This is a genomic window from Paenirhizobium naphthalenivorans (assembly GCF_007992095.1).
Classification (GTDB): Bacteria; Pseudomonadota; Alphaproteobacteria; order Rhizobiales; family Rhizobiaceae; genus Allorhizobium; species Allorhizobium naphthalenivorans.
On the sequence record NZ_BJZP01000031.1, the window covers coordinates 1 to 42,227 of the forward strand.

Annotated in this window: 52 protein-coding genes and 1 tRNA gene; 15 read left to right on the top strand and 38 right to left on the bottom strand. The window is 60.4% G+C overall.

Features of this window, described 5'->3' with window-relative positions:
• Window positions 1–42: 42 nt before the first annotated feature.
• The gene (locus RNA01_RS20370) at window positions 43–657 is read left to right on the top strand and encodes a hypothetical protein (protein ID WP_147181997.1); all 615 of its coding nucleotides are present in this window, start codon (window positions 43–45) and stop codon (window positions 655–657) included.
• Between the two features lie 69 nt (window positions 658–726).
• The gene (locus RNA01_RS20375) at window positions 727–999 is read left to right on the top strand and encodes a hypothetical protein (protein ID WP_147181998.1); all 273 of its coding nucleotides are present in this window, start codon (window positions 727–729) and stop codon (window positions 997–999) included.
• Window positions 1,000–1,010: 11 nt separating this feature from the next.
• On the opposite strand, the gene RNA01_RS20380 is transcribed toward RNA01_RS20375, so the two are convergent.
• The 3 genes from RNA01_RS20380 to wrbA form a co-directional block, all read right to left on the bottom strand.
• A tRNA-Leu gene (locus tag RNA01_RS20380) sits at window positions 1,011–1,096 on the bottom strand.
• Window positions 1,097–1,232: 136 nt separating this feature from the next.
• On the bottom strand, window positions 1,233–1,478 hold the full coding sequence (locus tag RNA01_RS20385) for a PilZ domain-containing protein (RefSeq protein WP_147181999.1): 246 nt from the start codon (window positions 1,476–1,478) through the stop codon (window positions 1,233–1,235).
• A 144-nt stretch (window positions 1,479–1,622) separates the two neighbouring features.
• Window positions 1,623–2,219: an NAD(P)H:quinone oxidoreductase type IV gene (gene wrbA, locus RNA01_RS20390; protein ID WP_147182000.1), complete on the bottom strand. Its 597-nt coding sequence runs from the start codon at window positions 2,217–2,219 to the stop codon at window positions 1,623–1,625.
• 232 nt (window positions 2,220–2,451) lie between these two features.
• Between wrbA and RNA01_RS20395 the strand changes: the two genes are divergently transcribed.
• The 5 genes from RNA01_RS20395 (at window position 2,452) to RNA01_RS20415 (ending at window position 10,400) form a co-directional block, all read left to right on the top strand.
• Entirely contained in the window at window positions 2,452–3,240 is a 789-nt protein-coding gene (locus RNA01_RS20395; RefSeq protein WP_147182001.1) for a competence/damage-inducible protein A, read from the top strand.
• A 111-nt stretch (window positions 3,241–3,351) separates the two neighbouring features.
• Complete coding sequence (locus RNA01_RS20400; RefSeq protein ID WP_147182002.1) at window positions 3,352–4,194, top strand: putative universal stress family protein; 843 nt, start codon at window positions 3,352–3,354, stop codon at window positions 4,192–4,194.
• A 216-nt stretch (window positions 4,195–4,410) separates the two neighbouring features.
• The gene (gene gpt / locus RNA01_RS20405; RefSeq protein ID WP_147182003.1) at window positions 4,411–4,908 is read left to right on the top strand and encodes a xanthine phosphoribosyltransferase; all 498 of its coding nucleotides are present in this window, start codon (window positions 4,411–4,413) and stop codon (window positions 4,906–4,908) included.
• 966 nt (window positions 4,909–5,874) lie between these two features.
• Window positions 5,875–9,663, top strand: coding sequence for a vitamin B12-dependent ribonucleotide reductase (locus tag RNA01_RS20410; protein ID WP_147182004.1), 3,789 nt, complete (start codon window positions 5,875–5,877; stop codon window positions 9,661–9,663).
• A gap of 257 nt (window positions 9,664–9,920) precedes the next feature.
• Window positions 9,921–10,400, top strand: coding sequence for a DUF4145 domain-containing protein (locus RNA01_RS20415; protein WP_210245791.1), 480 nt, complete (start codon window positions 9,921–9,923; stop codon window positions 10,398–10,400).
• A gap of 248 nt (window positions 10,401–10,648) precedes the next feature.
• Here the strand turns inward: RNA01_RS20415 and RNA01_RS20420 are convergent, their stop codons facing one another.
• Window positions 10,649–11,281 carry an outer membrane protein gene (locus tag RNA01_RS20420; protein ID WP_147182005.1) on the bottom strand — a complete coding sequence of 211 codons (633 nt, stop codon included), beginning with the start codon at window positions 11,279–11,281 and terminating at the stop codon, window positions 10,649–10,651.
• A gap of 337 nt (window positions 11,282–11,618) precedes the next feature.
• Here RNA01_RS20420 and RNA01_RS20425 point away from each other — a divergent pair, with 337 nt between their 5' ends.
• Both RNA01_RS20425 and RNA01_RS20430 read left to right on the top strand, forming a co-directional pair.
• Window positions 11,619–12,047, top strand: coding sequence for a GNAT family N-acetyltransferase (locus RNA01_RS20425; RefSeq protein ID WP_147182006.1), 429 nt, complete (start codon window positions 11,619–11,621; stop codon window positions 12,045–12,047).
• Between the two features lie 430 nt (window positions 12,048–12,477).
• Complete coding sequence (locus RNA01_RS20430) at window positions 12,478–12,786, top strand: DUF1883 domain-containing protein (RefSeq protein ID WP_147182007.1); 309 nt, start codon at window positions 12,478–12,480, stop codon at window positions 12,784–12,786.
• 7 nt (window positions 12,787–12,793) lie between these two features.
• On the opposite strand, the gene RNA01_RS20435 is transcribed toward RNA01_RS20430, so the two are convergent.
• The 4 genes from RNA01_RS20435 to RNA01_RS20450 form a co-directional block, all read right to left on the bottom strand.
• The gene (locus RNA01_RS20435; RefSeq protein ID WP_147182008.1) at window positions 12,794–14,104 is read right to left on the bottom strand and encodes a replication-associated recombination protein A; all 1,311 of its coding nucleotides are present in this window, start codon (window positions 14,102–14,104) and stop codon (window positions 12,794–12,796) included.
• Complete coding sequence (locus tag RNA01_RS20440) at window positions 14,101–15,507, bottom strand: DegQ family serine endoprotease (RefSeq protein ID WP_147182009.1); 1,407 nt, start codon at window positions 15,505–15,507, stop codon at window positions 14,101–14,103. Before RNA01_RS20440 ends, RNA01_RS20435 begins: the two co-directional genes overlap by 4 nt.
• Window positions 15,508–15,727: 220 nt before the next feature.
• Complete coding sequence (locus RNA01_RS20445) at window positions 15,728–16,618, bottom strand: hypothetical protein (RefSeq protein WP_235916814.1); 891 nt, start codon at window positions 16,616–16,618, stop codon at window positions 15,728–15,730.
• A 390-nt stretch (window positions 16,619–17,008) separates the two neighbouring features.
• Entirely contained in the window at window positions 17,009–17,254 is a 246-nt protein-coding gene (locus RNA01_RS20450; protein ID WP_210245792.1) for a glutathione binding-like protein, read from the bottom strand.
• Window positions 17,255–17,259: 5 nt separating this feature from the next.
• Between RNA01_RS20450 and RNA01_RS20455 the strand changes: the two genes are divergently transcribed.
• A complete protein-coding gene (locus tag RNA01_RS20455; protein WP_147182011.1) occupies window positions 17,260–17,769 on the top strand; it encodes a P-loop nucleotide/nucleoside kinase family protein in 510 nt (169 codons plus the stop codon).
• Window positions 17,770–17,950: 181 nt separating this feature from the next.
• On the opposite strand, the gene ilvD is transcribed toward RNA01_RS20455, so the two are convergent.
• Entirely contained in the window at window positions 17,951–19,786 is a 1,836-nt protein-coding gene (ilvD, locus tag RNA01_RS20460; RefSeq protein WP_147182012.1) for a dihydroxy-acid dehydratase, read from the bottom strand.
• Between the two features lie 321 nt (window positions 19,787–20,107).
• On the opposite strand from ilvD, the gene msrP reads away from it, so the two are divergent.
• Together msrP and msrQ are read left to right on the top strand one after the other, a co-directional pair.
• The gene (gene msrP, locus RNA01_RS20465) at window positions 20,108–21,055 is read left to right on the top strand and encodes a protein-methionine-sulfoxide reductase catalytic subunit MsrP (RefSeq protein WP_147182013.1); all 948 of its coding nucleotides are present in this window, start codon (window positions 20,108–20,110) and stop codon (window positions 21,053–21,055) included.
• A gap of 2 nt (window positions 21,056–21,057) precedes the next feature.
• Entirely contained in the window at window positions 21,058–21,711 is a 654-nt protein-coding gene (msrQ, locus tag RNA01_RS20470; RefSeq protein WP_147182014.1) for a protein-methionine-sulfoxide reductase heme-binding subunit MsrQ, read from the top strand.
• Here msrQ and lhpI read toward each other — a convergent pair.
• Window positions 21,708–23,447, bottom strand: a complete 1,740-nt coding sequence (gene lhpI / locus RNA01_RS20475; RefSeq protein ID WP_147182015.1) for a cis-3-hydroxy-L-proline dehydratase — start codon at window positions 23,445–23,447, stop codon at window positions 21,708–21,710. The two genes, msrQ and lhpI, sit on opposite strands and share 4 nt — an antisense overlap.
• A 218-nt stretch (window positions 23,448–23,665) precedes the next feature.
• Here lhpI and RNA01_RS20480 point away from each other — a divergent pair, with 218 nt between their 5' ends.
• From RNA01_RS20480 to RNA01_RS20490, 3 genes are all read left to right on the top strand, one after another.
• Window positions 23,666–24,103 (top strand): YciI family protein, encoded by a 438-nt coding sequence (locus RNA01_RS20480; protein ID WP_147182016.1) that lies wholly within the window; start codon window positions 23,666–23,668, stop codon window positions 24,101–24,103.
• A 26-nt stretch (window positions 24,104–24,129) separates the two neighbouring features.
• Window positions 24,130–24,552, top strand: a complete 423-nt coding sequence (locus tag RNA01_RS20485) for a VOC family protein (protein WP_147182017.1) — start codon at window positions 24,130–24,132, stop codon at window positions 24,550–24,552.
• 90 nt (window positions 24,553–24,642) lie between these two features.
• A complete protein-coding gene (locus RNA01_RS20490; RefSeq protein ID WP_147182018.1) occupies window positions 24,643–25,911 on the top strand; it encodes an RNA polymerase sigma factor in 1,269 nt (422 codons plus the stop codon).
• A 44-nt stretch (window positions 25,912–25,955) separates the two neighbouring features.
• On the opposite strand, the gene RNA01_RS20495 is transcribed toward RNA01_RS20490, so the two are convergent.
• The 28 genes from RNA01_RS20495 to rpsJ form a co-directional block, all read right to left on the bottom strand.
• Window positions 25,956–26,927 carry a hypothetical protein gene (locus RNA01_RS20495; RefSeq protein WP_210245793.1) on the bottom strand — a complete coding sequence of 324 codons (972 nt, stop codon included), beginning with the start codon at window positions 26,925–26,927 and terminating at the stop codon, window positions 25,956–25,958.
• A gap of 216 nt (window positions 26,928–27,143) precedes the next feature.
• Window positions 27,144–27,566, bottom strand: a complete 423-nt coding sequence (rplQ, locus tag RNA01_RS20500; RefSeq protein ID WP_147182020.1) for a 50S ribosomal protein L17 — start codon at window positions 27,564–27,566, stop codon at window positions 27,144–27,146.
• 120 nt (window positions 27,567–27,686) lie between these two features.
• Window positions 27,687–28,697, bottom strand: coding sequence for a DNA-directed RNA polymerase subunit alpha (locus tag RNA01_RS20505; protein WP_028735883.1), 1,011 nt, complete (start codon window positions 28,695–28,697; stop codon window positions 27,687–27,689).
• A 95-nt stretch (window positions 28,698–28,792) separates the two neighbouring features.
• Window positions 28,793–29,182 carry a 30S ribosomal protein S11 gene (gene rpsK / locus RNA01_RS20510; protein WP_115672077.1) on the bottom strand — a complete coding sequence of 130 codons (390 nt, stop codon included), beginning with the start codon at window positions 29,180–29,182 and terminating at the stop codon, window positions 28,793–28,795.
• Window positions 29,183–29,316: 134 nt separating this feature from the next.
• Window positions 29,317–29,685, bottom strand: coding sequence for a 30S ribosomal protein S13 (rpsM, locus tag RNA01_RS20515; protein ID WP_115672076.1), 369 nt, complete (start codon window positions 29,683–29,685; stop codon window positions 29,317–29,319).
• Window positions 29,686–29,913: 228 nt separating this feature from the next.
• Window positions 29,914–30,564, bottom strand: a complete 651-nt coding sequence (locus RNA01_RS20520) for an adenylate kinase (RefSeq protein ID WP_147182021.1) — start codon at window positions 30,562–30,564, stop codon at window positions 29,914–29,916.
• Window positions 30,561–31,901, bottom strand: a complete 1,341-nt coding sequence (gene secY, locus RNA01_RS20525; RefSeq protein ID WP_147182022.1) for a preprotein translocase subunit SecY — start codon at window positions 31,899–31,901, stop codon at window positions 30,561–30,563. Before secY ends, RNA01_RS20520 begins: the two co-directional genes overlap by 4 nt.
• 236 nt (window positions 31,902–32,137) lie before the next feature.
• Complete coding sequence (gene rplO, locus RNA01_RS20530; RefSeq protein ID WP_147182023.1) at window positions 32,138–32,617, bottom strand: 50S ribosomal protein L15; 480 nt, start codon at window positions 32,615–32,617, stop codon at window positions 32,138–32,140.
• A 16-nt stretch (window positions 32,618–32,633) separates the two neighbouring features.
• Window positions 32,634–32,843: a 50S ribosomal protein L30 gene (gene rpmD / locus RNA01_RS20535; RefSeq protein ID WP_147182024.1), complete on the bottom strand. Its 210-nt coding sequence runs from the start codon at window positions 32,841–32,843 to the stop codon at window positions 32,634–32,636.
• 14 nt (window positions 32,844–32,857) lie between these two features.
• Window positions 32,858–33,427: a 30S ribosomal protein S5 gene (rpsE, locus tag RNA01_RS20540; protein ID WP_147182025.1), complete on the bottom strand. Its 570-nt coding sequence runs from the start codon at window positions 33,425–33,427 to the stop codon at window positions 32,858–32,860.
• 141 nt (window positions 33,428–33,568) lie between these two features.
• The gene (gene rplR, locus RNA01_RS20545; RefSeq protein WP_147182026.1) at window positions 33,569–33,931 is read right to left on the bottom strand and encodes a 50S ribosomal protein L18; all 363 of its coding nucleotides are present in this window, start codon (window positions 33,929–33,931) and stop codon (window positions 33,569–33,571) included.
• A 12-nt stretch (window positions 33,932–33,943) separates the two neighbouring features.
• Complete coding sequence (gene rplF, locus RNA01_RS20550) at window positions 33,944–34,477, bottom strand: 50S ribosomal protein L6 (RefSeq protein ID WP_147182027.1); 534 nt, start codon at window positions 34,475–34,477, stop codon at window positions 33,944–33,946.
• A 42-nt stretch (window positions 34,478–34,519) separates the two neighbouring features.
• Window positions 34,520–34,918 carry a 30S ribosomal protein S8 gene (gene rpsH, locus RNA01_RS20555; RefSeq protein WP_147182028.1) on the bottom strand — a complete coding sequence of 133 codons (399 nt, stop codon included), beginning with the start codon at window positions 34,916–34,918 and terminating at the stop codon, window positions 34,520–34,522.
• Window positions 34,919–34,930: 12 nt separating this feature from the next.
• Window positions 34,931–35,236 carry a 30S ribosomal protein S14 gene (gene rpsN, locus RNA01_RS20560; protein WP_115672068.1) on the bottom strand — a complete coding sequence of 102 codons (306 nt, stop codon included), beginning with the start codon at window positions 35,234–35,236 and terminating at the stop codon, window positions 34,931–34,933.
• A 33-nt stretch (window positions 35,237–35,269) separates the two neighbouring features.
• The gene (rplE, locus tag RNA01_RS20565) at window positions 35,270–35,827 is read right to left on the bottom strand and encodes a 50S ribosomal protein L5 (protein ID WP_147182029.1); all 558 of its coding nucleotides are present in this window, start codon (window positions 35,825–35,827) and stop codon (window positions 35,270–35,272) included.
• Window positions 35,820–36,128, bottom strand: coding sequence for a 50S ribosomal protein L24 (gene rplX, locus RNA01_RS20570; protein WP_147182030.1), 309 nt, complete (start codon window positions 36,126–36,128; stop codon window positions 35,820–35,822). Before rplX ends, rplE begins: the two co-directional genes overlap by 8 nt.
• Before the next feature lie 12 nt (window positions 36,129–36,140).
• Complete coding sequence (gene rplN, locus RNA01_RS20575) at window positions 36,141–36,509, bottom strand: 50S ribosomal protein L14 (RefSeq protein WP_147182031.1); 369 nt, start codon at window positions 36,507–36,509, stop codon at window positions 36,141–36,143.
• 232 nt (window positions 36,510–36,741) lie between these two features.
• Window positions 36,742–36,978 carry a 30S ribosomal protein S17 gene (gene rpsQ, locus RNA01_RS20580; RefSeq protein ID WP_045017083.1) on the bottom strand — a complete coding sequence of 79 codons (237 nt, stop codon included), beginning with the start codon at window positions 36,976–36,978 and terminating at the stop codon, window positions 36,742–36,744.
• 14 nt (window positions 36,979–36,992) lie between these two features.
• Window positions 36,993–37,193 (bottom strand): 50S ribosomal protein L29, encoded by a 201-nt coding sequence (rpmC, locus tag RNA01_RS20585; protein ID WP_028735898.1) that lies wholly within the window; start codon window positions 37,191–37,193, stop codon window positions 36,993–36,995.
• An 11-nt stretch (window positions 37,194–37,204) separates the two neighbouring features.
• Window positions 37,205–37,618 carry a 50S ribosomal protein L16 gene (gene rplP / locus RNA01_RS20590; protein ID WP_147182032.1) on the bottom strand — a complete coding sequence of 138 codons (414 nt, stop codon included), beginning with the start codon at window positions 37,616–37,618 and terminating at the stop codon, window positions 37,205–37,207.
• A gap of 37 nt (window positions 37,619–37,655) precedes the next feature.
• On the bottom strand, window positions 37,656–38,378 hold the full coding sequence (gene rpsC / locus RNA01_RS20595) for a 30S ribosomal protein S3 (protein WP_147182033.1): 723 nt from the start codon (window positions 38,376–38,378) through the stop codon (window positions 37,656–37,658).
• The gene (gene rplV / locus RNA01_RS20600; RefSeq protein WP_147182034.1) at window positions 38,378–38,767 is read right to left on the bottom strand and encodes a 50S ribosomal protein L22; all 390 of its coding nucleotides are present in this window, start codon (window positions 38,765–38,767) and stop codon (window positions 38,378–38,380) included. The genes rpsC and rplV overlap by 1 nt, the downstream gene beginning before the upstream one ends.
• A gap of 2 nt (window positions 38,768–38,769) precedes the next feature.
• Window positions 38,770–39,048, bottom strand: coding sequence for a 30S ribosomal protein S19 (rpsS, locus tag RNA01_RS20605; protein WP_028735901.1), 279 nt, complete (start codon window positions 39,046–39,048; stop codon window positions 38,770–38,772).
• 16 nt (window positions 39,049–39,064) lie between these two features.
• Complete coding sequence (gene rplB, locus RNA01_RS20610; RefSeq protein WP_147182035.1) at window positions 39,065–39,901, bottom strand: 50S ribosomal protein L2; 837 nt, start codon at window positions 39,899–39,901, stop codon at window positions 39,065–39,067.
• A 17-nt stretch (window positions 39,902–39,918) separates the two neighbouring features.
• Complete coding sequence (locus RNA01_RS20615) at window positions 39,919–40,212, bottom strand: 50S ribosomal protein L23 (RefSeq protein WP_147182036.1); 294 nt, start codon at window positions 40,210–40,212, stop codon at window positions 39,919–39,921.
• Complete coding sequence (gene rplD, locus RNA01_RS20620; protein WP_147182037.1) at window positions 40,209–40,829, bottom strand: 50S ribosomal protein L4; 621 nt, start codon at window positions 40,827–40,829, stop codon at window positions 40,209–40,211. Before rplD ends, RNA01_RS20615 begins: the two co-directional genes overlap by 4 nt.
• Window positions 40,830–40,842: 13 nt before the next feature.
• The gene (gene rplC, locus RNA01_RS20625; RefSeq protein WP_147182038.1) at window positions 40,843–41,484 is read right to left on the bottom strand and encodes a 50S ribosomal protein L3; all 642 of its coding nucleotides are present in this window, start codon (window positions 41,482–41,484) and stop codon (window positions 40,843–40,845) included.
• 173 nt (window positions 41,485–41,657) lie between these two features.
• Window positions 41,658–41,966 (bottom strand): 30S ribosomal protein S10, encoded by a 309-nt coding sequence (rpsJ, locus tag RNA01_RS20630; RefSeq protein ID WP_006728688.1) that lies wholly within the window; start codon window positions 41,964–41,966, stop codon window positions 41,658–41,660.
• Window positions 41,967–42,227: the final 261 nt, after the last annotated feature.

Genomic DNA, 42,227 nt, shown 5'->3' on the forward strand with positions numbered 1-42,227 from the left:
GCTTTTTTCTCAGACTGCGCTGAGGCGAGACGAGGGAAGCAAATGCTGATCGGAAGGAGCACATGTACGAGAACCGGCAAGGCGGCCACTACACTGCTAGCGATCGCACTGACAGCGGCGGGAACGCTGTCGCCTGCCAGGGCCGGCCCGCTTGCCGATGCGGCGAAAGAAGCCGAGGACAAGGCTGCCGCCGGTGATGTGATCGGCGCCTTTGATCAAATCCGTGACGCCTTCGGCGTCTTTGCCATGTCCCTGCCCCTCACTGTGCGCAAGGCGGTGTTTGTCTCCGAAAAGCCAAAGGCCTATGGCGCCTATTCGCCGCGGCCGGGAGCGGTGTTCAAGCCTGGCGAACCGCTGATCACCTATGTCGAGCTGATCGGGCTAGCGTGGAAGCCGCTCGCAGACGGCTTGCAGCAAGCCAGCTTCAGCGTCGACTTCGAGATCTCCGAGGCCGGCGGCAAGGTGCTCGCCACCCAGAAGAGTTTTGGCGCCTTCACCTTCACCAGCCTGGTGCGCAACCAGGAGATTTTCACCCACCTGACGCTTGACCTTACCGGTGCGGAGCCGGGCGAATATCTGCTGAAATACACCATCAACGACAGTGTCAGCAAACGCTTCACCAGTTTCGAACAGCCCTTCACGATCGGCAAAAAATAGCGGATCACACAGCCGCTGGCACCGAATGCTCTCCCGCGCTATTGTCATCTTCAGTCGAAGGAGACAATCATGAGACCTCTCGCCGCCCTATCTTTTTGCCTGCCGCTTTGCCTGTTTCTGACCGGCTGCACCGCAGCGATGCACGACATCGAACCTGTCCCCGGCAGCATCACCTATGGCGCGGGCCCTACGACCCGGCTGACAAAATCGCCGGTCGGCAGCATCGTATTTCACCAGTTTCGCGACAAATTCGACCGCGAGTGGGAAGAACGCTATGTCGTCCAGCCCGGCGGCAGCCTTAAACTCGTTGACCGGAGGCGCTATCATATCCCGGACGATTGAGGGAAAAGCGTTGGTGCGGACGGCGGGGATCGAACCCGCAAGGCCTAAGGCCGAGAGATTTTAAGTCTCTTGCGTCTACCAGTTTCGCCACGTCCGCGCGGCATCCTGTTTCACCGACTTGGCGGCGAAGGTCAAGGGTGTCTTCGGACGGTGACGTCGTCCTTTTGCAATCCACATGACCACGCCCGATGCGGCGGGCGCAAGACGGATTGCAAACAGGTGAACTTGGACAATCACCCCTGGAAGGCGACACCCATTTCTGTGGCATTACGCCATTTGACGAGGCACGGTCGGGCGCTGCCATCCTCGAATTTCAACTGGAAAACATCCGGCACGCCGACCGTCGATTCGAGAATAATCTTGGCGCCGGACGGTGAGAGATTGCGGATCATGCAGTCGAAGGTGGAATGGCCACCCGGGAGAACAACGCGGGCGCCTTTCAAGGCGCGCAGTCTCGGATGGGCTCGTCTTTCATCCATGGCACTGGTCCCGTTCGAATCGCCCGAGATGATATCACAATGCCTTAATTCCCGCCTTGCCGCGATCACACCCGGCTCACAATAAAAGGGCGGAGGTAGAAACCTCCGCCCGGTGTTATTTTCCCGACCTGCGGGGCGGCTGCGTCAGGCGAGCTTGGCCGCGATCTTCGCTACATGTGCGCCCTGGAAGCGCGCTCCCTCCAGTTCGACCTCAGACGGCTGGCGCGAACCGTCACCGTCAGTAATGGTCGAGGCACCGTAGGGAGATCCGCCCTTGACCGCGTCGACGCCGGACTGCCCCTGGAAGGCGTATGGCAGACCGACAACGGCCATGCCATGATGCAAAAGAGTGGGGATAAAGCCGAGAATGGTCGACTCTTGGCCGCCGTGCTGAGTCGCGGTCGAGGTGAAGACCGAGCCGACCTTGCCGACCAGCTTGCCCTGTGCCCACAGGCCGCCGGTCTGGTCCCAGAAATTGCGCATCTGCGAGGCCATCGTGCCGAATCGGGTACCGGCGCCGACAATGATGGCATCATATTGGTCGAGTTCAGCCGGAGAGGCGATCTCGGCCTTCTGGTCCAGCTTGAAATGCGAGGCCTTGGCAACACCTTCCGGCACGAGTTCCGGCACGCGCTTGACCGTTACCTCTGCGCCGGCCGACTTTGCGCCCTCAGCGACGGCATAGGCCATGGTTTCGATATGACCATAAGAGGAATAATAGAGAACCAGTACCTTGGCCATGATGTATCTCCGTTTGGACTGAGCGGCCGCAACCGCGTTGGTGAATTCAATAGCTGATATGTAGCGTAGTGTCGTCGAGCGACCAGCCTCTATGCGGACGACGGACTGTTCACTTTCCGGCCATGAGACTGGAGGGTTATCGACTTGACTGTGAGCGCTCCGGCCAGCCCGACGGCTCTTGCCAAGCGCGTGAGAGCCGGTAGAACTATTGCAAGAAATGATCGGGAAACCCATGACTGACGCGACCATCAAGACCGCCGCCATGCTCGCCATCGGCGACGAGCTTTTGTCCGGCCGGACCAAGGACAAGAATATCGGCCATCTCGCAGAGGTGCTGACGATGGCGGGCATCGACCTGAAACAGGTCCGCATCGTCGGCGACGAGGAGGAAGCGATCGTCGAAGCGCTCGATGCGTTGAGAGAGCGTTATGATTATGTCTTCACCTCCGGCGGCATCGGTCCGACCCATGACGACATCACCGCCGATGCCGTGTCGAAGGCCTTTGGAGTGCCCTGCCTTCACGATCCGGACGCCATGGGTCTGCTCAGCGAGATGTATCAACGCCGTGACATGGAGTTCACCGACGCGCGCCAGCGCATGGCACGTATGCCGCAAGGCAGCCGCCACATCGCCAATCCGGTATCGACCGCGCCCGGCTTTGTCATCGGCAATGTCTATGTCATGGCCGGAGTGCCGCAAGTGTTCCAGGCCATGCTCGACACAGTGGTCGCCACGCTGCCGGCCGGCACCCGAATCCTGTCACGCTCGCTCCCCTGCCCGTTTGGCGAGGGCGACATCGGCACCCTGCTCGGCGCCGTGCAGAAGGCCCATCCAGAGACCTCAATCGGCTCCTACCCGCATTTCGACGGAAAGCGCTTTTCCACCGAGCTTGTGGTCCGGGGGCGAGACGCCCGCGCCTTGGATGCCGCAGCGCACGACGTCGCGGCGATGATTGAAGCGCTCACCATGGAACGCGAGGGCGCCAAGTCAAAGGATCTTGGCACCGGCGAACTCGCCTGAGCCCCTTGCCCAAGACGCGGCGGCTATTGACCGAAGTCAAGGAAGACCCCAAGGATTGTCGCCATTAATCGATCATGCGGAAGTTCACGTTGCCGCGCTAGGGAGACTGCTATGTCCTACAAAACCATACTTGCCGTTCTCGATACCCCGAAGAACGCGCAGCAAATCACTGATTTTTCAATTTCGCTCGCAGAGCAATTCCAGTCGCATGTGATCGGCCTGCATGCCGAGGCGCTTGCCACCGTGCCGCTGGTGGCACCGATGGAAATCCCCGATCCGTCGACGGTCCAGGCGCTGCAGGACATGGCCCATGATGAGACGCTCGATGTGGAGAAGATCTTCCGCGAGCGTGCCGAGCGCAATGGCACCTCCTTTGAATGGCGCAGCTTCGTCTCATCAGCCGGATATAGTGCCGCCTCCCTGATCGACAGCGCCCGCAATTGCGACCTGGTGGTCGCCGCTCAGGGCGAAAACTCGATTTTGTCCGAGAGCCGGGCAGATCTCGAGAATTTCCTGTTCGAGAGCGGCCGTCCGGTCCTGCTCGTCCCGTATATCCTCCAGGCGCCCAAGCCGATCAAGCGCGTGCTGATCGCTTGGAACGGTTCACGTGAGGCCGCGCGCGCCACATTCGACGCCCTGCCCTTCCTGAAGGCGGCTGAATCGGTCGAGGTCTTCTCCGTCGACCCGCCGGAAACCCGTACCCAGTCCTCCAGCATGGCCGGCGCCGAGATTGCCGCGACACTTGCCCGCCATGGCGTCAACATTACCGTCGTTCGCCAGGAAGCCGACCAGCTTCCGGCCTCGGCGGCGATCGAAAACCGCCTGTCCGACAGCTCGATCGACCTTCTTGTCATGGGCGCCTACAGCCACAAGCGCTGGTGGGAAGTCCTGTTCGGCGGCGTGACCCGTACGGTGCTCGAATCGATGACGGCGCTGACTCTGCTTTCGCGCTGACGAAAGGACACGGGCTCTTGCCTTGTCCCCGCAATTCCCGCTAATAGCTGCCCGCAAGGATCAAGGCCCTTGCGGGCAGCATTCGCGTGGTATTGTCCGCGCGATCCGCGTTTCAGGCACCCACCGAACGCTGCTGTTTCACCCGCAACCGGTCGGTCGTGAAACCGCCGGGTCAAGCCGGCACGCAAAAACAAGCCTCTGCGGAGCCCGAGATCGATGTCCCTGCCCGATAAAGCCTTCCCCGTTTCCTGGGATCAATTCCACCGCGACGCCCGGGCGCTGGCCTGGCGGCTCGCCGGGTTCAAACAGGATTTCCGCGCCATTGTCTGCATCACCCGCGGCGGTCTCGTGCCGGCGGCGATCATCTCGCGTGAGTTGAACATCCGCCTGATCGAGACGGTCTGCATCGCCTCCTATCATGACTATTCCAGCCAGGGCGAAATGAACCTGTTGAAGGGCATTTCCGCCGAGCTGATGACCAATGGCGGCGAAGGCGTACTGGTCGTCGACGACCTCACCGATACCGGCAAGACCGCGACCGAGGTCCGCTCCATGATGCCGAAGGCCCATTTCGCCTGCGTCTATGCCAAGCCGAAGGGCGTGCCGACGATCGACACCTTCGTCACCGAGGTCAGCCAGGATACCTGGATCTATTTCCCTTGGGACATGGGCTTCACCTATCAGGAGCCGATCGCCAAGGTGCAGAAGGACTAAAATCCCCCAGGCCCCTAACCGGGAAAACTCCTGATCGACGCGATCGCGGGGCGGTATCGATCCCGACGCGCCTGAAGCTTGTCGCACAGCCGACCTTCCTGGCAGCCTATGTGTGGCGGTCTGGATGATGCCCCATACGGAATTCCGGCTGACATGAAAAGCCCCGCACGACATCGGTCGGCGAGGCTTTTTTTCGCGCTCTGACGCTGCTTGAGAGGCAATGGCCTTCAATGCAGCACCCGACAACACTGCAACAAGCATCGGTGACCGAGAGCTCAACCAGGGCGAGAACGGACCGATCTCGCCTGCGCAGAATCCACCGTCGAAGTCAAGCGACCGATCTCACGTTTACCATGGCAGCGGTTCTTCGGTGGATAACCGATTCGCACGCCAGGGAGCTCTGTAACGACGCCTCAGATCGCTATATTGCGGGCCTGCAGGCCCATTACGTGACGGAAGGCAGGCATGCCAGGCTGGGCAAGCCAGCCACCCCATTTCTCAAGCATTCGGCGCAAGGCCCTGTAATTCCTAGGCTCCCGGCCTTTCCCCGTTTTCCACAACAACACACCACAAGATATGGTATTAATAAATTCGACATAAACCACCTCTTGACGAAAACAGGCCTTTCAAAGTTAATGCTTCCTTATGTTGCAGCGGCGGCTGAACCGGGCATGACGAGACGGTTCATTTCAGAAATGCGCGAAGTGAAGTGTACGGGATCGGGCTTGAATGAGCCTGCGTCCCGAGGGTCGACTTATGCGAATTGCTGCGCTGAAACAGCATGCGGGGACTGGCGGTAATTACCTGTTGATACTATATTTAGTGTTTGCTGCCAAACTAGCTACAATATAGAGAGCAATCATCTCCGGATGAATCACTCGACGGACAAATGAACAACTGGCTGCGCGGGGCGGCCGGGCACTATTTTCTGCGCCACGGACGGCGCGCGAGACACGAGGGACGACGATGCGCATTGAAAGACGTTTCACCAAACCGGGCCAGTCGCCCTATGCCGAGATCGAGTTCCGCCAGGCGGTCAGCGAGATCAAGAATCCCGACGGCTCGATCGTCTTTCGCCTTGCCGACATCGACGTGCCGGCGCAGTTCTCCCAGGTCGCGACCGATGTTCTGGCGCAGAAGTATTTCCGCAAGGCCGGCGTGCCGAAAATGCTGAAGAAGGTCGAGGAGAACGATGTCCCCTCCTTCCTGTGGCGCTCGGTAGCCGATGAAAAGGCGCTGGCCGCACTTCCAGAAAACGAGCGCTACGGCTCGGAAATCGACGCCCGTCAGGTGTTCGACCGTCTTGCCGGCACCTGGGCCTACTGGGGCTGGAAAGGCAAGTATTTCACCTCGGAAGAAGATGCGCTCGCCTTCCGCGACGAGCTTGCCTACATGCTGGCCACCCAGCGCGTCGCCCCGAACTCGCCGCAGTGGTTCAACACCGGCCTGCACTGGGCCTACGGCATCGACGGCCCCGGCCAGGGCCATTTCTATGTCGATCCCTTCACCGGTAAGCTGGTGAAGTCCAAATCTTCCTATGAGCATCCGCAGCCACACGCCTGCTTCATCCAGTCGGTCGAAGACGATCTCGTCAACGAGGGCGGCATCATGGATCTGTGGGTGCGTGAAGCGCGTCTGTTCAAATACGGCTCCGGCACCGGCTCCAACTTCTCACACCTGCGCGGCGAAGGCGAACGGCTTTCGGGCGGCGGCCGCTCGTCGGGCCTGATGAGCTTCCTCAAGATCGGCGACCGTGCCGCCGGTGCGATCAAGTCGGGCGGCACGACCCGCCGCGCCGCCAAGATGGTCGTGGTCGACATCGACCATCCGGACATCGAGGCCTATATCGATTGGAAGGTCAAGGAAGAGCAGAAGGTGGCGGCCCTCGTCACCGGCTCCAAGATCGTCGCCAAGCACCTGAAGGCGATCATGAAGGCCTGCGTCAACTGCTCGGCCGACAATGATGATTGCTTCGACCCGAACAAGAACCCGGCGCTGAAGCGCGAAATTCGCGCCGCCAAGAAGGACCAGGTTCCGGAAAACTACGTCAAGCGCGTGATCCAGTTTGCCCAGCAGGGCTACAAGGACATGGAGTTCAAGACCTACGACACCGACTGGGATTCGGAAGCCTACCTCACCGTCTCGGGCCAGAACTCGAACAACTCCGTCTCGCTCAAGGACGACTTCCTGCGCTCGGTCGAAAACGACGGTGACTGGAACCTGACCGCCCGCAAGGACGGCAAGGTGATGAAGACGCTGAAAGCCCGCGACCTGTGGGAGAAGATCTCCTACGCCGCCTGGGCGTCGGCCGATCCGGGCTTGCACTTCAACACGACGATGAACGACTGGCACACCTGCCCGGCCGCCGGTCCGATCCGCGCGTCCAACCCGTGCTCGGAATACATGTTCCTCGACGACACGGCCTGCAACCTTGCCTCGCTGAACCTCTTGCAGTTCAAGGATGCCGCCACCAAGAAGATCAACATTGCCGACTACGAGCATGCCGTTCGCCTGTGGACCGTCGTGCTCGAAATCTCGGTGATGATGGCGCAGTTCCCGTCTCGCCAGATCGCCGAACTGTCCTACGAATACCGCACCCTCGGACTCGGCTACGCCAATATCGGCGGCCTGCTGATGTCCTCGGGCATTCCCTATGATTCGGCCGAAGGCCGGGCCATCTGCGGAGCGCTGACCGCCATCATGACCGGCGTCTCCTATGCGACGTCCGCCGAGATCGCCTCAGAACTCGGCCCCTTCCCCGGCTTTGCGCCGAACCGCGACAACATGCTGCGCGTCATCCGCAACCATCGCCGTGCCGCGCACGGTCAGTCCGAGGGCTACGAAGGTCTGTCCGTCAATCCGGTTCCGCTCGTCCATTCAGAATGCACCGACCCGGCGCTGGTTGCCCATGCCACGGCCGCCTGGGACAAGGCGCTGGAACTTGGTGAAAAGCACGGCTACCGCAATGCTCAGGTCTCGGTCATCGCCCCGACCGGTACGATCGGTCTGGTCATGGACTGCGACACCACCGGCATCGAGCCCGACTTCGCGCTGGTCAAGTTCAAGAAGCTCGCCGGCGGCGGCTACTTCAAGATCATCAACGGCGCCGTTCCGGAAGCGCTGCGCACGCTTGGCTACACGGAGGGCCAGATCGCCGAAATCGAGGCCTATGCCGTCGGTCACGGCAACCTCAACCAGGCACCCGGCATCAATCCCGGCTCGCTGAAGGCCAAGGGCTTTCACGACAGCACGATCGAGACGATCAATGGTGCGCTGAAATCGGCCTTCGACATCAAGTTCGTGTTCAACCGCTGGACCATCGGCGACGAGCAGATGGCGGCGTTGACGATCCCGGAAGAGAAACTGTCCGATCCGGCCTTCGACCTGCTGCAGCATCTCGGCTTCTCCAAGAAGGAGATCGAAGCGGCCAACGTCCATATCTGCGGTGCCATGACGCTCGAAGGTGCTCCCTTCCTCAAGGATGAGCATCTGCCGGTCTTCGATTGCGCCAATCCGTGCGGCAAGGTCGGCAAGCGCTACCTGTCAGTCGAAAGCCATATCCGCATGATGGCAGCCGCCCAGCCGTTCATCTCGGGCGCCATCTCCAAGACGATCAACATGGCAAACGATGCCACCGTCGAGGATTGCGGCGCGGCCTACATGCTGTCATGGAAACTGGCGCTCAAGGCCAACGCGCTCTATCGCGACGGCTCGAAACTGTCCCAGCCGCTCAACGCTTCGCTGATCGAGGACGAGGACGACGAGGATGCACTCGAGGACCTGATCCAGCAGCCCGCCGCCGCCCAGGCGGTCACCGTCACCGAGAAGATCGTCGAGCGCGTTGTCGAACGGCTCGTACGTGAGCGGGAAAAGCTGCCGAACCGCCGTCAGGGCTATACCCAGAAGGCCACTGTCGGCGGCCACAAGGTCTATCTGCGCACCGGCGAATTCGGCGACGGCCGCATCGGCGAGATCTTCATCGACATGCATAAGGAAGGCGCCGCCTTCCGCGCGATGATGAACAATTTCGCCATCGCCATCTCGCTGGGTCTCCAGTACGGCGTGCCGCTCGAGGAATATGTCGAGGCCTTCACCTTCACCAAGTTCGAGCCGGCCGGCATGGTCCAGGGCAATGACGCGATCAAGAACGCCACGTCGATCCTCGATTACGTGTTCCGCGAACTGGCCGTCTCCTATCTTGGCCGTCACGATCTTGCCCATGTCGACACGTCGGACTTCTCCAACACGGCGCTCGGCAAGGGAATCAAGGAAGGCAAGACCAACCTGATCTCGACCGGCTGGACGCGCGGCTACAAGCCGACGCTGGTCAACAACGGCAATATCGACCGCCCGCTCGCCGAACCGAAGGGGGCCGCGACCGCCGCCCCGGCCAAAGCCTCGGCGGGTGCCAGCGTCACCGCCTTCGCCGGCTCGGCCGCCCGCAAGCTGGAGGTGACGACCGCCATCTCGACTTCGGAAGTCGTCTCCTTCAAGCGCGACTACGAGGAGCGCGCCGTGGAGGAAATCGCCGAAGCCGGCACCCAGGAGGCAACCGCCCTCTTCTCCGACAAGGCCGCCGCCGACGCCGCGGCCGCCAAGGCGGAAGCCAAGAAGAAGGAAGCCGAACGCCGCATGCGCTCGATCGCCCAAGGCTACACCGGCAATATGTGCTCCGAGTGCCAGAACTTCACCATGGTGCGCAACGGGACCTGCGAGAAGTGCGACACGTGCGGCGCGACGAGCGGGTGCTCTTGAGCATTACAGGGATAGGTGGAGATTTCGATTTTCACTCGCCTGATCTAAGATAAGATAGCCCCGCGGTGATTGAGTTTGCCGCGGGGTTTTGTATCTTGGGGGTCAAAATGAAATGCCCACACTGTGGAGTAAGCTTTCACGATAACTGGGCGTCTGGATGGATCGATAGATTCCACCAAGCTACTACGTGGAAGTACCACACAGCAGACTGTCCTGCTTGTAAGGCCCTCACAATCGTAATAGAGGGTCCTACGGGCATGACGCGCATGGTGGAACCCACGACAACCTCCCGTGGACCAATATCCGTCCATGTACCTGCATTTATTTCGCAGGATTATAATGAAGCATGCGAAGTGCTGCCCATTAGTCCCAAAGCCTCAGCGGCGTTATCGAGGCGTTGCCTGCAGAACATTTTGAATAGTCTTGGCTACATAGCGAAAGACCTCGCAAAGCAGATTGATGCTCTTTTGAATGAAACTGACCCCAGGAAAGCACTACCGCTGGGGCTTCATCAAACTGTTGATGCCGTCCGAAATTTCGGCAACTTTTCCGCACATCCGATCGATGAAAAGACGACGCTCCAGATCATAGACGTCGATCCTGAGGAAGCGGAGTGGTGTCTCGAAATTCTGGAGGAAATGTTCGAGCACTTTTATGAGCGTCCTGCTGTGGCAGCCGCCAAGAAGGCCGCACTGGACGCAAAACTGGCTGCGGCGGGAAAACCACCGTCAAAATAGCTCTCATTTCCATTCAGGCTGCTCCGCTCGACGCCCCACCTCTCCCCTTGTGGGAGAGGTTACAAAATCGCGATCTTAGCGTCAGCTAAGTCGCAAATTTTGTTGGTGAGAGGGTCGGTCAATTGGCAGCAACGCCCGCCGCATGCGAGGCCCTGCCCTGCCCCACATCTCCTAACGCCCCATCCCCGCAAAACGCAAAAAAGGCGCCGGTCACCCGACGCCTTTACCCATCCAAGCCTCTCAATAGACTAGAATTTGTAGTTCACGCCACCCTTGATCACGTGATCGCTGACGTCGGTCTGCGAGGTCGACACGCCGTCGAAGCTGCGCACGTCGTTGGTGTGGACATAATTGTATTCGACCTTGGCGGAGAGGTTGGCGTTAAGGTTCTGCTCAACGCCGAGGCCCAGCAGATAGCCCGGCTTCCAGCCGTCGGGGCCATCGACATTCTTGCCGTCGCGCAGGCTGGTCATGGCCATGCCGGCCGTGCCGTAAAGCAGGGTATCCCCGAGCGCCATACCGGCCTTGGCCTTCAGCGCCAGACGATGGCGTTCGCTCAGATCGCCGCCGGGCACGCCGACCTTGGTGTCGCCGAGATGCGAATACTCGAGCTCACCGCCGACAATGGCGCCGCCCATTTCGGTGTTGTAACCGCCCTGGATACCGCCCATGAACTCCTTATCGCCGTCGAAGGGATTGCCGCTGTCAGACGACACCCCGGCGTGGATACCGGCATAGGCGCCGGTGAAGCCGGACGGTGTCGCGGCCGGGGCCTCATAGGACGGGGCAGGTTCGGAATAGGCGAGATCGGCAGCGAGCGCAGGGGTGGTTGCAAATGCTGCCATCAGCACCAGTGCGAATGAATTCACGGTCTTGGTCATGGTTTACTCCATACAAAGCCCGCATCCAGCAGGAGACGGGCGAACTCGAATTTGACGCGGCCTGCCGAGGCGCGGGTGCTCTCGCCGGACCATTGCCCCCCGACGATTCCGCTCCCACGGCAGATTCCATCTAATTCTCACAAATCGGCAAACACTTCCTTAACCCGGATGGTGACTTCCGGTCTTTCATCGGGACGATTCGTCGCATAGGCCAGTCGAATCGTATTCGACATTGCCCAATACTCGCAAATCCATGACTGGACAGTCGCCCGTCGACCGGCCATCAAGGCGCACCATATCGGCGTGTAGCGATTCGCCGTAAGCAGAGGATTTTGCCATGCCAAGCCCCATCATCGAGGCGGTGCCGGGCCACCCGGCGGATGAGGACCGCGATGCCATCTACATGGCGCTTCGGGCCTATAACACCGCGCAGACAGGCAAAAGCGACCGGCCGGATTTCGCCGTGCTGGTACGTAATCCAGAGACCCGCGCGGTCGAGGGCGGTCTTTACGGCGAGGAGAGTTTCGGCTGGGCCTTCATCCGCTATCTCGTCGTGCCCGAGGCCTATCGCGGTCAGGGGATCGGCAGCCGGCTGATGGCCGAGGCGGAAAAAATCGCCCGCGATCGCGGCCATATCGGCATCTGGCTCGACACTTACGAGTTCCAGGCCCGGCCATTCTACGAAAAGCTCGGGTACAAGGTGTTCGGCGAACTCGAGGGTGGTGACGGCGCCCACGGCCAGTTCTTCCTGAAGAAGCGCTTCTGAGGCCGGTCAGGTCCATGGCGCTGACGCCCCGGCCCAAGTACGGCAGGACATCGGATCGCCGGCGCGGCGATATGCTTGACCGAGGGGCACCCCTCGGCGCCCGGGCAAAAAGAGACCCCGGTGGAGGTGGCCGGGGTCAGGTGGAGTAGAAGAGAATAGCGTCTGCGTCTTGATCTTGTCATCAGCCACTCAGCTCACCGTCTCGAGTGAGATCCCCGTATTCACCATCATCGAATCGATCAAGGGCAGAAAAGTGCCGGTCCTTATCGGATTGCTCCGTATTGATCGTCGACAGTGAAACGCCGACACCGCAGGTTTGTTCCAAAGACAATCGCACCTCCTGGCCCTGCCCTGATCTGCGGAGAACATTTCCTTAACCGCGGCGTCCTAGACTGTCGGCCACACTCTCACCGGACAGACGAGCAGCAGAATGGCCAAGCCGACCTTCCGCTTCACCCATTACGACCTTAAGGAACAGCGCGTTGGCGCGATCATCGAGGTAACGCTTTCGGCGGTCAACAATGTGCGACTGATGACGCCAGGCAATTTTCAGCGCTTCAAGGAAGCTCTCGATTTCAAATACGTCGGCGGCGTCGCCAAGAAGTCGCCGATCAGACTGGCCATTCCCGAAAGCGGCCATTGGCACCTGATCGTCGATATGGAAGGTCATCACGGGCTCGCCGATTCCTCGGTCAAGATGACGGCCGCACCTGCAGCCAAGGCACAGAAGGCCTCCTAACCGGCTTTCAACCGCCCCGCTCGCGCCGGAGCTTCGCCCACCAGTCGAGCCGCTTGCGAATGTCCCGCTCGAACCCGCGTTCCGGCGGATCGTAAAAGGTCTTGCGCCCCATCTTCTCTGGAAAATAATCCTGGCCGGAAAAGGCATCCGGCTCGTCATGGTCGTAGCGATAGCCCTCGTTGTAGCCTTCCGCCTTCATCAGCTTGGTCGGGGCATTGAGGATATGCTTCGGCGGTAACAGCGAACCGTTCTCCTTCGCAGCGCGCATCGCCGACTTGTAGGCCATGTAGACGCCGTTCGACTTCGGTGCGGTCGCCAGATAGACACAGGCCTGAGCGAGCGCCAATTCCCCCTCTGGTGAGCCCAGATAGTCGTAGGCGTCCTTGGCGGCATTGCAGATGACCAGCGCCTGCGGATCGGCAAGGCCGATGTCCTCGACCGCCATGCGCACCAGCCGGCGGCCCAGATAAAGCGGATCCTCGCCGGCATCGAACATGCGGCACAGATAGTAAAGGGCCGCATCGGGGTCGGAGCCGCGCACCGACTTGTGCAACGCCGAGATCAGATTGTAGTGGCCGTCCTGCCCCTTGTCGTAGACCGGCGCGCGCCGCTGTACGATCCGCGTGAGGCCCTCTGTATCGAACACCTCGTCCTTGCGGGCGGCGCGCCAGACTTCTTCGGCGAGCGTCAAGGAGGCCCGTCCATCGCCGTCGGCCATGCGGATCAGGCTGGCGCGAGCGTTCTCGTCGAGCGGCAAAGGTTTGCCCTCGGTCTCTTCGGCGCGCGCAAGCAGCGTCTCTATGCTCGCCTCGTCATGAGATTTGAAGGTGAGCACCCGAGCGCGCGACAACAGAGCGGCGTTGAGCTCGAAGGAGGGATTTTCCGTCGTCGCGCCGACGAGGATCACAGTGCCGTCTTCCATGACCGGCAAAAAACTGTCCTGCTGGGCGCGGTTGAAGCGATGGATCTCGTCGACGAACAGAAGGGTCTGCCGGCCCTCCATGCGACGCATGCGGGCCGCCTCGAACACCTTCTTCAGGTCGGCGACGCCGGAGAAAATCGCCGAGATCTGCTCGAAGGCGAGCCCAGCCTCGCCGGAAAGAAGGCGCGCGACAGTCGTCTTTCCGGTGCCGGGCGGGCCCCAGAAGATCATTGAGCCGAGCGAACCGGAAGCGATCATGCGGGCCAGCACGCCGTCCTCACCGGTCAGATGCTCCTGACCGGTCACCTCGCCGAGCGTTTTCGGGCGCAGACGGTCGGCCAGCGGCCGGCGGGCGTCGACCTCCTTGGGGACATGCGGCGCGAAGAGATCACTCATCGGAAAATCTGCCGGATGCGCTGGCCGTCGCGTTCGACCTCGACGCGCCAGAAGCCCGGATCGTCGGCGGCCACCTTCGCCAGGACGGCAGTCGAGGAGATCTCGACGCCGTTGACCGAGACGATGATGTCGTGCGGCGCAAAACCAAGACGGGCAGCCGGAGAACCTTGGGCGATCTCGGTGATCGCCACGCCGGTGGCCTCGGACGGCATGCGCAGTTCATAGGCGAGCTTGGGCGAGAGATTGGCGACCTTGGCGCCGGCAAAGGGGCTGGAGCCCTCGATCAGACGTTCATCGCGCGGTGTGGTTTCCGGCGCAGCAGCCAGCGTCATGGAGATCTCAGACTCGCGACCGTTGTCGCGGACGGAGAGCTTCACCGCCTTGCCAAGGCCAGCCGTGGTCAGACGGTAGCCGAGCGCGTCGGGATGTTCGACCGGAATGCCGTCGATCGCCACAATGACCTGTCCGGCTTTCAGCCCGGCCTTGGCCGCCGGTCCACCCTCGGCAACGCGGACGACGAGTGCGCCGCGCACCTTGTCGAGACCGAGCGCCTCGGCAACGTCCGAAGTGACTGGCTCGAAGGTCGCGCCGACATAGGGCCTCTCGAAACTGGCATCGCCTCGCTCGGCAGCGGCCAGGAAGACCTTGACGAGATTGGCGGGGATGGCAAAGCCGATGCCGTTCGAACCACCACCCTTGGAGAAGATCGCGGTATTGATGCCGATCAGCTCGCCCTTCATGTTCATCAGCGCACCGCCGGAATTGCCCGGATTGATCGATGCGTCGGTCTGGATGAAGAAGCCGAAATCACCGTCGGTCACCTGATTGCGCGCGAGTCCCGAAACGATACCGCTGGTGACCGTCTGGCCGACGCCGAAGGGATTGCCGATGGCCAGCACGAGGTCACCGACATCGACCTGGTCGCTGTCGGCGATCACCAGCGCCGGAAGCGCCTCCTTGGCATCGATCTTGAGCACGGCCAGATCAAGCCGCTCGTCCTTCAGCACAACCTTGACAGGGAATTCGCGCCCGTCGGACAACGCTACCTTGATGTCGTCGGCGCCGTCGATGACATGGTTGTTAGTGACCACCATGCCGTTGGCGCCGACGATCACGCCTGATCCGAGCGAGGTCTGCTTCTCCGTCCGGTTCGGCATGCGCTGGCCGAAGAACTGCTCGAAGAAGGGGTCGCCGGCAAAGGGCGAGACGCGCCGCTGCACCATCCGCTCGGCGTAAACGTTGACCACCGCACCATGGGTCTGCTTGACCAGCGGCGCAAAGGACATCTGCATGTCGGTCCGCGACTGCGGCACGGGGCTGGCATCCTCCGCGCTGGATATGCCCGGCGCCAGAAGCGCAAGCGACACGATCGAAGCGGCAGCCAAGCGAACGAAGCCCTGCATGTTATACTCCCGTTGATTTTCTCAAGGTGAAATTTAGTGCGGATAGCGTCCGAAAGAAACGACAAACGTCGGTTTGGGGGTGGCACCGCAATTTAGCTGTGAATCGAACAATTCCAAGGCGATAACCGTTACAACTTGGTAATGTGGAAAAGAAGCCGGGCGATCGCCTCTTGGGCCGACAAGTCGGCCCGCACACCGGGAGCGGGCGCTTTGCGGTCCATCAGTCGGCCGGTCTCGATTGAGAGCCATTCACTTTGTAGATGAACAGCTTTGTTTTGCGGCTATCGTCAAGTTCCCAGACCTCGTCAGCTGTGACACCTGGAACCGCAAAACTGTTGGAAACAAACAGGCCGCCTGGCTTCATTTCCCGTCGGGCTTTTTCATAAAGCTCAGGCATTGGTTCGGGCGAGAGAAAAGCATAGACGACGTCCTGATGCGATATGTCGGCAGACCAGATATCTTGGCGCAGGATCGTGCCGCGACGTTTGATCCGCGACAAAAGCACCGAAACCAACCATGCCATCGGCGCCGTTTCGACGCCAAGCGCGACCCGGCCGTCTCCATCGAGCGCCCTGACCACGCCGCCAAGCCCGGAGCCGAGATCGATGAAACGCGTGGCGCCTCGCTCCCGCATCAAGGTCAGCAAGGCCTTGGCCGTCGTCCTGTTGGTCAGATAGAGCGGAACGCGCTCGCCCGCCGTATTGGAGAAAAAAAGATAAGCGACAACAAAAGCCACGCCGAAGGGCCAGGCGGGGAGACTGCCGGCGGCCAGCGCCAGATAGACCGCCACAGGAAACAGCAGCCCGATCCATGCCCACCAGACAGGAAGACCAAGGGCTCGCGTCAGCGCGGCGGCCACCAAGCCCTGCACCGCCAGCGCCCCCCAGAAAAATGTGCGCGCATCGATCATGCCGGCAAGCACCGTTTTCAACGCGATCACCACCAAGGCCGCAATCATCTGGATGATCACCGCCCCGATGATCGGGTATCTGCGGATTGCGTTCATCTGCCGGTCCGGTTCCATGGCCTTGCCGGCCGCCTCTGCTTCCAATGCGCCGACAGTGGCAGCGGCCGCCGTGATTCTCAAGAAGACCGGAACCCGAACGCGCATTGGGCGGGCTTTAGTCACCAGGTATTGGCGCGCTGGACCATTTGTGGGCACGCACAGCCGAACAAGCCGTGATCTATGTCCGCCGCGGCCTGAACGACACCGATGTAACGTCTAATTGCGGCTCGTCCTCTTTGCCACGGTGACGCGCCAGGCCTGCTGCGGTGACGCACCTCGGAGCGCTCATGCTGAACGACTGGAGCAAATGGATGGAAGCGTATCGGGGAGTTGATCGGTGGTGAGGAGGCCTATGCGTTTGGCGATTGGGTGCTTTCGGCCCGAAAGGTCACAGAACGTAGTGCAAAAGTCTCTCGCAAAATTCCGAGATTTGCGAGAGACATATGTCACGGAAACTGTACTGAAAGATCAATGCGACCGGTTGCGTTTCAATTTTCAGGAATCTCGCGACAGGGAGCCACTCAAGTCACGGCCGGTATTTCGGCCTCTCTCGCGCGCGGCAACCATGGAGGCCCGCGCCTCGACCCGTTTGATATAGGCCACGGTGTTGGGCCAGCGACCGAGATCGATGGCGAACCCCGGCATCCAGCCAAGCACGGTAAATAGGTAGGCGTCCGCCAGCGTAAAGGTTCGGGAATCCTCCGGTAGGGTTCCGCTGGATAAGAATATATGGAAGGTCACTATTAATGCTCATTATTTTTGGCGGCTTGCCAGGCACTGGTAAAACGACGATTGCTCGTGCCTTGGCGAAGGAATTAGGGGCGGTCCATGTTCGCGTTGATACAGTTGAGCAAAATATACGAGCTTCTGCTATGTTAGAATTTGAGGTCGGCCCTGCGGGATATATGGTCGCCTATGGGATCGCGGAAGACAATCTGACGCTTGGAAACACAGTCATTGCCGATTCTGTCAATTGTTTAAAAGTGACGAGAGATGCTTGGCTATCGGTTGCAGCGCGCTCGGCAGTGCCATCAGTTGAAATAGAGGTTACCTGTTCCGACCGAAATGAACATCGCCGACGGGTGGAAACGCGGGTGACCGATGTTCAGGGGTTGAAAAAGCCAAATTGGGAAGAAGTTACCTTCCGACAATACGACGATTGGGGACAAAGCCCCCTCGTTATCGACACTGCGACGCAGGACGTGGGCCAATCAGTCGCCAAATTGGTGTCAAAGCTTGCGTTTAGTAGAAGTTAGCCGCCGCGGGACTTTTGACACGGTCTGCGGGGCTTCTGCGGCTCCCTCACTGACCGTTTCTGACCCGCAGCGGAAGCCAGTCCTCCATCGACAAGTCCCCCTCCCCGGAAACAACAAGCCGCCGGTTTTCACCGACGGCTCTCATTCATTCCACACAGCCTTGTCTACGCTACGTCCCGCCTTACTCCGGCAGGATCCGCACTGCGCCACGGTCGGCACTGCTGGCGAAAGCGGCGTAGGCCTTCAGTGCTGTGGTGACATTGCGCTTGCGGGGATGTGTAGGCTTCCAGCCGGCGGCGTCCTGTTCGGTGCGGCGGGTGGCGAGCACCTCGTCCGACACGCGCAGCGAGATGGTGCGATTGGGAATGTCGATGTCGATCATGTCGCCTTCGCGCACCAGTCCGATCGTGCCGCCATTTGCCGCTTCGGGTGAGGCATGGCCAATGGAGAGGCCCGAGGTGCCGCCGGAGAAGCGGCCGTCGGTGATCAGCGCACATGCCTTTCCGAGGCCCTTCGACTTCAGATAGCTGGTCGGATAGAGCATTTCCTGCATGCCCGGACCACCCTTGGGACCTTCATAGCGGATGACGACGACGTCGCCAGCGACGACTTCGTTGGACAGGATCGCCTTAACCGCAGCATCCTGGCTCTCATAGACCTTGGCCGGGCCGGAGAATTTCAGGATCGATTCATCGACACCGGCCGTCTTCACGATGCAGCCATCGAGCGCCAGATTGCCCTTCAACACAGCCAGACCACCGTCCTTGGAGAAAGGATGCTGAGCGTCGCGGATGACGCCCTTTTCGCGGTCGGTGTCGAGCTCTTCCCAACGGGAGGATTGCGAAAAGGCCGTCTGGGTCGGCACGCCGCCCGGGGCCGCGCTGAAGAGTTCATGCGCCTTCGGATTGTCGGTGACGGCGATATCCCACTGTTCGATCGCCTGGCCAAGCGTCGGGGCATGAACGGTCGGCAGGTCGGTGTTGAGCAGGCCGGCGCGGCTGAGTTCGCCAAGGATCGCCATGATGCCGCCGGCGCGATGGACGTCTTCCATGTGGACGTCCTGCTTGGCGGGGGCGACCTTGGACAGGCACGGCACCTTGCGCGACAGCTTGTCGATGTCGTCCATGGTGAAGTCGACCTCGGCTTCATGGGCGGCAGCGAGAATGTGCAGCACGGTATTGGTCGAGCCCCCCATGGCGATGTCGAGCGCCATGGCGTTCTCGAATGCGCCCTTCGAGGCGATGACGCGCGGCAGGGCCGTCGCATCGTCCTGCTCGTAATAGCGCTTGGCCAGCGAGACAATGCTGCGGCCAGCTTCGAGGAAGAGTTCCTTGCGGTCGGAATGGGTAGCAAGCGTCGAACCGTTGCCGGGCAGCGACAGACCGAGCGCCTCGGTCAGGCAGTTCATCGAATTGGCGGTGAACATGCCCGAACACGAGCCACAGGTCGGACAGGCCGAACGCTCGATGGTGGCGACGTCCGCGTCGGAGACCTTATCGTCGGCGGCAGCGACCATGGCGTCGACCAGGTCGAGCGCGACCTTCTTGCCGTGCATGGTGACCTTGCCGGCTTCCATCGGGCCACCGGAAACGAAGATTGTCGGGATGTTGAGGCGAAGTGACGCCATCAGCATGCCGGGGGTGATCTTGTCGCAGTTGGAGATACAGACCATGGCGTCGGCGCAGTGCGCGTTGACCATATATTCGACCGAGTCGGCGATCAACTCGCGCGACGGCAGCGAATAGAGCATGCCATCATGACCCATGGCAATGCCATCATCGACGGCAATGGTGTTGAACTCCTTGGCGACGCCGCCGGCTGCCTCGATCTCGCGGGCGACCAGCTGGCCGAGGTCCTTCAGGTGGACGTGACCCGGCACGAACTGGGTGAACGAGTTGACCACGGCGATGATCGGCTTGCCGAAATCGCCATCCTTCATGCCAGTGGCGCGCCAGAGGCCGCGCGCGCCCGCCATGTTGCGGCCGTGGGTGGTGGTTCTTGAGCGGTAGACTGGCATGGGTGTTACCTCGGATCTTGTCTTGGTTCTTGCCGGGCGCCGCAACGAAAAGCGAGAAAATCGCACGTGAAGCGCCCGGATTTTGACCTTGTGGTAGGGCAAATGGCCCGAACTGTCACTATCAGCATAGCTCAAAACGGTACGCTTGGCAGCCCGGAGCTTAAACAGCATAGTTAGGGAAACGGGCTGACGCCTCCGGCAACCGACGCACCGCGTCGTCACGAAAATGTGGTCGAAAGTTTCTTTTCGCGGCGATGAAACTCTGCTCTGGTTTGCTACGTAGGTGTAGTGAGACCGAACCAACCGTGAAAGAGCAGAGCCATGTCCAGCTATCGCCCGCCGAAGATCACGTCCAGCGAGATCACGCCGCAATCGCTCTACCTCACCCGTCGCTCACTGCTGGGCGCGGCAGCCGGTGGACTGGCACTCGCGGCAGCGCCGAAGACCTTTGCTGCGGCGCTAAACGCCAAGCCGAGCGGCTATGTCCTCACGGAAAAGCAAACGTCCAAACAAGACGTCACCAGCTACAATAATTTCTACGAATTCGGCACCGGCAAGGGAGATCCGATCAACAATTCCGGCGCCTTCAAGGCGCAGCCATGGACGGTGGAGATCGGCGGACTGGTGGGCAAGCCGCAGACGATCGACATCGAAACGATCTTCAAGGATTTCCCGATGGAGGAGCGCGTCTACCGGATGCGCTGCGTCGAGGCCTGGTCGATGGTCATTCCCTGGGTCGGCTTTCCGCTGTCAGCCCTTCTCGACAGGGTCGAGCCTCTGGGCTCGGCAAAATACGTTGCCTTCGAGACCGTCGTGCGGCCCGAGGAAATGCCCGGCCAGCGCGGCCTGTTCCAGCCGATGAACTGGCCCTATGTCGAGGGGCTCAGGCTCGATGAGGCGCGTCACCCGCTGACCATTCTGGCGACCGGCCTCTATGGCGAGACGTTGCCCAACCAGAATGGCGCACCGCTGAGGCTGGTCGTGCCGTGGAAATACGGCTTCAAGGGCATCAAGTCGATCGTCAAGATCACACTGACTGAAAAGGAGCCGCCAGCCAGCTGGAACGTCATGCAATCGAATGAGTATGGCTTCTATGCCAACGTCAACCCGGCGGTCGACCACCCGCGCTGGAGCCAGGCGACGGAACGGCAGATCGGCGAGGCAAGCGGTCTGTTCGGTGGAGCGCGCATGAATACGCTGCCGTTCAACGGCTATGCCGAGGAGGTCGCAGGCCTCTATTCCGGCATGGACCTGACGAAGTTCTACTGATTATGGCCATCCCCACCCTGCCCGCCCGCTACAAGCCGGCGTTGATTTGGGCGCTCTATGCCATCGGCCTGATGCCGGGGCTCTATGCCTTCTATCTCGGCATCTTCGGCGGCCTCGGTGCCGATCCGGTGCGGACCTTCGAGCACCTGCTTGGCCTCTGGGCGCTGCGTTTCCTGTGTCTCGGACTTGCCGTCACGCCGGCCCGTGACTTATTAGGCATTAACCTAATTAGCTACAGGCGCATGCTCGGACTTCTCGCCTTCTACTATGTGCTTGCCCATTTCGCCGTCTATCTCACGCTCGACCGTGGCATGATCCTGTCGTCCATCCTTGGGGACATTCTCAAGCGACCCTATATCATGCTGGGCATGGCGGGACTGGTCATGCTGATCCCGCTGGCAGCCACCTCGAACCGCTGGTCGATCCGGCAGCTCGGGCCGCGCTGGAACAAGTTGCATAAGCTAGTCTATGCGATCGCCGCCGCAGCCGTGCTGCACTATGCGTTGTCGCTCAAAGCGGTCACCGCCGAACCGGCTTTCTATATCGCCGTGGTCACACTGCTGCTCGGCTATCGCCTCGTGCGGTCGAGACTGATGGCGAGGAAGCGCAGGCGGCGCAATGGAACGGCGGGCACCACAACGCGGAGCCGCGCCTAGGCCAACCACGCCGGCGGAGCGGACGGCGCTCGGCCGGTCACAGCAGCCTCGGCGCAATCGGAAAGGCTACCGAAGCGAACTGCCTTGCCGCTCAATCCGGGGCCATAATGGGCGTATTTACCGGAATTTGTCAGGATGGTGCGGGCCGCCGGCGGCACGATCGGCGTCATCACCGTGCACCAGCAGGCGTCGCGGACGAAAGTGACGCCAAAGGCCTCCAGCGTCGCGGCTATACCGGCCGCGATGATGCGGCTGTGGGTCGCGCGGCCTATAGTGATCGTCACCGCCACGGCCGGATCCTTGATGCGACCGGCCCAGTGTTTGGCCAAGGCCTTGCATTCATCAAAGGAGAAATGCGGATTGCCAAGCGCGACAAGTTCGATTCTGTCGCCGGTCGTCGGGTTGAAGTGGTGCCAATCCTCGACCAGATCACAGCGCGTCACCGTCACAGCGTCGAGCTCCGTCCCGCCGGTCGCAGCGGCAAAGGTCGGAGCTTCGGGCGTCACACCAACGATGTGGAACATCGGCGCGGCCGATGTCGTGGCGAAGCCGGCGCCGAAGGCCTTGAGGTCATCCAGGTTCGGTCGGGTACCCTCGAGACCGGTGACGACCGGGATCACGGCTGGCGCCAGCGCACCAATCCGATAGCCGAGCAGTGGCCAGAAGCTCTCGTCACACCCCTCAGGCTTCTTGACCTCGACGGCGATCCTCGCCTTACGGTTCTCGGTGAGATGACAACCGGCCTGCGGTGCGCGGCCTGTCAGCGCGATGCAGATGTCGAGGAAATCCGGATATTTCATCGTGCGGGCGCCGAGCACGCTATTGGCATAGACGACGGCGTTCGATTCGGCCCAGGCGATGTTTTCGCCTTCGTCCGGGGCACCATCGAGCTGGTAGGGCGCGCAGGTGAAGGTCGGTCGGGCGCCCATGCGAACATAGGCATCGGCCAGCGCGCTGGCCGCCATCGAGAGCACCGGGTCGGTGCCCTGCTCGCGCCAGCGGGCCTGGTCGGCGGAAATGGCGTTGAGCGAGGTCGGCAAGACGACCCTGCCGCCCCAGTCCGCCAGTTTTTCGGCGAAGTCGAGGCTCGCCGGGCCGGTATAGATGCAGCCGTCGACATGGACCTGGGCGACGTCGATCAAGCTCTTGGCGCCGAGCAGTTCGGCCATGCGCACGACGATCCGCATGGCGGTGCGCGTCGCCTGCGGCACGGCGTCCGACAGAAGGTGCCGGTCCTTGTCACTCAAGACGAGTTTCGGCAGGGCGGCGGGCATTGCCGCGTTGTCCGGCCGGTGATCGGCGCCCGGCATGGACACAGAACCGGCCCCAATGCGAAGGACGTCCAGCCCTTCGAGGCGGGCGAAGGCTTCCGGCGCGATCACGGCGATCGGCAGCGAGCGGCCGTACATTTCCTCGGCCACCATGACGCCGAGCGTCAGGATCTCCTCGGCCTGGGAAAAGACCATGCCGGCCGGGGCCTTGCCGTTGAGGATGAGCTGCATCAGCACCGCGCTGCCGGTGCAGGAACCACGGCCGCCGGGGATCGCCAGGATCGTGCCTTCCAGACAGCGGCCATGCAGCGGATGCGCCTGGTCGATCACCAGGCCGGTTTCCGGGCCGACCCCGCCCCAGAAGCTGAGCGCCGTGTCGGAAAAGAGCAGCGGCCCTTCGACCGCGCCGTCGATCAGCAGGCGTGCGGGCGCGGCAAACGGCGCTTCCCCGGATTCGAGTGACATGCGCTTCCCTTCCCTGATGACCGACGTCATCGACTAGCACGCAGGAGGGGCAAATCAAGCGCCAAGCCTTGCGCCCAAGAAAGCCATGGGGTGTCATGGCGGCCGGCCGCGCTATGTGAAGAAAAAAGTTCGGCGCGATGTCGAATCCGTCCGCAGCCGTTCGTCATGACATTACGCACCCCTTGGGAGCGCTGTTTCACAAATGAGGAGAATGAGAAATGCGTGTAATGGTGATGGTGAAGGCCACGGAAGACAGCGAAGAAGGCATCATGCCCTCGACCGACCTGTTCGAGGCGATGGGCAAGTTCAACGAGGAACTGGCCAATGCCGGGATCATGCTGTCGGGCGACGGTTTGAAGCCGTCGAAGCTCGGCAAGCGGGTTGCGTTCGATGGCGCCAGCCGCCGGGTGATCGACGGTCCTTTCGCCGAGACGCGGGAACTGGTCGCCGGCTACTGGATCTGGGAGGTCAAGGACATGGCCGAGGCGGTCGAATGGGTCAAGCGCTGCCCTAATCCGATGCCCGGGCCGAGCGAGATCGAGATCCGACCGTTCTACGAGATGGCGGATTTCGCCGAGATCGCCTCGCCCGAGGGACAGGCGAGCCATGACCGCGCCGGCGAAAAGGTGGCCGCGCGCGACGGCAAGGCCGGTTGAGCCCGGATCGGCAGAAGGGAACCGCCATGACAAGGATGATCTTCGTCAACCTGCCGGTGCGCGACCTCGCCGCGTCGCAGGCCTTCTATGAAGGCCTCGGCGGCACGCTCAACCCGATGTTCTCGGACGCAGAGGCCAAGTGCCTGCTGTTCTCCGAGGCGATCGGCGTGATGCTGCTGACGCATGAGCGCTACGGGCAGTTCACCAGCCGGCCGATCGGCGATGCCAAGGCCCAGAGCCAGGCGCTGCTGGCGCTCAGCGTCGAGACGCGCGACGGCGTCGATGCGGTCCTCGGCGCGGCCGTGGCCGCCGGCGGCAGAGCCGACCCCAACCCCATCCAAGACCTCGGCTTCATGTATAGCCGCTCAGTTGAGGACCCCGACGGCAATGTTTGGGAGATCCTGTGGATGGACCCGGCGGCGGCGACAGGTGGGCCGCCGGACGCCTAAACGGAGCTATGCGGCAGGCAGGATTGCGGCTCTGGTCACGGTCAACACCGGCCGTTGACTGAACCCGCTGAGCCCGCATACTGCCGCCGCATGGAGACATCCGAAGCGCACAGGACGGCGGAGACCGTCTTTCGCATGGAACGGGCCCGGCTGATCGCCGGGCTCGCCCGGATCGTGCGCGATGTCGGCCGGGCCGAGGAACTGGCGCAGGATGCGCTGGTCGCGGCGCTCGACCGTTGGCCGACGAGCGGTATCCCAGACAATCCGGCTGGATGGCTGATGGCCACGGCCAAGCGACGTGCCATCGACACCATCCGTCGCGCGCGCATGATGGAGCGTAAGCATGCCGAGATCGGCCGGGATCTGGAACTCGAACAGGACAGCACGATCGACGCGATCGAGGCGACCATGGACGATGACATCGGCGACGAACGCCTCGGCCTGATCTTCACTGCCTGCCACCCGCTGCTTTCGATGGATGCGCGCGTGGCGCTGACGCTGCGCCTCATCGGCGGGCTAACAACGGACGAGATCGCCCGGGCCTTCCTGTCGAGCGAGACGACGATCGCCCAGCGGATCGTGCGCGCGAAGAAGAGCCTCGCCAACGCCGGCATCGCCTACGAGGTGCCGCGCGGTGCCGACCGCGACGCGCGTCTCGCCTCGGTGCTGGAAGTCGTCTACCTGATCTTCAACGAGGGCTATGCGGCGAGCGCCGGCGAAGACGCGATCCGCCCGCAACTCTGCGCCGAGGCCATGCGGCTTGGCCGCATTCTCGCCGATCTCGCTCCCGACGAACCGGAAGTGCACGGACTGCTGGCGCTCATGGAAATCCAGTCGTCGCGGCTTATCGCCCGCAACGGGCCGGACGGCGTGCCGCTGACGCTCGAGACGCAAAACCGGGCGCGCTGGGACCAGTTGCTCATTCACCGGGGGTTCGCGGCGCTGGAGCGCGTCCGTGCGCTCGGCGAAGAAGACGGCCCTTACGCCCTGCAGGCGGCGCTGGCGGCCTGCCACGCCCGCGCCCGACGCTTCGAGGACACGGACTGGCGGATGATCGCCGGGCTCTACGACCGGCTGCTCACCGTCCTGCCCTCCCCCGTGGTGGCACTCAACCGGGCCGTCGCCCATGCGATGGCATTTGGGCCGGAAACGGGGCTGGCGCAGCTGGATATGCTGGAGGACGAGCCGGCACTCAAGGGCTACGCGCCGATGGCCGCCGCGCGGGGCGATTTCCTGCTGCGGGCCGGACGGCTGTCGGAGGCGCGGGTCGCGTTCGAGCGGGCGGCGGAACTCAGTGGCAATGCCGGAGAACGGGCGTTTCTGCTCGACCGGGCTCAGGCTTGCGCAACAATGGGGTGAAGGTCTGGAAGGTGGACGACAAGCCTGACCAGAAGCCTGCCGCCTCATTCTCCAATAGTTACATAGTAAGAAGGCATGCCATAAGACGCAAATAGCTGCACTCTAACGGCAGCCATGGTCTTTCCTTGCCAACGCATCTCACCAACTTCGATTTCGTGGAGGCTTTCCGTCGCTAACCGTTTCCGCCGCCACAAACACCCTACGTTTGCGAAGTGACCCGTTGCAGGATTGCCCGGAGGGAAGTCGGTGCGCACAAAATCAACCACGGTCGGATTGAAGGTGTCAAACCCAAAGTAATGCGTTCCATAGACCACCGCGATCTTGGCAATCATCTGACAGAATCGTACCAAGTCGATTGACTGTGATGAGAATCCTTCAAGATCGTATTGTCTCAGATATTTTGGCTCCGCATTAACATTGAAAACTTGGAAGTTGAACAAGTCGTCAGAGTGCGGTGAGCGGCGACTATATGACGATGCGGGGTAAAGATTCGGCATTACCAGGATTGTCGGATAGTGCCTAAGCGGAATGAACTCCCGACGGGAAATCTCTCTCCCGATATCGAGCGGGAAATTTGTCCTCTCCAATATCCCACCCTTTCCCTTCAGAACAAGCGCTCTTCGGACGGGGCCGAACATCGACGCTGCGATAGATGACTCAAAATCGGAGGTCGTTCTTTGACAATCAAAACAAGAGGAGGCAGCCAGCTCCAGACCGGCACCTAGAAACTCCGGGATGACGTGCTCACTCGTCAGGTTGAGTCGCCGTCCGCAAGCATCCTGCTGGCGTCGACAATAGACACAGCGTCCTAAAGCTGGAAGAACTTCCCTTCTCTTGATTGCAGGAAGAACGTGAGTGTGCCTACCTTCGAACTCCCCTTCTTGAAAAATCCGGAAAGCCTGAGGTCTCTTGGGTGCGTAATCGAGCTTCCCGATGGGCGGCAAATTGCTCAGATCCCGCCACGCAAATTTGACGTATCGAGTTGGCTCTCGGTCGGTCGGTGGATCACCAAGCATCATTTCTATCGTACTCGCGCGTACCTCGAGGTGGCCATGATGCCGTCGAAAAAGGGACGCCAGTCCCAACCCGCCGTTTATATTACAAAAAGACTGCTTCGATACCCCCCGAGGATAGTAGCGCGACTTACGACACGCAACTCCCCAACTTCGCACAAAAAAGCCGAGTGATCGCTCACCCGGCTTTTCAATGGCATTTCCCTCGCGGGAAGAACCTTACGCTGCTTCAGCTTCGGCTTCGGCGGCAACGCGGGCCTTGTCGGCTGCGCCCTTGGCATCGACGTCGCGCTCGACGAACTCGATGACAGCCATGGCGGCATTATCGCCCTGGCGGAAGCCAGCCTTCATGATGCGCAGGTAGCCACCGTTGCGGGTGGCGTAACGCGAAGCGATGGCGTCGAACAGCTTCTTTACGGCGTCGACGTCACGGATCTGCGAGATGGCCTGACGACGAGCGTGCAGGTCACCGCGCTTGCCGAGGGTGACCAGCTTTTCGACGATCGGGCGAATTTCCTTCGCCTTCGGCAGGGTGGTGACGATCTGCTCATGGGTGATGAGCGAAGCAGCCATGTTGGCGAACATCGCCTTACGATGGCTGGCGGTACGGTTCAGCTTGCGACCGGCTTTCTGGTGGCGCATTGCTATTCTCCTTCTACGCAGGCTCCCGCTCTATGCGGCGGCCCTGCCGTTTCCTGACACATACAGGCATCCGCCTGCAGTTTGACTGGAAAGGCAGAGGTGAACCTGCCTTTTTGTTTCTTAGTATTGGTCTTCGTAGCGCTTGGCGAGATCTTCGATGTTCTCGGGCGGCCATGCCGGCACTTCCATGCCGAGGTGCAGGCCCATGGAAGCGAGAACTTCCTTGATTTCGTTCAGCGACTTGCGGCCAAAGTTCGGAGTGCGGAGCATTTCTGCTTCGGTCTTCTGAATGAGGTCGCCGATGTAGACGATGTTGTCGTTCTTCAGGCAGTTGGCCGAACGGACCGAAAGCTCGAGCTCGTCGACCTTCTTGAGGAGGGCCGGGTTAAACGCGAGTTCGGTGACGGCTTCCTCTTCGACTTCCTTCTGCGGCTCGTCGAAGTTGACGAACACACCGAGCTGGTCCTGAAGAATGCGAGCGGCGAAAGCGACTGCATCTTCACCGGTGATCGAACCGTCGGTCTCAATGGTCATGGTCAGCTTATCGTAGTCGAGAACCTGTCCTTCGCGGGTGTTTTCCACCTTGTAGGACACCTTCTTGACCGGCGAGTAGAGGCTGTCGACCGGGATAAGGCCAATCGGAGCATCTTCCGCGCGGTTACGATCGGCCGGAACATAGCCCTTGCCGTTGGCGACGGTGAATTCCATGCGGATTTCAGCGCCCTCGTCGAGGGTGCAGATCACATGGTTCGGGTTGAGGATTTCGATATCGCCAACCGTCTGAATGTCACCGGCGGTCACAACGCCCGGCCCCTGTTTGCGCACGACCATGCGCTTGGGATCATCGCCGTCCATCTTGATGGCGATTTCCTTAATGTTGAGCACGATGTCGGTCACGTCTTCCCGGACGCCCGGGATCGACGAGAACTCATGCAGAACGCCATCGATCTGGACGGCGGTGACGGCACCACCACGCAGCGACGACAAGAGCACGCGACGCAACGCGTTGCCGAGCGTCAGGCCGAAACCGCGTTCCAGCGGCTCGGCGACGAGGGTCGCCTTGGTGCGGCCGGACGAGGTGAACTCGACCTTGTTCGGCTTGATCAGTTCCTGCCAGTTTTTCTGAATCATTATTATACCTTCCGTTCGTCGCCACCATCCAATCGTGGCTACCGAGCTAACACCGAGAGGAGCGCCTCGGCGCTCATCAGTGGGATGAAAGATGATCAGACGCGACGCTTCTTGCGCGGGCGGCAACCATTGTGCGGGATCGGGGTCACATCGCGGATCGAGGTGATCATGAAGCCTGCGGCCTGCAGAGCGCGCAAAGCGGATTCACGACCGGAACCCGGGCCGCAAACTTCCACTTCGAGCGACTTCATGCCGTGTTCCTGCGCCTTCTTGGCAGCATCTTCGGCAGCAATCTGGGCAGCAAACGGGGTCGACTTGCGCGAGCCCTTGAACCCCTTGGCACCAGCAGACGACCAGGCGATAGCATTGCCCTGCGCGTCGGTAATGGTGATCATGGTGTTGTTGAACGTCGAGTTGACGTGGGCAACGCCCGACGAGATATTTTTGCGTTCGCGACGGCGTACGCGGGTGGCTTCCTTGGCCATAACTTCCCTTTCATTGATCTAAACACCGCCGTAATTCCAGCGGCTACACCGGAAAGGGCCACAAGCAGCCCCTTACCAAACTCAAAGAAGGCCGGCACTGACGCGCCAGCCTTCCATCCGGAGCAAACCGGAAATTACTTCTTCTTACCAGCAATCGCCTTTGCCGGACCCTTGCGAGTACGAGCATTGGTGTGGGTGCGCTGACCACGAACCGGCAGACCACGACGGTGGCGCAGACCACGGTAGCAGCCAAGGTCCATCAGACGCTTGATGTTCATCGCGGTGTCGCGACGAAGATCGCCCTCGACCTGGTAATCACGGTCGATAGTTTCGCGGATTGCCAAAACTTCGGCATCCGTGAGCTGATGAACGCGACGCTCAGCCGGAATACCGACCTTCTCGACGATTTCAGCAGCGAATTTCGGACCAATCCCGTGAATGTAGGTCAGCGCAATAACAACGCGCTTTGCCGTCGGGATGTTGACGCCAGCGATACGTGCCACGCCTATTCTCCTTGCGTTCCAGTTGCCATCCGGCAAGTGGTGTCTCGTTACACGGCCATTGACGGCCGCAATTACAAATCAGGTTCTCAACAGATCAAAACGATCGAACCCGGTCCTCCCGAAGGAAGAACGCGCCGATCGCATAATTGTCGCGAGTTGGCGCGCTATTTAGCGGAATCAATTGCCGAAAGCAACCGGTTCCGCGAAGATTCTTGAAACCCGCCAAACTCAAAGCTTGGCGAGAATAGCCTCGATGTCAGCCGTGACGGCATCGATATCCGCCATGCCGTCGACCGACTTCAGCAAGCCCTTGGCATAATAGTAACCAATCAACGGTGACGTCTTCTTGTAATAGTCTTGAAGACGAGTGGTCATCGTCTCGGCATTGTCATCCGGACGCCGCTTGAACTCCGTCGAGCCGCACTTGTCACAGACGCCGTCAACCTTCGGCTTCTGCAGCCGGTCGTGATAGCCGGTGCCGCACTTGGCACAGGTATAGCGACCGGAGACGCGATCGACGAGAACCGAATCATTGACCTGCAGTTCGATAACCACATCCAGATGCAGGCCCTTGGAAGCCAGCATAGCCTCGACCGAATCAGCCTGCACCAAGGTGCGCGGATAACCATCGAGAATGAAACCCTTGGCGCAATCCGGCGCGTCGATGCGTTCGGAAACGATCGCGTTGACGATGTCATCGGAAACCAGGTTCCCGGCATCCATCACCGCTTTGGCCCGTTTGCCAACTTCGGTTCCGGCACTCACCGCCGCGCGAAGCATATCTCCGGTCGACAGTTGCGGAATACCATACTTCTCAACGATACGCTGGGCTTGGGTACCCTTCCCCGCACCCGGCGGCCCCAGTAGAATAAATCTCATCGTCCCCTCTTTCCTCCACGCAACTTCGACTTCTTGATCAGGCCCTCGTATTGCTGGGCAATCAGGTGACCCTGAATCTGTGCTACAGTATCAAGGGTGACGCTGACAACAATCAAAAGCGAAGTACCACCAAGGGCTAATGGCACGCCGGTGTTGGCGACCAGGATCTCGGGGAGGATGCAGACGAAAACGAGATAGAGCGCGCCGACCAAGGTAATACGCGTCAGAACGTAGTCGATGTATTCCGCAGTGCGGTCGCCAGGGCGAATACCCGGGATGAAGCCACCGTGTTTCTTCAGATTGTCGGCGGTGTCCTTCGGATTGAAGACGATGGCCGTGTAGAAGAAGGCAAAGAAAGCGATGAGCGCGGCGTAGAGCGCCATGTAGAGCGGCCGGCCGTGGCCGAGCGACGACACGATCATGGTCGCCCATGCTGGCAAGGTCGACGTACCGGCAAAGCCCGCGGCGGTCGCCGGCAGCAGCAGCAACGACGATGCGAAAATCGCCGGAATGACGCCGGAGGTGTTGAGCTTCAGCGGCAGGTGCGAGGTGTCGCCCTGGAACATGCGATTGCCGACCTGGCGCTTCGGATACTGGATCAGCAAGCGGCGCTGCGCACGCTCGACGAAGACGATCAGCGCGATAACGCCGATCGCCATGACGATGACGGACAGAATCAGCACTGTGGACAGCGCGCCTGTACGGCCAAGTTCGAGCGTCCCGGCGACGGCCGTGGGCAGGCCAGCGGCGATGCCGGCGAAGATGATCAGTGAAATGCCGTTGCCAATGCCGCGCGAAGTGATCTGCTCACCGAGCCACATCAGGAACATCGTACCGCCAAGCAGCGTCACAACGGTGGAAATGCGGAAGAACCAGCCCGGATCGGCAACCAAGCCCTGACCGCTCTCAAGACCGACGGCAATGCCATAGGCCTGAAGGGTACCAAGCAGCACCGTGCCGTAGCGGGTGTACTGGTTGATGATCTTGCGGCCCTGCTCGCCTTCCTTCTTCAACTGCTCGAGCGCCGGAATGACCGAGGTCATCAGCTGCACGATAATCGAAGCGGAAATATACGGCATGATGCCTAGTGCAAAGATCGCCATGCGGGCGACGGCGCCGCCGGAAAACATGTTGAAAAGCCCCAGAATACCGCCCGACTGCCCCTGGAAGGCAGCGGCGTAGGCCTCTGGGTTGAGGCCGGGCAGCGGAATGTGAGTGCCCAAGCGATAGACAAGCAAGGCGGCCAGCGTGAACCACAGACGCTTCTTGAGATCCTCCGCCTTGGCGAAGGTCGAGAAGTTGAGGTTCGAGGCCAATTGTTCCGCTGCAGAAGCCATGAAATTCTCCGCAAAACCAAATCCGGAGGCGTAGATACGCCGGAGCCGGTGGCTATCGTCCAATGTTTTTAAGAAAACCGGGCGTTCGCGAGATTGCGCTGCAATCGCATGCCTCACCCTTGTTTTCCAGAATATCCCGGAAGACGAAACGACGTCACTCCGTCCTGGGATCGTGAGGCTCACATATGGGAGCAAAATCGCCCGGTGTGAAGCACCCCGGGCGATCTATTCAAGACTTATTCAGCCGCTTCGGCGGCTTCAACGAGCAGCTTGATCGAACTGCCGGCCTTTTCGAGCTTCTCGACGGCGGCCTTCGACGCGCCAGCAACCTCGAGGGTTACCTTGGCGGTCAGTTCGCCATCGGCGAGAACGCGTACGCCATCCTTGGCGCGACGAATGACGCCAGCGGCCTTCAGGGCAGCTGCATCAATCGTTGCCTTCGGGTCGAGCTTCTTGGCATCGATCGCGGTCTGGATACGGCCGAGCGAAACGGTGACGTATTCCGATGCGAAGATGTTGTTGAAGCCGCGCTTCGGCAGACGACGATAGATCGGCATCTGCCCACCCTCGAAGCCGTTGATCGCGACGCCCGAGCGAGCCTTCTGACCCTTGACGCCACGGCCGCCGGTCTTGCCCTTGCCAGAACCAATACCGCGACCAACGCGCATACGGTCCTTGGAGGCGCCTTCGTTGTCCTTGATTTCATTCAGTTTCATGATGATTTCCTCCGTCTCACTTCTCGTCGACGACGCGAACGAGATGCTGGACAGCACGGATCATGCCACGAACCGAAGGCGTATCCTCCAGGGTGCGGACCCGGTGCATCTTGTTGAGGCCCAGACCGACGAGCGTTGCGCGCTGCACGGCCGGACGGCGAATGGGGCTACCGATCTGTTCGATCGTAACCGTCTTTGCTTCAGTCTTCTGCGTAGCCTTAGCCATGGATCAGACTCCTCTTATTCTTCAGAAGCATTGCCGGAAGCGGCACGGCGCGACTGAAGCGTAGCATACTTGATGCCGCGCTGAGCTGCGATGTCCTTCGGATGCACCTGATGCTTCAGGGCGTCGAACGTGGCGCGAACCATATTGTACGGGTTCGAGGAGCCGGTCGACTTGGCAACAACGTCATGCATGCCCAGCGTTTCGAAGACAGCGCGCATCGGGCCGCCTGCGATGATACCGGTACCGGCCTTGGCCGAGCGCAGCAAAACCTTGCCGGCGCCGTGGCGGCCATGCACATCATGATGCAGCGTGCGGCCGTCACGCAGCGGTACGAAAATCAGTTCGCGCTTGGCAGCTTCAGTTGCCTTGCGGATAGCTTCCGGCACTTCACGTGCCTTGCCGTGACCAAAGCCGACGCGGCCCTTCTGGTCGCCGACGACGACGAGGGCTGCGAAGCCGAAACGACGGCCGCCCTTAACAACTTTGGCGACGCGGTTGATCGCGACCAACTTGTCGACGAATTCGCTGTCACGCTCATCACGGTTCTGACGGTCGTCCCGCGAACCACGCTTTTCTTGTGCCATTGTCCTTTTCCTTTTTCTTTTCCGGGTGCAATCGGCAGATTACTTCTAATTCCGCCCTGCCCTATCGGACATGGGCGCGAATCCGGGAGTGTCCGGCAATAAGCCGGAAATCCGCCCGAGCGCAAGCCCGGGCGGAAATTCTTAGAACTCGAGACCACCTTCGCGGGCAGCTTCCGCCAGGGCCTTGATGCGGCCATGGAAAATAAAAGCGCCACGGTCGAAGACAACTTCCTTGACGCCCGCCTTGACGGCACGCTCGGCGACCAGCTTGCCAACGGCTGCGGCTGCAGCTGTGTCGGCTCCGGTCTTCAGGCCCGAGCGCAGATCCGTGTCGAGGGTCGATGCTGCGGCCAGCGTGCGGCCTGCGACATCGTCGATGATCTGAGCGTAGATGTTCTTCGACGAGCGATGTACCGACAGACGCGGACGGCCATTTGCCACCGCCTTGATCTGACGTCGCACGCGATTGGCACGACGTACAAGTGCTTCTTTCCTGCTTGCCATTTCGCGCGTTCCTTACTTCTTCTTGCCTTCTTTGCGGACAATCCGCTCTTCGGCATACTTGACACCCTTGCCCTTATAGGGCTCAGGACCGCGATATTCGCGGATCTCAGCAGCGACCTGACCGACCTGCTGCTTGTTGATGCCGGAGACGATGATTTCCGTCGGCTTCGGAACAGCGATCGTGATACCGGCCGGCGTTTCATAGACCACGTCGTGGCTGAAGCCGAGTGCCAGCTGCAGGTTCTTGCCCTGCAGCGAGGCGCGATAACCGACGCCATTGATTTCAAGCTTGCGCTCGAAGCCGTCCTTGACGCCCTTGAAGATGTTCTCGACCATCGTGCGGGACATGCCCCACTTCGAACGAGCATCCTTGGTGGCGCTGCGCGGCTGAACGACAACGGCGTTGTCTTCCAGTGCCACGGAAATTTCGTCATTCGCGACGAAGAAGAGTTCACCCTTCGGGCCCTTTGCAGTCACCTTCTGGCCATCAACAGTGGCCGTGATCCCTGCAGGAACCGGAACGGGCTTTTTACCGATACGAGACATGTTTTGATCCTGTCTGTTCGCTAGGGAGATCTCTGCGCTGTCTTAGAAGACAGAGCAGAGAACCTCGCCACCAACATTCTGTTCGCGAGCCTGGTGATCGGCCATCACACCCTTCGGAGTCGAAAGGATGGTGATGCCGAGACCGTTCGCGACCTGCGGGATGGACTTGACCGAGACATAAACTCGGCGGCCCGGCTTGGAGACACGACCGATTTCGCGGATGACCGAAGCACCTTCGTAGTACTTCAGTTCGATCTGCAGTTCGGCCTTGCCATTGTCGTACTGTACTTCGGAATAACCGCGAATGTAGCCTTCAGCCTGAAGGACATCGAGAACGCGTGCACGAAGCTTGGAGGCCGGGGTCGAAACCGAGCTCTTACGGCGTGCAGCGCCATTGCGGATACGGGTGAGCATATCGCCCAACGGATCAGTCATCGTCATTTGCCCGTCTCCTTACCAGCTCGACTTGACAATGCCCGGCACCTTGCCGGTATTGCCCAGCTCGCGAAGCGCAATACGCGACATCTTGAGCTTGCGGTAGAACGCACGCGGGCGACCGGTCACTTCGCAACGGTTGCGAATGCGGGTCTTGGAGCCATCACGCGGCAGTTCTGCCAGCTTCAGGGTTGCCTTGAACCGGTCTTCGATCGAAAGCGACTGGTTCATGATGATCGCCTTGAGGCCAGCCCGCTTTGCGGCCTGACTGGCAACGATCTTGCGGCGGCGCTTGTTCTTTTCAACTGCGCTGGTCTTCGCCATATGGAAGTTCCTCTTCTACGCTCGTCGTTACGGTTACTGACGGAAGGGAAAGTTGAACTCTTTCAGAAGAGCCCGAGCTTCGTCATCCGAGTTTGCCGTCGTGCAAACGATGATATCCATGCCCCACATCTGATCAACCTTGTCGTAGTTGATCTCAGGGAACACAATGTGTTCCTTGATGCCCATGGCGAAGTTGCCACGGCCATCGAAGGACTTCGGGTTCAGGCCCCGAAAGTCGCGAACGCGCGGGAGCGCGATGTTGATCAGACGGTCCAGGAATTCATACATGCGAGCGCCGCGCAGGGTGACCTTTGCGCCGATCGGCATGCCTTCACGAACCTTGAAGCCAGCGATCGAATTGCGAGCGCGGGTGATGACCGGCTTCTGACCGGCAATCGCAGCCAGGTCAGCAGCAGCAACGGTGGGCTTCTTCGAATCAGCAGTCGCCTCACCGACACCCATGTTGATTACGATCTTGTCGAGCTTCGGGATCTGCATCTCGTTATCGAACGAGAACTGCTCCTGAAGCGCCTTGCGGATGCGGGAAACGTATTCCTGCTTGAGCCGCGGCTCATACTTTGCCTCAGCCATCGATCACTTCTCCCGAACGCTTGGCCACACGCACCTTCTTGCCTTCGATGACCTGGAAACCAACGCGAGTCGGCTTGCCTTCCTTGTCAGCGATTGCAAGGTTGGAGAGGTGAATGGAGGCCTCTTTGTTGATGATGCCGGCTTCAGCGGTCTGGGTCTGGCGCTGGTGACGCTTCACCATGTTCACGCCACGCACAACCGCGCGATCTTCCTTCGGCATCACTTGAATAACTTCACCGGTGCGGCCCTTGTCCTTACCGGTCAATACGACGACCTTGTCGCCCTTACGGATCTTTTGCATCGCCATTGCTCCTTACAGTACTTCCGGAGCCAGCGAGATGATCTTCATATGGTTCTTGGCGCGAAGTTCGCGCGGAACCGGTCCGAAGATACGGGTGCCGATCGGCTCTTTCTTGTTGTCGATAAGAACAGCTGCGTTGCTATCGAAGCGGATGACGCTGCCGTCGGCGCGACGGATGTCCTTGGCGGTGCGAACGACAACCGCCTTCATCACGTCACCCTTCTTCACGCGGCCGCGCGGAATAGCTTCCTTGATCGAGACGACGATGACGTCGCCGACCGAAGCATATTTGCGCTTGGAGCCGCCCAGCACCTTGATGCACATGACACGACGTGCGCCGGAATTATCCGCCACGTCGAGGTTAGTCTGCATCTGAATCATGTCAGGTCGCCTTCTTGTTGTACCGAAACGGTTGGGCTGAAAGCCCCCTATCCCGGCTTATTTGTAATTTCGAATGTCGCGCGGAAAGATCTTGCCAGGGTGGTTTCCGGTTAAGGACCTTCCGTGCGCTCAAAGCAAAAGAACGCCCGTTGCCGGAGCGTTCCTGCGCCAATGGCCTGCTTCATACAGGTTTTTGCGTCTGGCGCAAGGGCCAGCCGCAAAACTCTGAAAATTAAGCGTGGGCGGAAACCACCGTCCAGCGCTTGTCCTTGGAGATCGGCGCGCATTCCTCGATGGAAACCACGTCACCAACCTTGTACTGGTTGTTTTCGTCGTGTGCCTTGTACTTCTTCGAACGGCGAACCGTCTTCTGAAGCAGCGGGTGAGCGAATCGGCGCTCGACCCGGACCACGACAGTCTTCTCGTTCTTGTCGCTGACAACGACGCCCTGCAGAATGCGTTTAGGCATATTATTCTGGTCCTTTAGGCCTTGGCTTCTGCCGCCTTCTGGCGGGCAATGGTTTTCACGCGTGCGATGTCACGACGGACTTCCTGGATACGCGAAGACTTTTCAAGCTGGCCGGTCGCCTTCTGAAAGCGCAGATTGAACTGCTCCTTCTTAAGCTTGGCAAGCTCGTCATTCAACTGATCGGCGCTCATGGCGCGAACGTCTGCGGCTTTCATGGGCTTGATCCTTACTCTGCAATGCGCTGAACGAAGCGCGTCTTGACCGAGAGCTTGGCCGAGCCGAGACGAAGCGCTTCGCGAGCGATCTCCTCGGTCACGCCGTCAATCTCGAACATCATACGGCCGGGCTTGACCTTGCAGGCCCAGTACTCGACCGAACCCTTACCCTTACCCATACGCACTTCGGTCGGCTTGGCAGTGACAGGAACGTCGGGGAATACCCGGATCCAAACACGGCCTGCACGCTTCATATAGCGAGTGATCGCACGACGAGCAGCTTCAATTTCGCGGGCGTTGACGCGGTTCGGCTCAAGAGCCTTGAGACCGAACTCGCCGAATGCCAGGTCGAAACCGCCCTTGGCAACACCCTTGATGCGGCCCTTGAACTGCTTGCGGTACTTTGTACGCTTTGGCTGCAACATTTTCTTATTCTCCGAACTTATCTTTCGCCAGCGTCAATCAAGCGTTTTCGCGGCGGCGATCGCCACGTTCACGGCTTGCCGGACCCTGCGCATCGCCTTCGAGAGCGCGACGCTCAGAAGCCATCGGATCATGCTCAAGGATTTCGCCCTTGAAGATCCAAACCTTAACGCCGCAGATGCCATAAGCCGTTTCTGCTTCGGACGTGCCGTAGTCGATGTCGGCGCGCAGCGTGTGAAGCGGAACGCGACCTTCACGGTACCATTCGGTACGAGCGATTTCGGCACCACCGAGACGGCCGGCGCAGGTGATCTTGATGCCTTCGGCACCGAGACGCATGGCCGACTGCACGGCGCGCTTCATGGCGCGACGGAAAGCGATACGACGCTCGAGCTGCTGGGTGATCGACTGGGCAACGAGCGTTGCGTCGACTTCCGGCTTGCGCACTTCAACGATGTTGAGGTGCGTTTCGGAGTTGGTCATCTCCGAAAGCTTCTTCCGAAGCTTCTCGATGTCAGCGCCCTTCTTGCCGATGATCAGGCCCGGACGAGCCGAGTGGATCGTAACGCGGCACTTCTTGTGCGGACGCTCGATGACCACCTTGGCGATACCAGCCTGCTTCAGTTCTTCCATCAGATACTTGCGGATCTTCAGGTCTTCGTGGAGCAGCTGGCCATATTCGGCGTTGTCGGCGAACCAACGGCTATCCCAGGTGCGGTTGATGCCCAGGCGGAAACCGATCGGATTGATTTTCTGACCCATTATGCGGCCTCCCCATTGGCTTCGACTTCGCGCACCACAATGGTGAGATGCGAGAACGGCTTTTCAATGCGCGATGCGCGGCCACGGCCACGGGCGTGAAAACGCTTCATGGTGATCGACTTGCCGACATAGGCCTCGGCGACGACCAGCTGGTCGACGTCGAGATCATGGTTGTTCTCGGCGTTCGCGATTGCCGATTCCAGCGTCTTGCGGACGGTGCCGGCGATACGCTTACGCGAGAATTCCAAGTCGGCGAGCGCGCGCTCAACCTTCTTGCCGCGGATCAGCGCGGCAACCAGGTTCAGCTTCTGCGGGCTGACGCGGATCGTGCGCGCAACAGCCTGCGCCTCGTTGTCCTTCAGCCGACGTTCGGCTTTTGCCTTGCCCATCGTTACTTCCTCTTCGCCTTCTTGTCCGCACCATGACCGTAATAGGTCCGGGTCGGAGAGAATTCACCGAACTTGTGACCGACCATGTCTTCGTTGACGCTGACCGGAACGTGCTTGCTGCCGTTGTAGACGCCGAAGGTGAGACCGACGAACTGCGGCAGGATCGTGGAGCGACGGCTCCAGATCTTGATCACTTCGCTACGACCGCCTTCACGAACCTTCTCAGCCTTCTTGAGAAGATAGCCGTCAACAAACGGGCCTTTCCATACTGAACGAGCCATTTCTGACTAACCTCTCTTACTTCTTCTTCAGGTGGCGGGAACGCATGATGAACTTGTCGGTTGACTTGTTCGAGCGAGTCCGCTTGCCCTTGGTCGGCTTGCCCCACGGGCTAACCGGGTGGCGACCACCGGATGTGCGGCCTTCACCACCACCGTGCGGGTGGTCAACCGGGTTCATGACGACACCGCGGTTATGCGGGGTCTTGCCACGCCAACGGGTACGACCGGCCTTACCATCGTTGATGTTGCCGTGGTCCGGGTTGGACACGGCACCGACGGTAGCGAGGCACGAGCCCGGAACGAGGCGCTGTTCGCCGGAGTTCAGGCGCAGGATAGCCATGCCGGCATCGCGGCCGACCAGCTGAACATAGGTACCGGCAGAGCGAGCGATCTGACCGCCCTTGCCCGGCTTCATTTCGACGTTGTGAACGATCGAACCGACCGGGATGTACTGCAGCGGCATGGTGTTGCCCGGCTTGACGTCGACGGCCTTCTCGGACGCAATCACCTTGTCGCCGGCGGCGAGACGCTGCGGAGCCAGGATGTAGGCCTGTTCGCCGTCAGCATAATCCACCAGAGCGATGAAGGCGGTGCGGTTCGGGTCGTATTCCAGGCGCGCAATGGTGCCTTCAACATCGAACTTGCGACGCTTGAAGTCGACCAGACGATAGGTGCGCTTGTGACCACCGCCGATGAAGCGGGCGGTGATGCGACCCGCGTTGTTACGGCCACCGCTCTTAGACAGACCTTCCGTCAGAGCCTTGACCGGCTTGCCCTTGTGAAGGCTGGAGCGGTCGACGATGACCAGCTGACGCTGGCTCGGCGTGGTCGGATTGAAGTGTTTCAATGCCATTGTTCTTGTTCCCTACCTCAGACGCCCGTCGACACATCGATGGACTGACCTTCAGCGAGCGTAACGATCGCCTTCTTGACGTCCTTCTGCTTGCCGGCGAAGCCGCGGAAACGCTTAACCTTGCCCTTGCGGACGAGCGTGTTCACAGCGGTGACCTTGACACCGAAGAGCGCTTCGATAGCAGCCTTGATTTCCGGCTTGCTTGCACCCTTGGCGACGTTGAAGACGACCTGGTTCTGCTCGGATACCATGGTCGACTTTTCGGTGATCGACGGGGAGACGATCACATCGTAGTGGCGAAGATCAGTCATTTGAACCGCTCCTCCAGAGCTTCAACCGCAGCCTTGGAAAGCACGAGCTTGCCACGACGCAGAATGTCATAAACGTTGATGCCCTGAACCGGCAGCACATCGATGTTCGGGATGTTTGCCGCAGCGAGCTTGAAGTTGCTGTCGATCTCGGCACCGCCGATGACCAGAGCATTGGTGAGGCCGAGGGTGGCGAAGTTGCCGACCAGAGCCTTCGTCTTGGCTTCAACAGTCGTCAGCTGATCGACGATGATCAGGTCCTCCGACTTCAGCTTGGCCGAGAGCGCATGACGCAGGGCAAGGGCGCGGACCTTCTTCGGCAGGTCATGGGCATGGCTGCGAACAACCGGGCCATGAGCCTTACCACCGCCGCGGAACTGCGGAGCGCGAGCCGAATGGTGACGCGCGCGGCCGGTGCCCTTCTGTTTGTACATCTTGGAGCCGGTGCGGGAGACTTCCGCACGGGTCTTGGTCTTATGCGTACCCTGCCGCTTGTTGGCGAGCTGGTAGCGGATCATGCGGGCGAGGATGTCCTCGCGCGGATCGAGACCGAAGATCGCATCCGACAGGGAAACCTTGCCGGCGTCTTTGCCCTCGAGGGTCGTGACGTTCAATTCCATTGGTATGGCTCCCTTACTTCGCTGCCGACTTGACGGCGTCGCGCACGATGATCCAGGAACCCTTGGAGCCGGGCACTGCACCCTTCACAAGGATCAGACCGCGATCTTCATCGGTCGAAACGACTTCCAGATTCTGGGTGGTGACGCGCGTCTGACCCATGTGGCCAGCCATACGCTTGCCCTTCCAGACCTTACCAGGATCCTGGTTGGAACCGGTCGAACCATGCGAACGGTGCGAAACCGAGACGCCGTGGGTCGCGCGAAGACCGCCGAAGTTATGACGCTTGATGGCACCGGCAAACCCCTTACCGATAGTCGTGCCGGTCACATCGACCAACTGACCTGCGGCGAAGTGACCAGCAGTAAGCTGAGTGCCGACGTCGATGAGGTTTTCTTCCGAGACGCGAAACTCGACAAGCTTCGCCTTCGGCTCGACGCTAGCAGCGGCAAAATTGCCGCGCATGGCCTTCGAGGTATTCTTTACCTTCGCCTGGCCGGCACCGAGCTGGACGGCCGTATAGCCGTTCTTGTCAGCCGTACGATGGGCAACAACCTGCACATTGTCCAACCGCAAAACCGTTACCGGGATATGCTCGCCGGCGTCGTTGTAGACGCGGGTCATTCCCACTTTCTGTGCAATCACACCTGAACGCATTGGTTCATTCCTCTTGAGAGTCACCACAGGCTCCGAAGACCCTGAAGCTTGCCTCTTTGTTTAAGGATTCCATTCAAGCCCTTCCAGACCATCAGGTTTCCCGTTTCGAGAAGTCGTTGGCAGGTCTTGCCACGTACCTTCCTTGTTATTTCGGCTCTCGCCGGAATCTCTTTTTAGAGCTTGATCTCAACATCAACGCCAGCAGCCAAGTCGAGCTTCATCAGAGCGTCAACGGTCTGCGGGGTCGGATCAACGATGTCGAGGAGGCGCTTATGCGTGCGCATCTCGAACTGCTCACGGCTCTTCTTGTCGACGTGAGGCGAACGGTTGACAGTGAACTTTTCAATACGGGTCGGGAGCGGCACCGGGCCACGAACGCTTGCACCGGTGCGCTTAGCGGTCGAGACGATCTCCCGTGTGGAGGCATCGAGAACCCGGTGATCAAACGCCTTCAGGCGGATGCGGATATTCTGGCCGTTCATTCGACTTGTCCTTATTCGTTTTCTTGCGTCCCGCATACGCAGAGACAGTGAATTACCAATAGCTGGCCGGCCCCTAATTTTCAAAAATCACAGGGACACCACGGGGCGTCCCTGTCACTTATAAAGCATGAGGTGCCCTGCCCGCCCCGCGCCTCCAAAGAGGTCGGAAAATGCAGCGCGAGAATCGGACGATGCAAATCATCGTCCGATTCTGATCTTGGCCGGCGACATACACTGTCACCGGCTTGTCGTCAATCGCTT

Excerpts from the sequence above, each read along its gene's own strand:
- rplD (WP_147182037.1), bottom strand. The coding sequence starts at position 40,829 with ATGGAATTGAACGTCACGACCCTCGAGGGCAAAGACGCCGGCAAGGTT.
- rpsC (WP_147182033.1), bottom strand. The coding sequence starts at position 38,378 with ATGGGTCAGAAAATCAATCCGATCGGTTTCCGCCTGGGCATCAACCGC.
- RNA01_RS20385 (WP_147181999.1), bottom strand. The coding sequence starts at position 1,478 with ATGGATGAAAGACGAGCCCATCCGAGACTGCGCGCCTTGAAAGGCGCC.
- rplX (WP_147182030.1), bottom strand. The coding sequence starts at position 36,128 with ATGCAAAAGATCCGTAAGGGCGACAAGGTCGTCGTATTGACCGGTAAG.
- RNA01_RS20430 (WP_147182007.1), top strand. The coding sequence starts at position 12,478 with ATGGCCAAGCCGACCTTCCGCTTCACCCATTACGACCTTAAGGAACAG.
- RNA01_RS20435 (WP_147182008.1), bottom strand. The coding sequence starts at position 14,104 with ATGAGTGATCTCTTCGCGCCGCATGTCCCCAAGGAGGTCGACGCCCGC.
- rpsQ (WP_045017083.1), bottom strand. The coding sequence starts at position 36,978 with ATGCCTAAACGCATTCTGCAGGGCGTCGTTGTCAGCGACAAGAACGAG.
- RNA01_RS20395 (WP_147182001.1), top strand. The coding sequence starts at position 2,452 with ATGACTGACGCGACCATCAAGACCGCCGCCATGCTCGCCATCGGCGAC.
- ilvD (WP_147182012.1), bottom strand. The coding sequence starts at position 19,786 with ATGCCAGTCTACCGCTCAAGAACCACCACCCACGGCCGCAACATGGCG.
- lhpI (WP_147182015.1), bottom strand. The coding sequence starts at position 23,447 with ATGTCACTCGAATCCGGGGAAGCGCCGTTTGCCGCGCCCGCACGCCTG.
- rplQ (WP_147182020.1), bottom strand. The coding sequence starts at position 27,566 with ATGCGCCACCAGAAAGCCGGTCGCAAGCTGAACCGTACCGCCAGCCAT.
- msrQ (WP_147182014.1), top strand. The coding sequence starts at position 21,058 with ATGGCCATCCCCACCCTGCCCGCCCGCTACAAGCCGGCGTTGATTTGG.
- RNA01_RS20370 (WP_147181997.1), top strand. The coding sequence starts at position 43 with ATGCTGATCGGAAGGAGCACATGTACGAGAACCGGCAAGGCGGCCACT.
- RNA01_RS20480 (WP_147182016.1), top strand. The coding sequence starts at position 23,666 with ATGCGTGTAATGGTGATGGTGAAGGCCACGGAAGACAGCGAAGAAGGC.
- RNA01_RS20455 (WP_147182011.1), top strand. The coding sequence starts at position 17,260 with ATGCTCATTATTTTTGGCGGCTTGCCAGGCACTGGTAAAACGACGATT.
- RNA01_RS20415 (WP_210245791.1), top strand. The coding sequence starts at position 9,921 with ATGACGCGCATGGTGGAACCCACGACAACCTCCCGTGGACCAATATCC.
- rplR (WP_147182026.1), bottom strand. The coding sequence starts at position 33,931 with ATGGCAAGCAGGAAAGAAGCACTTGTACGTCGTGCCAATCGCGTGCGA.
- rplC (WP_147182038.1), bottom strand. The coding sequence starts at position 41,484 with ATGCGTTCAGGTGTGATTGCACAGAAAGTGGGAATGACCCGCGTCTAC.
- RNA01_RS20420 (WP_147182005.1), bottom strand. The coding sequence starts at position 11,281 with ATGACCAAGACCGTGAATTCATTCGCACTGGTGCTGATGGCAGCATTT.
- rpsE (WP_147182025.1), bottom strand. The coding sequence starts at position 33,427 with ATGGCACAAGAAAAGCGTGGTTCGCGGGACGACCGTCAGAACCGTGAT.
- RNA01_RS20490 (WP_147182018.1), top strand. The coding sequence starts at position 24,643 with ATGGAGACATCCGAAGCGCACAGGACGGCGGAGACCGTCTTTCGCATG.
- rpsS (WP_028735901.1), bottom strand. The coding sequence starts at position 39,048 with ATGGCTCGTTCAGTATGGAAAGGCCCGTTTGTTGACGGCTATCTTCTC.
- RNA01_RS20520 (WP_147182021.1), bottom strand. The coding sequence starts at position 30,564 with ATGAGATTTATTCTACTGGGGCCGCCGGGTGCGGGGAAGGGTACCCAA.
- rplB (WP_147182035.1), bottom strand. The coding sequence starts at position 39,901 with ATGGCATTGAAACACTTCAATCCGACCACGCCGAGCCAGCGTCAGCTG.
- rpsH (WP_147182028.1), bottom strand. The coding sequence starts at position 34,918 with ATGACGATGACTGATCCGTTGGGCGATATGCTCACCCGTATCCGCAAT.
- RNA01_RS20445 (WP_235916814.1), bottom strand. The coding sequence starts at position 16,618 with ATGCGCGTTCGGGTTCCGGTCTTCTTGAGAATCACGGCGGCCGCTGCC.
- RNA01_RS20615 (WP_147182036.1), bottom strand. The coding sequence starts at position 40,212 with ATGACTGATCTTCGCCACTACGATGTGATCGTCTCCCCGTCGATCACC.
- RNA01_RS20495 (WP_210245793.1), bottom strand. The coding sequence starts at position 26,927 with ATGCTTGGTGATCCACCGACCGACCGAGAGCCAACTCGATACGTCAAA.
- RNA01_RS20440 (WP_147182009.1), bottom strand. The coding sequence starts at position 15,507 with ATGCAGGGCTTCGTTCGCTTGGCTGCCGCTTCGATCGTGTCGCTTGCG.
- rplN (WP_147182031.1), bottom strand. The coding sequence starts at position 36,509 with ATGATTCAGATGCAGACTAACCTCGACGTGGCGGATAATTCCGGCGCA.
- msrP (WP_147182013.1), top strand. The coding sequence starts at position 20,108 with ATGTCCAGCTATCGCCCGCCGAAGATCACGTCCAGCGAGATCACGCCG.
- secY (WP_147182022.1), bottom strand. The coding sequence starts at position 31,901 with ATGGCTTCTGCAGCGGAACAATTGGCCTCGAACCTCAACTTCTCGACC.
- RNA01_RS20375 (WP_147181998.1), top strand. The coding sequence starts at position 727 with ATGAGACCTCTCGCCGCCCTATCTTTTTGCCTGCCGCTTTGCCTGTTT.
- rpsN (WP_115672068.1), bottom strand. The coding sequence starts at position 35,236 with ATGGCGAAGACCAGCGCAGTTGAAAAGAACAAGCGCCGCCGCAAGATC.
- rplF (WP_147182027.1), bottom strand. The coding sequence starts at position 34,477 with ATGTCTCGTATCGGTAAAAAGCCCGTTCCGGTTCCTGCAGGGATCACG.
- rpmC (WP_028735898.1), bottom strand. The coding sequence starts at position 37,193 with ATGAAAGCCGCAGACGTTCGCGCCATGAGCGCCGATCAGTTGAATGAC.
- rplE (WP_147182029.1), bottom strand. The coding sequence starts at position 35,827 with ATGGCTGAGGCAAAGTATGAGCCGCGGCTCAAGCAGGAATACGTTTCC.
- rpsK (WP_115672077.1), bottom strand. The coding sequence starts at position 29,182 with ATGGCCAAGGAAGCCACCCGCGTACGCCGTCGCGAACGCAAAAATATC.
- RNA01_RS20505 (WP_028735883.1), bottom strand. The coding sequence starts at position 28,697 with ATGATTCAGAAAAACTGGCAGGAACTGATCAAGCCGAACAAGGTCGAG.
- rplV (WP_147182034.1), bottom strand. The coding sequence starts at position 38,767 with ATGGGCAAGGCAAAAGCCGAACGTCGGCTGAAGGACAACGAGGCGCAG.
- rplO (WP_147182023.1), bottom strand. The coding sequence starts at position 32,617 with ATGAAACTGAATGAAATCAAGGACAACGAAGGCGCCTCCAAGGACCGT.
- RNA01_RS20400 (WP_147182002.1), top strand. The coding sequence starts at position 3,352 with ATGTCCTACAAAACCATACTTGCCGTTCTCGATACCCCGAAGAACGCG.
- rpmD (WP_147182024.1), bottom strand. The coding sequence starts at position 32,843 with ATGGCTAAGGCTACGCAGAAGACTGAAGCAAAGACGGTTACGATCGAA.
- RNA01_RS20410 (WP_147182004.1), top strand. The coding sequence starts at position 5,875 with ATGCGCATTGAAAGACGTTTCACCAAACCGGGCCAGTCGCCCTATGCC.
- rplP (WP_147182032.1), bottom strand. The coding sequence starts at position 37,618 with ATGTTGCAGCCAAAGCGTACAAAGTACCGCAAGCAGTTCAAGGGCCGC.
- gpt (WP_147182003.1), top strand. The coding sequence starts at position 4,411 with ATGTCCCTGCCCGATAAAGCCTTCCCCGTTTCCTGGGATCAATTCCAC.
- wrbA (WP_147182000.1), bottom strand. The coding sequence starts at position 2,219 with ATGGCCAAGGTACTGGTTCTCTATTATTCCTCTTATGGTCATATCGAA.
- RNA01_RS20425 (WP_147182006.1), top strand. The coding sequence starts at position 11,619 with ATGCCAAGCCCCATCATCGAGGCGGTGCCGGGCCACCCGGCGGATGAG.
- RNA01_RS20485 (WP_147182017.1), top strand. The coding sequence starts at position 24,130 with ATGACAAGGATGATCTTCGTCAACCTGCCGGTGCGCGACCTCGCCGCG.
- rpsJ (WP_006728688.1), bottom strand. The coding sequence starts at position 41,966 with ATGAACGGCCAGAATATCCGCATCCGCCTGAAGGCGTTTGATCACCGG.